Annotated in this window: 44 protein-coding genes and 1 tRNA gene (1 of these 45 only partly in view); 11 read left to right on the forward strand and 34 right to left on the reverse strand. The window is 54.5% G+C overall.

The features are described 5' to 3' along the window. Both secD and ACTQ52_RS06240 read right to left on the reverse strand, forming a co-directional pair. Positions 1–762 carry the beginning of a protein translocase subunit SecD gene (gene secD / locus ACTQ52_RS06235; protein ID WP_441982086.1) on the reverse strand. Its footprint begins 1434 nt before the window's first position, so only the first 762 of its 2196 coding nucleotides appear in the window; the start codon lies at positions 760–762; its stop codon lies off the left edge, out of view. 222 nt (positions 763–984) lie between these two features. Next, on the reverse strand, positions 985–2184 hold the full coding sequence (locus tag ACTQ52_RS06240) for an A/G-specific adenine glycosylase (RefSeq protein WP_441982087.1): 1200 nt from the start codon (positions 2182–2184) through the stop codon (positions 985–987). Between the two features lie 120 nt (positions 2185–2304). Between ACTQ52_RS06240 and pdxR the strand changes: the two genes are divergently transcribed. Together pdxR and ACTQ52_RS06250 are read left to right on the forward strand one after the other, a co-directional pair. Beyond that, positions 2305–3534, forward strand: coding sequence for a MocR-like pyridoxine biosynthesis transcription factor PdxR (gene pdxR, locus ACTQ52_RS06245; protein WP_441226179.1), 1230 nt, complete (start codon positions 2305–2307; stop codon positions 3532–3534). A gap of 25 nt (positions 3535–3559) precedes the next feature. Beyond that, entirely contained in the window at positions 3560–4087 is a 528-nt protein-coding gene (locus tag ACTQ52_RS06250) for a signal peptidase II (protein WP_410042397.1), read from the forward strand. Between the two features lie 130 nt (positions 4088–4217). Here ACTQ52_RS06250 and ACTQ52_RS06255 read toward each other — a convergent pair whose 3' ends face one another. The 6 genes from ACTQ52_RS06255 to ACTQ52_RS06280 all read right to left on the reverse strand — a co-directional run bounded on the left by ACTQ52_RS06255 (position 4218) and on the right by ACTQ52_RS06280 (position 10680). Continuing rightward, positions 4218–4817 (reverse strand): manganese efflux pump MntP, encoded by a 600-nt coding sequence (locus ACTQ52_RS06255; RefSeq protein ID WP_441982088.1) that lies wholly within the window; start codon positions 4815–4817, stop codon positions 4218–4220. Between the two features lie 17 nt (positions 4818–4834). After that, a complete protein-coding gene (gene cls, locus ACTQ52_RS06260; RefSeq protein ID WP_441982089.1) occupies positions 4835–6409 on the reverse strand; it encodes a cardiolipin synthase in 1575 nt (524 codons plus the stop codon). Between the two features lie 81 nt (positions 6410–6490). Further along, positions 6491–7501: a GGGtGRT protein gene (locus tag ACTQ52_RS06265; protein ID WP_410042394.1), complete on the reverse strand. Its 1011-nt coding sequence runs from the start codon at positions 7499–7501 to the stop codon at positions 6491–6493. Positions 7502–7525: 24 nt separating this feature from the next. Continuing rightward, positions 7526–8218, reverse strand: a complete 693-nt coding sequence (locus ACTQ52_RS06270; protein ID WP_410042393.1) for an iron-sulfur cluster assembly scaffold protein — start codon at positions 8216–8218, stop codon at positions 7526–7528. A 171-nt stretch (positions 8219–8389) separates the two neighbouring features. Further along, entirely contained in the window at positions 8390–9784 is a 1395-nt protein-coding gene (gltA, locus tag ACTQ52_RS06275) for an NADPH-dependent glutamate synthase (protein WP_441226182.1), read from the reverse strand. A gap of 14 nt (positions 9785–9798) precedes the next feature. Next, the gene (locus ACTQ52_RS06280) at positions 9799–10680 is read right to left on the reverse strand and encodes a sulfide/dihydroorotate dehydrogenase-like FAD/NAD-binding protein (RefSeq protein WP_410042391.1); all 882 of its coding nucleotides are present in this window, start codon (positions 10678–10680) and stop codon (positions 9799–9801) included. Between the two features lie 383 nt (positions 10681–11063). On the opposite strand from ACTQ52_RS06280, the gene mgtE reads away from it, so the two are divergent. Beyond that, positions 11064–12656 carry a magnesium transporter gene (mgtE, locus tag ACTQ52_RS06285; RefSeq protein WP_441982090.1) on the forward strand — a complete coding sequence of 531 codons (1593 nt, stop codon included), beginning with the start codon at positions 11064–11066 and terminating at the stop codon, positions 12654–12656. Between the two features lie 141 nt (positions 12657–12797). On the opposite strand, the gene ACTQ52_RS06290 is transcribed toward mgtE, so the two are convergent. Beyond that, on the reverse strand, positions 12798–14015 hold the full coding sequence (locus tag ACTQ52_RS06290) for an iron-containing alcohol dehydrogenase (protein WP_410042389.1): 1218 nt from the start codon (positions 14013–14015) through the stop codon (positions 12798–12800). A 392-nt stretch (positions 14016–14407) separates the two neighbouring features. On the opposite strand from ACTQ52_RS06290, the gene ACTQ52_RS06295 reads away from it, so the two are divergent. Continuing rightward, the gene (locus ACTQ52_RS06295) at positions 14408–15052 is read left to right on the forward strand and encodes a hypothetical protein (protein ID WP_410042388.1); all 645 of its coding nucleotides are present in this window, start codon (positions 14408–14410) and stop codon (positions 15050–15052) included. Between the two features lie 83 nt (positions 15053–15135). On the opposite strand, the gene addA is transcribed toward ACTQ52_RS06295, so the two are convergent. The 3 genes from addA to ACTQ52_RS06310 all read right to left on the reverse strand — a co-directional run bounded on the left by addA (position 15136) and on the right by ACTQ52_RS06310 (position 23836). Continuing rightward, positions 15136–18762 carry a helicase-exonuclease AddAB subunit AddA gene (gene addA, locus ACTQ52_RS06300; protein ID WP_441982091.1) on the reverse strand — a complete coding sequence of 1209 codons (3627 nt, stop codon included), beginning with the start codon at positions 18760–18762 and terminating at the stop codon, positions 15136–15138. Then, a complete protein-coding gene (locus ACTQ52_RS06305; RefSeq protein ID WP_441982092.1) occupies positions 18746–22306 on the reverse strand; it encodes a PD-(D/E)XK nuclease family protein in 3561 nt (1186 codons plus the stop codon). Before ACTQ52_RS06305 ends, addA begins: the two co-directional genes overlap by 17 nt. 216 nt (positions 22307–22522) lie before the next feature. Beyond that, positions 22523–23836 (reverse strand): O-acetylhomoserine aminocarboxypropyltransferase/cysteine synthase family protein, encoded by a 1314-nt coding sequence (locus ACTQ52_RS06310; protein WP_410042385.1) that lies wholly within the window; start codon positions 23834–23836, stop codon positions 22523–22525. Positions 23837–24316: 480 nt separating this feature from the next. On the opposite strand from ACTQ52_RS06310, the gene ACTQ52_RS06315 reads away from it, so the two are divergent. Continuing rightward, positions 24317–24898, forward strand: a complete 582-nt coding sequence (locus ACTQ52_RS06315) for an ECF transporter S component (protein ID WP_410042384.1) — start codon at positions 24317–24319, stop codon at positions 24896–24898. A gap of 204 nt (positions 24899–25102) precedes the next feature. Here ACTQ52_RS06315 and add read toward each other — a convergent pair whose 3' ends face one another. From add to ACTQ52_RS06345, 6 genes are all read right to left on the reverse strand, one after another. Further along, positions 25103–26116, reverse strand: coding sequence for an adenosine deaminase (gene add / locus ACTQ52_RS06320; RefSeq protein WP_441982093.1), 1014 nt, complete (start codon positions 26114–26116; stop codon positions 25103–25105). A 126-nt stretch (positions 26117–26242) separates the two neighbouring features. After that, positions 26243–27451: an alpha/beta hydrolase family protein gene (locus ACTQ52_RS06325; RefSeq protein WP_441982094.1), complete on the reverse strand. Its 1209-nt coding sequence runs from the start codon at positions 27449–27451 to the stop codon at positions 26243–26245. Between the two features lie 107 nt (positions 27452–27558). Then, positions 27559–29097, reverse strand: a complete 1539-nt coding sequence (locus ACTQ52_RS06330; protein ID WP_441982095.1) for a tripartite tricarboxylate transporter permease — start codon at positions 29095–29097, stop codon at positions 27559–27561. Between the two features lie 15 nt (positions 29098–29112). Further along, on the reverse strand, positions 29113–29577 hold the full coding sequence (locus ACTQ52_RS06335; protein ID WP_441982096.1) for a tripartite tricarboxylate transporter TctB family protein: 465 nt from the start codon (positions 29575–29577) through the stop codon (positions 29113–29115). 128 nt (positions 29578–29705) lie between these two features. Further along, positions 29706–30857, reverse strand: coding sequence for a tripartite tricarboxylate transporter substrate binding protein (locus ACTQ52_RS06340; RefSeq protein ID WP_441982097.1), 1152 nt, complete (start codon positions 30855–30857; stop codon positions 29706–29708). Positions 30858–30988: 131 nt separating this feature from the next. Next, a complete protein-coding gene (locus ACTQ52_RS06345; RefSeq protein ID WP_441982098.1) occupies positions 30989–32134 on the reverse strand; it encodes a mandelate racemase/muconate lactonizing enzyme family protein in 1146 nt (381 codons plus the stop codon). A gap of 247 nt (positions 32135–32381) precedes the next feature. On the opposite strand from ACTQ52_RS06345, the gene ACTQ52_RS06350 reads away from it, so the two are divergent. Continuing rightward, on the forward strand, positions 32382–33521 hold the full coding sequence (locus ACTQ52_RS06350; protein ID WP_441982099.1) for a sigma 54-interacting transcriptional regulator: 1140 nt from the start codon (positions 32382–32384) through the stop codon (positions 33519–33521). Positions 33522–33582: 61 nt separating this feature from the next. Here ACTQ52_RS06350 and ACTQ52_RS06355 read toward each other — a convergent pair whose 3' ends face one another. From ACTQ52_RS06355 to ACTQ52_RS06415, 13 genes are all read right to left on the reverse strand, one after another. Beyond that, positions 33583–34818 (reverse strand): NAD(P)-dependent oxidoreductase, encoded by a 1236-nt coding sequence (locus tag ACTQ52_RS06355; protein ID WP_410042381.1) that lies wholly within the window; start codon positions 34816–34818, stop codon positions 33583–33585. A 297-nt stretch (positions 34819–35115) separates the two neighbouring features. Further along, positions 35116–36261 (reverse strand): glycerate kinase family protein, encoded by a 1146-nt coding sequence (locus ACTQ52_RS06360; RefSeq protein WP_441982100.1) that lies wholly within the window; start codon positions 36259–36261, stop codon positions 35116–35118. Between the two features lies 1 nt (position 36262). Continuing rightward, positions 36263–36736: a PPC domain-containing DNA-binding protein gene (locus ACTQ52_RS06365; RefSeq protein WP_441982101.1), complete on the reverse strand. Its 474-nt coding sequence runs from the start codon at positions 36734–36736 to the stop codon at positions 36263–36265. Between the two features lie 17 nt (positions 36737–36753). Beyond that, positions 36754–38304 carry a PrpR N-terminal domain-containing protein gene (locus tag ACTQ52_RS06370; protein ID WP_441982102.1) on the reverse strand — a complete coding sequence of 517 codons (1551 nt, stop codon included), beginning with the start codon at positions 38302–38304 and terminating at the stop codon, positions 36754–36756. 56 nt (positions 38305–38360) lie between these two features. Continuing rightward, a complete protein-coding gene (locus tag ACTQ52_RS06375; RefSeq protein WP_441982103.1) occupies positions 38361–39215 on the reverse strand; it encodes an aldo/keto reductase in 855 nt (284 codons plus the stop codon). Continuing rightward, positions 39215–40114: a dihydrodipicolinate synthase family protein gene (locus ACTQ52_RS06380; protein ID WP_410042376.1), complete on the reverse strand. Its 900-nt coding sequence runs from the start codon at positions 40112–40114 to the stop codon at positions 39215–39217. Before ACTQ52_RS06380 ends, ACTQ52_RS06375 begins: the two co-directional genes overlap by 1 nt. A gap of 217 nt (positions 40115–40331) precedes the next feature. Further along, positions 40332–41219: a 2-hydroxy-3-oxopropionate reductase gene (gene garR / locus ACTQ52_RS06385; protein ID WP_441982104.1), complete on the reverse strand. Its 888-nt coding sequence runs from the start codon at positions 41217–41219 to the stop codon at positions 40332–40334. A 283-nt stretch (positions 41220–41502) separates the two neighbouring features. Beyond that, entirely contained in the window at positions 41503–42852 is a 1350-nt protein-coding gene (locus tag ACTQ52_RS06390; protein ID WP_441982105.1) for an enolase C-terminal domain-like protein, read from the reverse strand. A gap of 122 nt (positions 42853–42974) precedes the next feature. Continuing rightward, positions 42975–43841 (reverse strand): hypothetical protein, encoded by an 867-nt coding sequence (locus ACTQ52_RS06395; protein WP_410042373.1) that lies wholly within the window; start codon positions 43839–43841, stop codon positions 42975–42977. Between the two features lie 204 nt (positions 43842–44045). After that, on the reverse strand, positions 44046–45110 hold the full coding sequence (locus ACTQ52_RS06400; protein WP_441982106.1) for a tripartite tricarboxylate transporter substrate binding protein: 1065 nt from the start codon (positions 45108–45110) through the stop codon (positions 44046–44048). Between the two features lie 90 nt (positions 45111–45200). After that, a complete protein-coding gene (locus tag ACTQ52_RS06405) occupies positions 45201–46703 on the reverse strand; it encodes a tripartite tricarboxylate transporter permease (RefSeq protein WP_441982107.1) in 1503 nt (500 codons plus the stop codon). A 16-nt stretch (positions 46704–46719) separates the two neighbouring features. Further along, entirely contained in the window at positions 46720–47214 is a 495-nt protein-coding gene (locus tag ACTQ52_RS06410; protein WP_441982108.1) for a tripartite tricarboxylate transporter TctB family protein, read from the reverse strand. 458 nt (positions 47215–47672) lie between these two features. Beyond that, on the reverse strand, positions 47673–49004 hold the full coding sequence (locus tag ACTQ52_RS06415; RefSeq protein WP_410042369.1) for an enolase C-terminal domain-like protein: 1332 nt from the start codon (positions 49002–49004) through the stop codon (positions 47673–47675). Positions 49005–49306: 302 nt separating this feature from the next. Between ACTQ52_RS06415 and ACTQ52_RS06420 the strand changes: the two genes are divergently transcribed. Further along, on the forward strand, positions 49307–50236 hold the full coding sequence (locus ACTQ52_RS06420) for a LysR family transcriptional regulator (protein WP_441982109.1): 930 nt from the start codon (positions 49307–49309) through the stop codon (positions 50234–50236). A 26-nt stretch (positions 50237–50262) separates the two neighbouring features. On the opposite strand, the gene ACTQ52_RS06425 is transcribed toward ACTQ52_RS06420, so the two are convergent. Further along, positions 50263–51786, reverse strand: coding sequence for a UxaA family hydrolase (locus tag ACTQ52_RS06425; RefSeq protein ID WP_441982110.1), 1524 nt, complete (start codon positions 51784–51786; stop codon positions 50263–50265). A gap of 137 nt (positions 51787–51923) precedes the next feature. Between ACTQ52_RS06425 and ACTQ52_RS06430 the strand changes: the two genes are divergently transcribed. Then, positions 51924–52088, forward strand: coding sequence for a LysR family transcriptional regulator (locus tag ACTQ52_RS06430; RefSeq protein ID WP_441982111.1), 165 nt, complete (start codon positions 51924–51926; stop codon positions 52086–52088). Between the two features lie 45 nt (positions 52089–52133). Beyond that, positions 52134–52835 (forward strand): LysR family transcriptional regulator substrate-binding protein, encoded by a 702-nt coding sequence (locus ACTQ52_RS06435; RefSeq protein WP_441982112.1) that lies wholly within the window; start codon positions 52134–52136, stop codon positions 52833–52835. 85 nt (positions 52836–52920) lie between these two features. Here the strand turns inward: ACTQ52_RS06435 and ACTQ52_RS06440 are convergent, their stop codons facing one another. Then, a complete protein-coding gene (locus ACTQ52_RS06440; protein ID WP_441982113.1) occupies positions 52921–54111 on the reverse strand; it encodes an iron-containing alcohol dehydrogenase in 1191 nt (396 codons plus the stop codon). A gap of 231 nt (positions 54112–54342) precedes the next feature. On the opposite strand from ACTQ52_RS06440, the gene ACTQ52_RS06445 reads away from it, so the two are divergent. Beyond that, on the forward strand, positions 54343–55557 hold the full coding sequence (locus tag ACTQ52_RS06445) for a DUF819 family protein (RefSeq protein ID WP_441982114.1): 1215 nt from the start codon (positions 54343–54345) through the stop codon (positions 55555–55557). Between the two features lie 63 nt (positions 55558–55620). Here ACTQ52_RS06445 and abc-f read toward each other — a convergent pair whose 3' ends face one another. Then, entirely contained in the window at positions 55621–57450 is a 1830-nt protein-coding gene (abc-f, locus tag ACTQ52_RS06450) for a ribosomal protection-like ABC-F family protein (RefSeq protein ID WP_441982115.1), read from the reverse strand. 97 nt (positions 57451–57547) lie between these two features. Here abc-f and ACTQ52_RS06455 point away from each other — a divergent pair. Continuing rightward, positions 57548–57620, forward strand: a tRNA-Val gene (locus ACTQ52_RS06455). Positions 57621–57671: the final 51 nt, after the last annotated feature.

Raw genomic sequence — 57671 nt, forward strand, 5'->3', positions numbered from 1 at the left:
CGCGATCATAAAGAGCATAACGAGGACGAGGCCGACGAGACCTGCACGAAGGGAGGTCGAAATCGCTTCCTGTCCGAGGGTTGCACCGATCACGTTCGAACGAAGCTCCGTGAGCTGTACCGGAAGTGCACCGATACGGATCGTGGAGGCGATACGGGTCGCCTCATCGTAGTCGGTAATACCGGTAATGGAGGCCTGTCCACCCGTGATAGCTTCCTGTACGTTCGGTGCGGAGATGATCTGATCGTTATAGATGATGTAGAGTGGCTTACCGACATTGGCAGCAGTTGCATCTGCAAACTTCTTCGCACCGGCCTCGTTAAACTGAAGCTGGATGATATACTGACGGGATCCGTTCTGATCCGTCATACCCGCACTTGCGTTCTTTACATCATCACCGGTCAGGAGCACCTGGCCCTGCGAATCTGCGAACTGGAGTGTACCCGGCTCACCGAGCTCCTCGAGAATTTCATTTGCATCGGTTGCACCAGGGATATCGATGTTGATACGATTGCTTCCCTCCTGGTAAACCTGGGCCTCGGTCGAGTAGCCCTGTGCCTTCAGCTGGAGCTTATAGACGGTATCCGACATCTGCTCAGAGGTCGGGTTGTCTTCGGTGGTCTGGTAGGTGATGGAAACACCGCCGTTCAGATCCAGGCCCAGCTTAATGTCCTTCGCACCATGAACTCCGAGGAAGCAGAAACCGACGGTAATCGCCAGCACTGCCAGAAGTCCCAGTGCACCCTTCATCTTCTTGTTCATTGGAAAATCTTCCTTTATTATATAAAATTTGCCGGCTCCCGGGCGTGTACAGAGACCTCACCTGAGGGCAATAGCAAACGATATTATAACAAAACGCGGTATGACTAGCAAGGTTTCTGCGAAAAGACCTGTGTTTTCCGGGCTTTCCGGTCTCGTGTGACCAGGACAGGAGCGCCCGGAGGGCTGCCACCAGAAGCACAGTACTCCGGGCTTTCCTGCTTCTCATCCCTCTTCCGGGAGCAGGCTGCGATAGGCGGCGAAGGCGGAAGGGATCGAGTAGGTTTCGGCGAGCTCCTTCAGAGAGACGAGGAGGAGCTGATCGCTGTCGAAGGGGGCGAGTTCGTCAACGGTGATGGCGTAGCCGATCATGTGCCACTCGATGTGGCTGAAGATGTGCTTCGCGGCCGGCAGCGGGCGGATGCGGAGCGCCTGGATGCCGAGGCCGGCCACATACCGGAGGGCGTCCGCTTCGGAGAGGTGGCCTTCGGTGTTCGGAAACTCATAGAGGCTTGCGAGCAGGCCTTTCGGCGGTCGCTTGCCGATGACGATTCTTCCTGCGTCATGAATCAGAAAAACCGTGCGGTCCTCGATGCGACGTGCCTTCTTCTCTGGCATGACAGGGTAGGCGGTCTCTTCTCCACGGGCGTGCGCCGTGCAGAAGTCCCGGAGCGGGCAGTCTGTGCAGAGCGGTGCACGGTTCGGGAGGCAGATCGTCGCCCCAAGATCCATGAGGGCCTGGTTAAAGCTGCCCGGTGTGTAGAAACCGTGAGCAGCACACGTCGCCCGCTCTGCAACACGGTCTGCATCCGGAACGCCCGCCCCCGTATCCGTCAGTGACAGACGCGCTGTCTCAAGACATTTTTCTGCTGACGCCGTACCCTGCGTGGTGCGTACGCCCTCCGGCATCCAGCGAAGGTAGTATTCGGCAGCCACCTTTCGTGCCTTCTCCGTCTTGATATTCTCCGGATACGCGCTGAGCCGGGCGAATACGCGCAGGAGGTTTCCATCGACCGCCGGTACTTTCTCCCCGAAGGCGATGGAGGCGATGGCCGCCGCGGTATACGGTCCGATGCCTGTGATCCCGAGAAGCTTCTCATAGCTTCCCGGCATCTCCCCGCCATACGCTGTCATAATCTCCTCTGCCGCCTTATGCATATTCCGCACGCGGGAGTAGTAGCCGAGCCCCTCCCAGAGCTTCATGTAGACGTCCTCCGGGGCCTCTGCCAGCGCACGGATATCCGGGCAGCTCGCGAGAAAGCGTGCATAGTAGCCCTTCACGGTATCTACCCGGGTCTGCTGCAGCATGATCTCGGAGATCCACACATGGTACGGGGTCGGATTCTCACGCCACGGGAGGATCCGGCGCTTCTCCGCATACCACTCGATCAGCTTCTGTGTCATCTGTTCTGATATTTCCATCATTTGATTCCTATATGTCCTGTTGGTTCTGAAGCTATAGTATATACGCTGATGCCGATTTCGCACATCGAAATTTTCATGTTATAATCTGATTATAGATTTTCACGTCAGAAAAGAGAAGTTATGCGACCAGCAGATGAAACGAAACGACCAGCCTATCTGAAGATTTACGAAGCACTCCGCGGCGACATCACGAGTGGCGCCTATGCGCTCGGTGAGCGCGTACCGTCGAAGCGGACGATGGCGGAGCAGACCGATACCTCGGTCATCACGGTGGAGCACGCTTATAATCTCCTCATCGACGAGGGCTACATCGAGGCGCGCGAGCGCAGCGGTTACTTCGTCTGCTACCGCTCAGAGGATGCCTTCCCCGTCGGGGATGCTTCGGACGATGCAGACGGCCGGCACGCAGATGGCACGCCTTCCGGCTCTTTCGTCGCCACCGGAGACAGTCGGCCGGCAGAGAATATGACCTTCCGAGCTTCAGCAGAAGCAGCGGGCGGAACCATGATCTCTGCATTGACCCAGGCAGAAGGCGTACCGGCGACGGATCAGTACGAGGCAGCCGCCACAGAGCTTTCCTTCGCGGGCTTCGCACGGACGATGCGGCGCGTACTGTCGGAATATGCGGAGGAGTGCATGCAGCGCTCACCGAACGAGGGAACACTCTACTTCCGCGAGAGCATCGCGCGCTACCTGCAGCGGAGCCGAGGCATCCATGTCGATGTTTCGCAGATCATCGTGGGAGCCGGATCCGAGTACCTCTACAGCCTGATCGTACAGATGCTCGGGCGTGAGCGGGTCTATGCGCTGGAGGATCCTTCCTACGAAAAGATACGGAGGGTGTATGAGGCGAACGGTGCGCACTGCGAGCTTCTGAAGCTCGGCCATCACGGCATTCACTCGAGTGAGCTCCGGCGTTCGAACGCAGGCGTACTGCATGTGACACCCTTCGACTCCTATCCGAGCGGTGTGACGGCGACGGCCGGCAAGCGACAGGAGTACATCTCCTGGGCGAAGCAGCGCCAGGCTATGATCATCGAGGATGATTACGCCTCCGAATTCTCACCCTCGACGAAATCGGAGGACACGCTCTTTTCGCTGGCACCAGAGGAGACGGTCATCTATATGAACACCTTCACGAAAACCATCTCCCCGGCGATCCGAACCGGTTATATGCTGCTCCCGAAGAAGTGGGCGGCGGAGCTGAAGGCAAAGATCAGCTTCTACTCCTGCACTGTTCCGACCTATGATCAGTATGTGCTCGCGGAGTATCTGAACAGCGGTGCCTTCGAGCGATATATCAACCGGGTGCGCCGGAAACGTCGTCAGGATCGAAAAAAACTGATATAATATAGTTTATAAAAGGAGGTGCCTTATGGGACTGATCAAGAATATGAAGACCACACATCTGATCTGGACGATTTCAGGTGAGTTCATGCACTATACGGCGATTGCGAGCCTCATCTGCTCCATCGACCAGATGTTTAAGACAGCGATCGATACCGAGCCGGAGGAGAACTTCCCTCGCGAGATGCCAGGCACGAAGGGCTATGTGCAGATCATGCGCGCACATAATCCGGGCTTCTCGAAGGGGCATCTCAAGGAATATCCGGAGTTCGTAAAGCTGAGCTCCATGGCCGCGGTCGGCTTCCTCGCCGGTGGACTCCAGTATATGACCGCCTACTTCCCGAAGCGCTATAAGCTCCGGAAGCTCGGCATGTCCATCGTGATCGGCGGTGCGCTCAGTAACGTTCTCGACCGCGGAATGCATGGCGAAGTCACGGACTACCTGAACATCCGCATCGGAAGCCTGAAAAAGATCATCGTGAACATCGGTGACATCGCGATCTGCCTCGGCGGCGCGCTGTATGCACTCGCTTCGCTTTTTGGGAGAGACGACTGATTCACAGAAGACGCCGCGCCACGTGTGCTTCACTCATGCCTACAAGAACAGCCAGCGGTCGAAAGGCCACTGGCTGTTATCATACGTACGACTATTCTGTCATGATCGGCAGATACCGCTGGTGAGCAGCTCATCCGAAAAACAGACCGCTGACGAAAATCTCGATCCCGATGCCGATCAGGATCACACCGCCGAGGATGGCCGCCTTACCGCTCAGCTTCGTGCCGGCCACGCGTCCGATCTGGAGTCCGCCGCTACAGATCACAAAGGTCACGACCGCGATGAGGATGGTCGCGGCCAATGCTTCCATCAGGTGGTACTCCGAAATCGTGAAGCCGACCGAAAGTGCATCGATCGAGGTAGCGACGCCCTGCATCGCGAGCTTCCCGAGCGGAAGCTTCGCATCCGTCTCTTCGATGCCACACTCCTCTCCCTCCGGGTTCCGAATCCCCTCCAGCAGCATGCTGCCACCGATATAGCAGAGAAGAATCAGCGCGATCCATGGAATCAGCTTCTGAAAGGCCTGAAAGTACAGCACGATCGTGTGGACCAGCACCCAGCCGAGCATCGGCATAAGCCACTGGAAGAACGCGAAGCAGCCGGCGATCCGGCCCATCTCCGCGCGCGGCATCTTCGGATTCGAGAGCCCATCCGCCATCGATACGGAAAAGGCATCCATCGCCAGACCGACGCCGAGCAGCACGCTGTTTACTACAAAAGAAATTCCCATATACCTGTTCTCCAGCATCACATCAGCTCTGCAAAGAGACGAAGAAAGAGCTGCCACAGTCGCTTAAAGGTGCCTCGGCGGCCGATGCGGTATTCATCCGTCACCTCACGGCACTCCTTAAATGTACGGTCGAAGTCCGCCTTGATCTCCTGTACCGCGGAGCAGTCCGCCAGGAAGCAGCCGTTCTCGAAGTGGTGATACAGGGAACGATAGTCAAGGTTGATGGTACCGCAGGTCGCCATCCGATCATCGGCCACGCTCATCTTCGCATGGCAGAAGCCCGGCGTCCACTCGAAGATGCGGACACCATTCCGCACGAGGCCGTTATAGAAGGAGCGAGTGACACCGTAGACCATCCGCTTATCCGGGATACCCGGCGTGATGATCCGCACATCCACACCTCGCTTCGCCGCGAGTCCGAGTGCATGGTTCATCTCATCCGTGATGATCAGATACGGTGTGATGAAGTAGCAGTACTTCTCTGCTTTGTTCGCCATACTGATGTAGACATTCTCCCCGACCTGCTCGTCATCCATCGGACTGTCGGCATACGGCTGGATGAAGCCCGTCGGCTCCTTCGCGGTATAGTGATAGCTCTTCAGGAAACGAAGCGCATCCGGGTCGTCCCAGTCGGTCGCGCGGACAGCATTCCACATCTCGAGGAAGGTGAGGGTCATGCTCTGCACCGCTGGTCCCTCGATGCGGATACCGCTGTCCTTCCACTGCCCGTATGGGTGTGTCACATTGAAATACTCATTGGCGAGATTATAGCCACCGGTGAAGCCGACACGGTTATCGATGACGGTGATCTTTCGGTGATCACGGTAATTCAGGAAGAGGTTTGCGCCTGGTGCGAACGGATTAAATACACGGCAGTGAATCCCGAGTCGCTCCATCTTCTTCACGAAATCCGTCGTGATGAAGCCGATGGAACCCATATCATCATAGAACACACGCACATGGACGCCGGCCTTCACACGCTCGACGAGCACCTCTTCGATACGCCACCAGGACTCCTTATCCTCGATGGCATGGTACTCCATGAAGATGAACTGCTTCGCCTTCCGAAGATCGCGAAGCTGCGCCTCCAGGCCCTTCGCGGCATCATCGTAATACTCGACATCCGTGTTCCGGTAAACCGGGTAGGAGGCATAATTCTGAAGATACTGTGCGATGGAGGCCGCTGCCGGATTCTCCTTTTTCAACGCTTCCAGATCCGCCGGATCCGCAGTATCCTTCAGTGCCAGGAACAGCACATGATCGATTTTCTGGTAACGCTCCCGCATCTTCCGTGTCGACACATCGAGACCGATGAGGAAGTACAGGACGATACCGAACACCGGAAACGCCATGATGAGGATGATCCACGGCATCTTCATCGAGCTCGTCTTATGCTGCCCGTAGATGACAAGCACCATGAGCAGTGCGATCACCTCCGTCACATTCTGTACCCACTCCGCGTACCGGCTCAGTCTCGTAAAAAAGGAGATGATCAGAAGAATCTGAATGATCAGTGCCAGCCCGACGAAAAGTGCCCGCAATATACCGTTTTTATTCGCTGCCTTTCCTTCTTCCGTGCTGAAATCTGCCATATATTCACATCCTTTCGATTTTTAAAAACGAGGGGCTATCGAAGCGATAACCCCTCGTTCGTATAATTGTGGAAAAATCCTTTAGAACTTGCCAGCCTTTGCAGCCTCAGCGACAGCTACGGCAACGGATACAGTAGCGCCAACCATAGGGTTGTTGCCCATGCCGATCAGACCCATCATCTCTACGTGTGCAGGTACAGAAGATGAGCCAGCGAACTGTGCATCACTGTGCATACGGCCGAGTGTATCGGTCATACCGTAGGAAGCAGGACCTGCTGCCATGTTATCCGGGTGAAGTGTACGTCCGGTTCCTCCGCCTGATGCTACGGAGAAGTACTTCTTACCAGCCTCGAGGCGCTCCTTCTTGTAGGTGCCTGCAACCGGGTGCTGGAATCTGGTCGGGTTGGTAGAGTTACCAGTGATGGAAACGTCTACGTTCTCCTTCCACATGATGGCTACGCCCTCTGGAACAGAGTTTGCGCCATAGCAGTTAACCTTCGCTCTTGGGCCATCGGAATAAGCGATGCGCTCTGTCTCGGTGACGGTGTTGGTATATGGATCATACTCAGTCTCAACGAAGGTGAATCCGTTGATTCTGGAGATGATCTTCGCAGCGTCCTTGCCGAGGCCGTTCAGGATAACACGAAGCGGCTTCACACGAACCTTGTTTGCGTTGTTTGCTATACCGATCGCACCCTCAGCGGCTGCGAAGGACTCGTGACCTGCGAGGAAGCAGAAGCACTCGGTTTCCTCAGAAAGGAGCATCTTGCCCAGGTTACCATGGCCGAGACCTACCTTACGGTTGTCTGCTACGGAACCAGGGATGCAGAAGGACTGAAGTCCCTCACCGATTGCAGCGGCAGCGTCAGCTGCGTTTCTGCAGTTCTTCTTGATTGCGATTGCAGCACCTACGATGTAAGCCCAGCAAGCATTCTCGAAGCAAATGGTCTGAACGCCCTTTACCATGTTGTAAACATCGAGGCCAGCGTCTTCTGTAATCTTACGAGCTTCTTCGATATCAGCGATACCGTACTTATTTAAAGCTTCATTGATCTGCTTGATACGTCTCTCGTATCCCTCAAATAATGCCATCTTAATTTCCTCCTTCTGAGCTTATCACTGCTTACGTGGATCGATGAACTTAACAGCATCGTCGATACGACCGTACTGGCCCTTTGCCTTCTCCCATGCTGTGGTAGGATCATCACCCTTCTTGATGAAGTCTGTCATCTTACCGAGGTTAACATACTTGTAACCGATAATCTGATCATCCTTATCCAGTGCGATGTCAGTTACATAACCCTCAGCCATCTCAAGGTAACGAGGTCCCTTCTTCAGTGTACCGTACATGGTACCAACCTGGGAGCGGAGGCCCTTACCAAGGTCCTCAAGACCTGCACCTACGGCAAGTCCGTCATCGGAGAATGCAGACTGAGAACGGCCATATGCAATCTGGAGGAACAGCTCTCTCATGGCTGTGTTGATTGCATCACATACGAGGTCGGTGTTTAATGCCTCGAGAACGGTAAGACCCGGAAGAATCTCTGCAGCCATCGCAGCAGAATGCGTCATACCAGAGCAGCCGATGGTCTCGACAAGTGCCTCCTGGATGATACCTTCCTTAATATTCAGAGAAAGCTTGCAGGCACCCTGCTGTGGTGCACACCAGCCTACACCGTGTGTGAATCCGGAAATATCCTTTACTTCCTTGGACTGTACCCACTTTCCCTCTTCAGGAATAGGAGCAGCACCATGATGAACACCCTGTGCGATAGGGCACATGTTCTCAACCTCATTTGTATAGGTCATATGAATCTCCTTTCAACAATCCACGCAAATTCGAAAACGTGAACGACGCAAAATTCAAATTTCCACAGCATAAAACACTGTCTTGGAAACTTTGTCTATTTTCTCACAAAGAAGGCGTGTATTCAAGTGAATACACGCCGAAAATTTCATGTATACAAAATTCTTTTATGATTACTCTGTGGTGCGGCCCATGAGATAATCATCGATGCCCTTTGCAGCAGCCTTACCGGCACCCATCGCAAGGATAACGGTTGCAGCGCCGGTTACAGCATCACCACCGGCATAAACGGCGGTCTTCGAAGTCTGTCCGTTCTCCTCCTTCGCGATGATACAGCCATGCGAGTTGGTGTCGAGACCAGCGGTTGTATCCTTGATGAGCGGGTTCGGAGAGGTACCGAGGGACATGATGACCATATCGCAATCCATGTCATATACATCGCCAGGGATCGCTTCTGGTCTACGACGACCGGATGCATCCGGCTCACCGAGCTGCATACGCTGAATCTGAACGCCCTTTACCCAGTCATTCTCATCGGTATAGATCTGAATCGGATTCTCGAGGAGATCGAAGATGATACCCTCCTCCTTCGCGTGATGAACCTCCTCACGACGTGCCGGAAGCTCTTCCTCGGAACGACGGTATACGATATGTACCTCTGCGCCGAGACGAAGTGCGGTTCTCGCAGCATCCATCGCTACGTTACCACCACCGACAACGACGACCTTCTTACCAACCTTGATCGGCGTATCGGAATCATCACGATAAGCCTTCATAAGATTATTACGTGTCAGGAACTCATTTGCGGAGTAAACACCGTTTGCAGACTCGCCCGGGATGTTCATGAAGCGAGGAAGACCTGCACCGGAGCCGATAAATACGGCATCGAAGCCCTCTTCTGTGAGCAGGTCATCGATGGTCAGGGAACGACCGATGATAACGTTGGTATCGATCTTTACACCGAGCTTCTTTACGTTCTCGATTTCCGGCTTTACGACACGATCCTTCGGAAGACGGAACTCTGGAATACCATATACGAGAACGCCACCTGGCTGATGGAATGCCTCAAAGATGGTTACATCGTAGCCGAGCTTTGCAAGATCGCCTGCGCAGGTCAGTCCGGAAGGACCGGAACCGATGACGGCTACCTTCTTGCCATTCGGTGTGCCCGGCTTCGCAGCCACATAGTCATGCTCTCTCGCCCAGTCCGCTACGTAACGCTCGAGCTTACCGATGGAGATCGCCTCACCCTTGATACCACGTACGCACTTACCCTCGCACTGTGTCTCCTGAGGGCAGACACGTCCGCATACTGCTGGAAGTGCAGAGGACAGTGCGATCACATCTGCTGCTGCCTCGATATTGCCTTCCTTTACGTGATGGATGAAGCCCGGAATGTTGATGGAAACAGGGCAACCCTTCACGCACATAGGGTTCTTACACTCGAGGCAACGGGTCGCCTCAAGGTGTGCTTCTTCGTCATTATATCCGAGACAAACCTCTTCGAAGTTTGTTGCTCTTACCTTCGCATCCTGCTCGCGGACAGGAATTCTATTCTTAACGTCCATTCTCTGCCTCCTGATTATTTATCTGCTTCGCAGCCGCCGGAGTGTGTAGCACCCTCCTGTAATGCGAGCATCGCTCTTCCCTCTTCATCCTTGTACTGTCTCTGACGCTTCATCGCGAGGTCGAAGTCTACGAGATGTCCATCAAACTCAGGTCCATCCACGCAGGCAAACTTCACCTTATCGCCGACGATCAGACGGCAGGCACCGCACATGCCGGTACCATCGATCATGATCGGGTTCATGGAAACGATGGTCGGGATGCCGAGATCCTTTGTGGTGAGGCAGGCAAACTTCATCATGATGACTGGTCCGATGGCTACGCACTTCGTATACTTCTTGCCGTCTTCATTGACCAGCTTCTTCAGAATGTCGGTTACGACACCCTTCTCGCCGTAGGAGCCATCATCTGTACATACATAGACATTGGCCGCCACCTTGCGAAGATCCTCTTCCATAATCAGAAGATCCTTGTTTCTCGCACCGAGGATGACATCCGCCTCGATGCCGTGCTCATGCAGCCACTTCACCTGCGGATAAACCGGCGCAGCACCAACACCGCCGGCAATGAAGATAAATGACTCCTTCTTCAGCTCCTCGATCGGTGTGTCGATCATCTCGGACGGTCTGCCGAGCGGTCCTACGATATCCGTGAAAGAATCACCGGCCTTCAGGTGGCTCATCTTCTCGGTGGAAGCACCGACTACCTGGAATACGATGGTGATGGTCTCTGCCTCCCGATCGTAATCTGCGATGGTAAACGGAATTCTCTCGCCCAGCTCTCCGAGCTTCGCAATCATAAACTGACCAGGCTCACACTTCTTGGCAACAAATGGTGCCTTGATGACCATAAGCCAGTCCTTGTCAACAAGGTGCTCAACTTTGGTTATTTCGTACATGATTTCCTCCATGTTCTTCGTTCTCTGAGATTCCAGAACGCAGAGCGACTTCTGCGACTGAATCACAATACTTTTATTATAACATTTCCCATCGCAATCTCAACAAAAGTTTCACAGGATTGCTGTTTATTTAACGATCTCTTTATGGCTTTTATACATATCATTCATATATTCTCCGGCTGCTTCACAGCAGAAAGTACGTTTTCTGCCACTTCTGTATCGTCAGTGATGCCGCTTCCTATATATAAGGAAAACGGTGGATGCTTATCTGTCCGTACAATTCAAAAAAAGGTTGCCATATCGAAGCCGAATTTTTAAAATGGGAAGAGAAGTAAACGGTATGCAGGGGTTTCTGCCCTCATGCATAGATCAGGAGGTGCGCCATGGATGAACTGAAGCAGCAGGATGAAGAACATAAGCTGAATCAGGAAACAAGCGCTGCAGGAAAGTCTGTTTCGAATGTCGATCCCCGTTCATGGGAAGACGACGAACCGGAGATTCCGGAGGAGTCGCGCCCGAACCTGACCGACCTTTTCGAGTCCATCCCGGATGATGATAAAAAATCAGACGATGATGAGCGAAGCCAGATCCATACTGATACCGATGACTTCGATGAGGACCGGGAAGACGAACCGGAACGTGAGGACGAACTCGAAGAGCTCATCGACGAGGGGAATAAGGAAGAAATCAGTGAGTACTACGAGGAGATGCAGCCGGCCGACTTCGTCGAAGAGGTCGATGACCTCGATGATGAGGACCTGCAGAAGCTCCCGAAGTTCCTGAATACCGAACAGCTGACCGAGATCATGGAGGAGGCAGATGATGACACGCGTCAGCGTATCAGTGAGCACCTCGATGATGATACCCTGCTCGCCATGTTCGAGGACATGTCGAAGGATGATATCGTAGATATCCTGGGCGAGATGGAAATCGCTCATCAGAAGCGACTGCTGAACCGCATGAAGTCCGGTGACCGTCGGATCATTCATACCCTCCTGCAGTATCCGGATGACAGTGCCGGTGGTATCATGACCACCGAGTACATCGCCCTGCGTGAGGACCGTACCTGTGCCCAGGCACTCGACACGATTCGTGACATCGGTCCGAAGACCGAGGTCATCGAGACGATTTATGTCACCGACGAGGAGCGCCTGAAGAAGCTGGTCGGTACCGTCGACCTCCGAGATCTCCTGAGCTCTCCGCGTAACACGAAGCTGTCCGAGATCATGGACGATCAGGTCGTATCCGTCGAGCCGGAGGTCGATCAGGAGGAGGTCGCCCAGGTCGTATCGAAGTATGATCTGCAGGCCATCCCCGTCGTGTCCAGTAAGGGCTCCATCCTCGGCATCATCACCGTCGATGATATCATCGATGTCATCAATGAGGAGCACGATGAGGATATCGCGCACTTAGGAGGTACCTCCGCAGAGGAGGGTCTCGATACGACCCTCTGGGAATCGGTACGCATGCGTCTGCCGTGGCTGCTGATCAACCTGCTGACGGCATTCCTCGCGTCCTTCACCGTCAAGATGTTTGAATCGACCATCGCGAAGGTGGTCGCCCTCTCCGCGACGATGACCATCGTCTCCGGTATGGGCGGCAATGCCGGCACCCAGACCATGTCCGTCATGGTCCGTGAGCTCGCAAACGGCGAGATCACGTTTAAGGAGAACTGGAAGCCCTTCGTGAAGGAGATCCTGCTCGGCGTCGTCGATGGTGCGGCTACCGGTCTCGTTACCGGCATCGTGGTCGCCCTTCTCTATGGCAATGTCTATCTCGGACTCATCATCTTCCTCGCGATGATCGGCAACCTCGTGGTTTCCGGCATCTTCGGCTTCCTCGTACCGCTCACGCTCGAGAAGCTGCATGCTGACCCGGCCCTCGCGTCGAGTATCTTCGTGACAACTGCGACGGATGTCCTCGGATTCTTCATCTTCCTCGGACTCGCCAGCGCGTTTCTCCCATATCTTGAATAATCTGAATCTTCATGGGCGCAGGGCCTCCAGGGCCCTGCGCCCATTGTTTTACCCAAAAAGGAGCGCCGCCCGGATGGGCGGCGCTCCTTTTAAGAGAAAAAGTCATTGACTAAGCTTTCGTATGGATCAGATCAGGTCTGATTAGAAATCTACCTCTGTGTCATAGTAGCAAGCCTTCAGCAGCTTCTCCATCTCTTCCTGAGACGGCTGACGAGGGTTGGAACCGGTACATGCATCACCGATCGCTCTCTCTGCGATGCCAGGGAGTCTCTCAAGGAATACATCCTCAGGTACGAAGCCCTGCTCTGTCGGATAGGAATCTGCGCCATAGTTCTTGATGCAGTGCGGGATGTTCAGCTCATCGTTCATCTTGCGGAGATACTTGATGAGGTTTGCAACCTTCTCATCATCGTTTGCGCCCTCGAGGTGCATGTAATCAGCGATGACACCATATCTCTTCTTTGCGGTCTCGTCCTTTGCGTTGAAAGCGATAACCTTCGGAAGGTACATAGCATTTGCGGCACCGTGGATGATGTGTGCGCCGTAATCAGCGAATACAGCACCGGTCTTGTGTGCCATAGAGTGAACGATACCAAGCAGTGCGTTCGAGAATGCCATACCAGCGAGGCACTGTGCATCATGCATGGTATCACGCGCAACCATATCCTCGTTGTAGGACTTTACAAGGTTGTTCTGGATGAGCTCGATGGCATGGATTGCCAGCGGATCGGTGTAGTTGCAGTTTGCGGTAGAAACATACGCCTCGATAGCATGTGTCATCGCATCCATACCAGTGTGCGCAACGAGCTTCTTCGGCATGGTCTCTGCAAGCTCAGGATCAACGATCGCAACATCCGGTGTGATCTCGAAGTCAGCGATCGGGTACTTGGTGCCCTTCTGATAATCCGTGATGATCGAGAAGGCAGTTACCTCGGTTGCAGTACCGGAAGTAGAGGAAATCGCACAGAAGTGTGCCTTATGGCGAAGCTCCGGAATACCGAATACCTTACACATATCCTCGAAGGTGCAATCTGGATACTCATACTTGATCCACATTGCCTTCGCAGCATCGATCGGTGATCCGCCGCCCATCGCGATGATCCAGTCAGGCTGGAACTCGATCATGGCTGCAGCGCCCTTCATAACGGTCTCAACGGATGGATCCGGCTCGATACCCTCGTAAAGCTGAACCTCAAATCCAGCCTCCTTCAGGTACTCCTCTGCTCTCTGGAGGAAACCGAAACGCTTCATGGATCCACCACCGACGCAGATCATCGCCTTCTTACCCTTGAAGTTCTTGAGCTCTGCTAATGCGCCCTTACCGTGATAAATGTCTCTTGGTAAACAGAATCTAGCCATAGTATATTCCTTCTTTCTTTTTGACAAGCCTCTGTCGCATCACGAACGATGTGTCCGCCCGCCGAGGTTTGTTATTTCTTTAACATTCAAAGACATTATAGCATTTTGCTCAGTCAATAGCAATGGTGATTAAGTGATTTAGTATAATTTCAACAAATTATTCGCATTTTTTTGACAAAGTAGACGAAAGTTGAAGCCACTGCGGATTCGTCAGGAAGCCCGGAGCGCAGGCAGCAGAAGCCCTACGGAGAGGTCCCTTCTGCGTAACCGTTCCGCTACCTGATCTCCGGCCCATGCCTGATCTGTATTCCGTTTCCCTGCGATATCTGTTAATATAGAGGCATTGACCCAAACCTGATCGAAAAATCGATACACATAAGAAAGAGGTATACATGTTAAAAGTCGAAAGAACATCCGTGATGAATCTGGAAAACGCGATGCGCGGTGCCCGGAATCCGCTGAACTCCTGGGCACGCTCCGACAGCTACTACGATGAGGATGGAAACTATGTGCTGGGACCGAATGATCTCTCCCTCGCAAAGCGTCTCCGTCTCGCCGGCTCCGATCACCGGAAGTATGTCCGCCAGATCTTCGTCTGCTGTGATGTCACAGCACCGCTCTACTGGTGGAAGGAGTACGATACCTATAAGGTGGCGACCGTCGCAAACTCTACCTCAACCATGCATAAAATCCACAGTAAGCCGATCGAGCTCGAAGATTTCTCGCATGATCATCTGACCGACGATGCACTCGAGATCATGAAGAATTACATCGCGGAGATCGAGAAGATCCGCCTCCGCTATATGGAGAACGGGAAGGATAAGGCCGACTGGTATGATCTCATCGAGATGCTCCCGGAGTCCTACAACCAGATGCGCACCATCTCCCTGAACTATGAGACGCTGATCAACATCTACTTCGCACGGAAGAATCATAAGCTCGACGAGTGGCATACCTTCTGCCACTGGATCGAGACCCTCCCCTACGCGAAGGAGATCATCCTCGCGGAGACGGAAAACGCGGAACCGGAGGCCTGAGACCACGCACAGCGCACATAGATGCATAGTAAAAGACCAGACGAGCGACTGCCCGCCTGGTCTTTTTATATACTTATGAAATATCATACCGGAATCGTCCGCTCGAGGATGATGGAGTAGATAAGCTTTTCCTTCACCCGGAGCCCGGTGATCTTCTCGAGGGCCTCCGCGTAGAGCTCGAGCTGCTTCTGGTAGCGTCCGATCAGCGTCTCCGCCTCCCGGACATGGTCGGACTTGTAGTCCACGAGAACGATCTCACCGTCTTCGATGAAGAAGGCGTCGATGATGCCCTGCAGGATGACCGGCTCCGACGTGTCACTGCCCGGGAAGAGATAATCATTCGGCACCTGCTTCATGAAATGCTGCTCACGGTAGAGTGTATCCGCCGCCTGCGCCTTTCGGAAGCGTGCCGCGAGCGGTGACTGCAGAAAGGCCTGAAAACGTTTCGGATTTACGAGCTTATATTCCGCTTCCGGCAGCTTCTTCTCGAGCTGCGCCATGAAATCCGCCGCATCAAGATAATCGTACTTCTCCAGCGCATGATGATAGGCATCGCCGACATCTGCGCCCGCCTTTTCCTGGTAGTGCACCGGCTTTTCCTGGGTCCTGCCGGACGGATCGGTCTCGCTGTGATCCACCTTGAGCTGCCAATGCTCCCGGCCGGCACGTGCGTGGGCTTCCTCGAAGGCCTCCATCGCCGTTTCCTTGATTTCGGAGACGGAGTGCTTCGGATAGAGCCGGGTCGCCGCCGCATGCGGATAGTGATAGAAAAGATCCGCCATGGCCTCCACATAGGATGCCGCGCCCGGGTCCACTGCGGCGACGGCCTGCTGCAGCTTCTCTGCCTGGCGAAGACGGTTCAGTGCCGTCTGCTCCGCGGCGAGATGGATATCGTGCAGGGTATAATCGAAGAGCTCGATGACATCCCGCGTTGCACCGACCCGCTGCAGCTTTTCAGCACCCTCGGCCATCATGATCCAGTCGAGATAGCAGCGGGCGCTCTCGAGCGCCGCCCCGGAGAGCGGTGCATCCGCATCCGGATACTTCTGGAGAAGCTTTTCGATGTCGCCCGTCGTAGCGGTCAGGATCAGCTTCTCCTCGGCGCGTGTCATCGCAACATAGAGCACGCGAAGCTCCTCGCCGAGCTGGTCGGTCTCCAGCTTTTTCCGAATCGCCGCCCGCTTCAGGGACGGAATCTTCACTTTATTTTCGAGGTCCACATAATCACAGCCGATGCCCAGCTCCGCATCCACCAGCACCGCTTCGTTCAGCGAGCGTGTGTTGAACTTCCGGCTCATACCGGAGAGGAAGACCACCGGGAACTGCAGGCCCTTCGACTTATGGATCGACATAATGCGTACGAGGTCATCCTGATCGGAGAACACCATCGCTTCGCCCTGGTCACTGTCGTACTTCTTCAGCTTTTCGATATAGCGGATGTAGTCGAAGAGGCCCTTGTACGAGGTCTTCTCGAAGGAAAGCGCCATATCGATCATCGCGTCGAGGTTCGCCTTTCGACGCCGACCCGCCGGCATCGCCGAGACATAGTGATCGTAGCCGGTCTCGTCGAAGATCCGGTACAGAAGCTCATGAATCGACAGGTAGTGGGCCATGGCGCGGTAGCGCGCGAGGTCTGCACAGAAGTGGTCGAGCTTCGCCTGCAGTGCCGGTGCAAGCGGAGGCTTCGCCTCGTTTTCCGCGGATGGGCCGTCGACCGCGTCGGCCTCCGCTCTTCCGCAGTCGCTCACATCCGCACTGCCATCGGCTGTACCGTCGGCAGCATTGGCCTCAGATACCTGCGGCAGCGCGGCCTGCAGGGATCCGAAGTGTGCGACGAGCGCTGCCAGCTCCTCGTCCGTAAACCGGTAGATCGGCGAGTGGAGGACGGCCGCCAGCGGGATGTCCTGCTGCGGGTTATCGATGACATCGAGCAGCGCCAGCACAGTCTCCACCTCGACGGTATCGAAATAGCCCTCGTTGCTGGTGCAGTAGGCCGGGACGCCATCCGCACCGAGGATCTCCACGAGGGTATCCGCCCAGGAGCCCGGGGAGCGAAGCAGGATCACCATATCACGGTACTTCACACCATCCGCATGGAGGCGCTGGATGCGCTCCGCAATCATATGGGACTCCGCCTCTTCCTTCGACATCTGTGCACCGAACAGCTCCTCTGACGTCTCCTTCGAGACCTCGAGCAGCAGAAGCTCTGTCTGATAGCGCGGATCGATGTCCTCACTTTCCGGTGCCTTCGGATAACCATAGTGAAGCGCCACCTTCTCGTTGTAGTCGATGCCGCCCAGCATCGGGCGCATCACGCGGTGGAACACGCGGTTGACCGCCCGCACTACCTCGTTGCGGCTTCGGAAGTTCCGGCTCAGCTCGATCTTCGGATAGTCCGGATCCTGGTATTTCATGAGGAAAAGATCCGGGCGCGCCTGACGGAAGCTGTAGATGGACTGCTTCACGTCACCGACCTGGAAGACATCCGGACGACCGAAGCGTGCCGCCGAAAGGGCACGGATCAGCTCCTCCTGCACGAAGTTCGAGTCCTGGTACTCGTCCACCAGGATCTCACGATACTGCTGTGCGACATCATCCGCGATCGCCGACGGGTGGCGGACGCCCTCTGCATCCGTGGTATAGAGGATCTCCAGCGCCTTATGCTCGAGATCACTGAAATCCAGTACATGCCGCTTTTCCTTCTCCTCCTGGTAGCGCGCACTGAACTTCTTCGTGAGACGTACGAGGCCACGCAGGCTGCACTCGATGCCCGCCTCCATCTTCTCCTCCGCCTCCGGATCCAGGGCGACCGACAGCCCGGCGATGTCCTTCGTATCCTTCTTCACCTCATCACGGATCGCCGTCACGCGTGTCTTCAGTGCGGATTTCGTCGGCTTCAGGCGGTCATAACGGATCGCCTGCGTTCGGAGAACCAGCTCTGAAAGATCCTCCGCTGCGGCCGCATACTGGAGGGCCTGCTTTTCCTGCGCCACATTCGTAAGATAGCTTTCCGGTCCATCCGGCTCAGCACAGATGGACAGCGCATAGCCCATCCGCTCCGCATCATCGCGAAGACGCGCTGCGAGCTGCTCCAGCAGAAACTTCTTTCCATCCGCGGATTCCGCCGCGAGACAGTCCTCGAGGTACTCCTCCGGCCATGGGTGGGAGGCCGCGCTCTCGTACAGCTTCTGGATCAGCTCTGCGATGCCCGCGTCGGTCTTTCCCTGCGCGAAGGTGTCGACGAAGTGAAGGAAATCCGCTTCGCCGGCCGCATACTCCTCCTCCAGCAGATCCTCGAGGATATCGCCCTGCAGCAGCCGGAGCTCTCCCTGGTCGCCCATGCGGAAGCCCGGGTCGAGGTCGATCGCCGCATAGTTTTCCGTGATGAAATGCTTACAGAAGGCATCGATGGTGGAGATGCTCGCATTCTGTATACTGCCGGCCTCGCGGATCAGCTCTGCGCTGTCCGGATGCTCCCGGAGCTTCTCCTCAAGCGCCGTCTTGATCCGGTCCCGCATCTCCTGTGCCGCCGCCTCTGTGAAGGTCATGATCACCATCTCGGACAGCTTCACCGGATCCACCGGGTCCATGATCCGGGAAATCACATGCTGCACGAGCACCGCCGTCTTGCCGGAGCCCGCCGCTGCGGCGACCAGCAGATCACCCGCTGTATGATTGATTACACTTTCCTGTTCAGTCGTCCACTGCATCACTCTTCTCCTCTGGTGAAATCTCGTTCCAGATTTCCTCTGCCGAAAGCTTCTCTCCGCTCCGGTAGGCGTAGCCGTCGATCCGCGGGTCGAAGCGACAGATACTATGATACGGACACCAGCTGCAGGCCGTCGTATCCGTACTGATCCGGATCGGGTCGACGCGGATGCGGCCATCGCGGATCTCCTGTGCGAAGCCCTGCATCTTCCGGTCGACGAAGCGTCCGAGGTCCCGGAAGCGCTTCGTCGAGGCGACATTTTTCTTCGTCGCATCGACGGCACCCGCCCGGATCGTCACCGGCAGGATATCCGACGCCTTCTCGATGCCCGTATCCAGCTTCTGTACGACCGACAGCTCTGTGTTCACGAGGCCGTCAACCATCAGCTTCCGGAGACGTGCACGTTCACGGTCCTCCGCACTGGCTGCCGCATCATAATCGAGCACCGGATCGTCGATGCGATAGTAGAACATCGCCGCCGGCACGATCTCCTTCTCCGGATAGCGCAGCTGATACGCGTTCATCGCAACATTCATATAGGTCGTGAGCTGCAGCTGCGTTCCGTTGTAGACGCGGCTTAAATCGAAGCTCGTCTTTCCGGACTTGTAGTCGATGACCTTTACGTAGACATGGCCCTCGTCCTGGGCGACATCGACACGATCAATCCGCCCGGTGAGACGCATGCCGTCGCGGATGTAGTCGAAGTTCTTCTCGAGTCCGTCCACATGAAACTCGCCACGGCGCAGCTGCTCTGCCAGCGCCCACAGCGTCGTCCGCGTGATGGCCGTCGCCTTCCGTACGAGGTACTGGTTGCGCGCCGTATCCATCATAAGTCCATGATTGTAGCTCGCGGACACCTGTGTAACGCTCTCCTCCGCGAGTGTACCGAGCTCCTCCTCGCTGAGCGTCTCCAGCTTTTTCTCCGCCTCCAGCGTACGCCGGAAGCTCTGCTCGATCGCTCCGTGGTAGAGATTTCCGATATCATACATCTGAAGATCGAAGCTCTCCCTCTCCTGCAGCTTAAGACCATAGCGGAGGAAATGCTGGTACGCGCACTGGCTGTAGCGCTCGAGGCGCGTGATGGAACCGAGGATCCGTCCGCCATAGAGCTCCTCAGCGACCTTCCGGGACAGCATATCCTCCTCGTAATGCGTGAACGCCGCTGCCATCAGCTGCTGCGCCTTCGCATGCTGTGCCGGATCCCGGTCGAGGATGGCGAGATACTCCAGCAGACGTGTCAGCTTCGCCGTCTCCTGTTGCTGCGCCTTCGCACGATGATTCTGTGAAGCTGCCGCATCCCCTGTCCTGGTGCCCGCCGCCGTGTCCTGCGCCGTCCTCTGTGCTTCCGGCGTCAGCATTGGCCCTGCGTCCTGCGCGGCCAGTGTCTCGAGCTCCTGCATCGCGCCGGCGATCAGACGCTCGGCCTCCTTCATCGTGTAGGCGCGTGGCGCACGATCACGCAGCTTCTCCACCGGAAGCTCCGTGAACATATCGCGAATCTCCTTGATCAGACCGGACGCACGGCAGCCCTTGCCGTCACGCCCCTTCAGGGCATAGCTCAGCACCAGGCGCTCCGACGGATTCAGCAGTGCACGGTAGATATAGAAGCGCTGCACGAGCGCACTCTCCACCCGGTCCGGGGCGAGTTCAATGTCTAAGTCCCTGAACAGATGGCGGTCCCGGTCGGTCAGCAGCTTCGTGTCGGGCTCTGCCTTCGGCACCTCATCCGCCGTCAGTCCGGCCACGAAAAAGAGGCGTGGATTCGAGAAGCGCGAGCGCGTGAGATCACCGATCACGACCTGGTCGAGGGTCGCCGGAATCACGCGCACCGAGGCCTGACGAAGGCCAGCATCGAGCACGTCCCGGAACTCTGCGCGGGATACCGAGGTCTCCCCCAGCAGCGAGCGAAGCTGCCGGAGCACCGCATCGATCGCCGTCACACTCTCCTCGAGCGCCTCCGCACGGTTCTGATCACCGGCCGCTCGGAGTGCAGCTACCAGCGCTGCGATGGCCTCTGGGGCCGCAATTTCATGCATCAGCGCCTCCAGTGCTTCCACGCGGGTCGCCACGCTCGCACCACGCTCGCCGGACCGCGTGCGAAGATGCAGCAACGGCAGGATCAGCTCCTGACGGAGGGCCTCCCGCTCGCCCACACTACCATCTGCTTCCGTCCATACCGCGTCATATTTCGAAGCACCACGGATACCGGTGGCCCGCAGGATATTATCGAGCCGGTCGATATGCTGCTCCTTCTCCGGTGTTACAGACGGCAGGGCACGCAGGAAACGAAGGACCGCATCGAAGCTGAAATTCCGGTCGACGGCCTCCAGTGCCGCCCGCATGAGCTCCGCGTATGGAGAATCAAGCAGACTTGCCGGGTCATCGAAGAAGTACGGAATGTCCGCCTCGGAAAATACCTTATAGACGATGTCCCGGTAGCTCTCCGGATTCGTCAGGATGATGCCGATGTCCTGGTAGCGGAGACCATCCCGACGTACGGCCTCCTCGATACTGGTGGCCATCGCCTCGACCTCCTGACGGAGATCCGCCGCCTCGCGGATCACAAGGGAGCTGTCCGGGGCTGCTTTCTCACTCGCTGCGTCGAAGCGGTAGAGGCGTGCCTCGATCGTGGAGAGCGCCGGTGCCTTCACGAAGCGCGGCAGTACCGCACCCGCCGGTCGCGGCTCTCCGGTGCGCGCATCGAAGCGGTTCACATCGATCGGTGCCTCCACCAGAAGCTTCAGATCGGAGGCCATCTTCGTCAGCTTCGCCACAGTCTGCCGTGAGAGATAAAAAAGATCCTCCGGACCGCGCAGCTCATAGATCGAGTCGTGTGCATCGAGACTCACCTCGCAGCTCACGAGGGTCTCCGCTGTCACCGGCAGGATCTCCTCGAGAATACGAAGCTGGATCGGTGTGAAGCCGGTGAAGCCATCGAATGCCACGACCGCATCCCGCAGCAGCTGAGACTCTGGAAGGTGCGCATACAGCTGGTCGAGGATTTCCTCCTGCGTATGATAGCCGTGCTCCTCCATGTACTGCTGAAAATGCTCATAGATCAGCGCGATATCCTGGAGCTTACTCCGGGTATACTGCGACTCGGCGCGCTCTGCAGCGAGGTCCAGCATCTCCGGCGTAATGTGGTACTGATAGAACTCAGAGATCTGAGACTTCAGACTCTCGAGGAAGCCCGGCTTGTTGAGCTCACGCCGGTACAGGCGCAGCTTCCCCCTGATTTTCTCCGTTATGGAGCGGAGGATCATGATCTTTCCGGTATCGTCGATGATGGTCATCGCCTGAAGACTGAGCTCCTCGAAGACACGATAGGCCAGACGGTTAAAGCTCAGCACATCGATGTTCAGGATGCCGCCGCCCGGATTCGCCGAATGCGCGAGGATCTTCTTCTGCATCGCCAGGGTATCCTGCTCCGGCACGATCAGGAACCAGTTCTTACGGAAATTCTCCGGGGCGTGCTTCAAGAAGTACTGTAAAAGATATTCGGTTTTACCAGCGCCACTCGCGCCGAAAATGAAACGTAAGCTCATAAGCTACCTGCCTTTTTTCTGATAGCTCTATGATAGCACAGGGGCAGGTACATTTTTCAGCACATTGGTTGAAATAAAAATTGTGCAACAGACTGTTGCACAATTTTCTGGCAGCACAGCAGACTGTAGATGTCAGCATATCCTTCAAATAATGGACGAAAAAACCGGAAGCCTGGGGCTTCCGGTTTACGAGATGATCTGTGTTATGAAATTTTATCAGTCTCCGAAGACGGCCTTAAATGCGCGGTCGAGGTCAGCGATGATGTCTTCGACGTTCTCGATGCCGATGGAGAGACGGATGGTGTTCCGCTTGATGCCCTGATCGGCGAGCTCGGCGTCGTTGCACTCTGCGTGGGTCGTGGTTGCAGGGTGTACGACGAGAGACTTCACGTCGGCAACATTGGCCAGCAGTGAGAAGAGCTCGAGATTATCAATGAAGTCCTTCGCCTTCTGCTCGTCACCGTCGATGTCGAAGGTAAAGATGGAGCCGGCACCGTTCGGATAGTACTTCTGATAGAGGGCCTGCTGTACCGGATCCTTCGAGGCAGCCGGATGAGAAACGTAGGCCACATGCGGATTCTTCGACAGGTAATCGACGACCTTCAGTGCATTCTCGGTATGACGCTCTACGCGGAGCGCCAGGGTCTCGATGCCCTGCAGGAGCAGCCATGCATTGAGCGGTGCAAGGGTTGCGCCCTCGTCACGCAGAATGATGGCACGAAGATAGGTAGCGATGGTGGCCGGTGCGCAGTCGGTAGCGAAGGTCACACCATGGTAGGACTCGTTCTTCGTGGCGAGCCATGGCCACTTCTCCGGCTGGTTCCAGTTGAACTTGCCGGCATCGACGATGACGCCGCCGATGGTGGTTCCGTGACCACCGATGAACTTCGTCGCCGAATGAACGACGATGTCGGCACCGTGCTCGATCGGACGGATCTGTACCGGGGTTGCGAAGGTGTTATCGATGATGAGCGGGAGGTCATGCTTGTGAGCGATCTCTACCCACTTGTCGAGGTCGAGGACCTCACCGTTCGGGTTACCGAGGGTCTCGGCATAGAGGGCCTTCGTGTTCAGCTGGATGGCTGCCTCTACCTCCTCGTAATTGTACGGATCGACGAACGTGGTCGTTACGCCATAGTCGGTAAAGGTATGGGCGAGGTAATTGTAGGTTCCGCCGTAGATGTTCTTCGCGGAAACGATGTGGTCACCGGCATGCGCAACGGCCTTAAATGCGTAGGTAACCGCAGCTGCACCGGATGCAACACCGAGGGCGGCGACACCACCCTCGAGGGCGGCGACTCTCTGCTCGAAGACATCCTCAGTCGGGTTCGTCAGTCGCGCATAGATGTTACCTGCATCCTTCAGCGCGAAACGGGCGGCTGCATGATCCGCATCGTTAAATACGAATGCGCTGGTCTGGTAGATCGGAACCGCTCTCGCACCGGTGGCTGGATCCGGGTTTTCCTGTCCTACATGGATGGCCTTGGTATCAAATCCGTAATTTCTGTCTACATATGGCTTCTTCGGCATGATGTTCTCCTTCTGCAGCTCCGGCTGCGCGTTCCTATCTGCGAGGCGCCCAAACTCTCCTCTATGATTCAGGTGGCTTCTGCAGTCTGCATCGGTGTTTTCATTCCGATGTTTTCATCTTTACGTTCATCAGTTTCTTAAGTGATTTCCTTCAGCTGATGGTGAAATCATAGCACCCGTATCTGCTATTGTATAATACTTGCTGTTTGGAGTCAGATATAAATCGGCTTTATATCAATGTCGAAGAGAAGACGCAGGGGACCGGTAACAGAAGCACAGAACTCCGCCGCCGGAAAAATCTAAGCCAGGTCTCCTGCGGCTCCCAGACGATCCATTGTCTATTCTATAGCAGATGTGGTCTCATCCAGCCATCTGGTTATATAAAATAAATATTATCTGGTAGTTACGATATCGCCAGCTGTAACCTATAATGCAGGGCAGAACAGGCAGATGCCTGAACACACCTAAGGAGACAACACTATGAAAAACTCGAAAACCTATCAGCTCGCGCTTGCCGCTCTGTTCGCAGCGCTTTCCTATGCAGTCTTCACCTTCCTGCAGATCAAGATTCCGGTCGGTGCGGATATGACATCCATCCACCTCGGAAATGCCGTCGTGGTACTCGGTGCGTTCATCATCGGTGGTCCGCTCGGGGGTATCGCCGGTGCGATCGGCATGAGCATCGGTGATCTGCTGGATCCGGTCTATGTACCGCTCGTACCGAAAACACTGTTCTGCAAGCTGCTCATCGGTCTCATCACCGGCTTCGTCGCACACAGAATCGGCGGCATCACGACGACCGATGATCCGAAGCACATCCTTCGCTGGACCATCATCGCCGCTGCCTGCGGTCTGATCTTCAACATGTTTGCAGACCCGATCATCGGCTACTGGTATAAAATTCTCATCCTCGGAAAGCCGGCAGCGGATCTGTCCCTGAAGATCAACTTCGTCGCCACCACGATCAACGCGGTCGTATCCCTCGTCGTATCTGTGGCCGTGTATGCGGCACTGCGCCCGGCACTTCAGAAGGCCGGCTTCTTCATGAAGCTTACGCACTGATGGCAGCACAGGAAACAGAGAGAATGGACCCATACCGGACAGGCCTTCCAGTCCTATCTTCATAAGAATAAGAAGTTCCGCGAGCAAGAGCATGAGAACTTCGGAAGAAAAAAGTAAACATAAAATATAAAAAGTGGCACTGCAGGCAAGATTGATACTTCCTGCAGTGCCACTTTTCCATTTCAGGAAATCAGTTTAAAACGATCACATCTCGGCGATCAGCTTCCGGAGCCGTGCTTTTTCATCCTCGCCACCGAAGATTGCGTCGGCTGCATTGAGCAGAAGCTGCTTTTCCTCGGCTGCGGTCAGGCCGATGGCCTGCTCGAGCTTCACGAACTCCTTCGACTCCGTGGTATCGGAGACGGTCATGTTGTCGGTGTTGACCGTGGCCTTCACGCCGGCTTCGAGCAGCGCACGGATCGGATAATGTGCCATGTCCGGGAACATCTTCGTGTTGAGATTCGAGGTCGGGCAGCACTCCAGTGGAATCTGCTTTTCGGCGAGCTCCTTCACGAGCGCGGCATCCTCGAGCGCGCGGACACCATGGCCGATCCGGCGGGCACCGAAGGCAAGCGCGGTGCGGATGGAGTCTGGTCCAGCGGCTTCCCCGGCATGGATCGTAAACGGTACCTCGAGCTCTCGAGCCAGTGAGAAGACATCCTCGAAATCCCGCGTCGGGAACAGGGCCTCCGCACCTGCGAGATCGAGCGCCACCACGCCCTTTCCGAGGTACTTCGCAGCCACTCGAACGGTCTCCAGATTTGCTTCCTCATTACCAGCGCCACGCATCGCACAGAGGATGAGACCGGCATGAAGCTCCGGCGTCGTCTCCGTGCAGGTACAGCTGTACTGCTCCTTCTCGAAGCGACGAAGCCCCGCCACGGCCGCCTCGACCACCGCCGCCTGCGTGAGCCCCCGCTGACAGTGGAGCTGCGGTGCGAAACGGATCTCCGTATACACGAGGCCCTCCGCGCGCTGCACGTTCAGAAGATCATACACGATCTGTTCAATGTTTCCGGCGCTCTGCATGAGCTGAAGCGGAAAGTCGAACTTCTCCAGATATTCATTGAGATCCCGGCAGTCCTCTGGCACCGAAAGCAGCGGATAGAGCTCCGTATCTGTCTTCGCCGGCAGTCCTTCCTTCTTCATCAGTTTATGGACGGTTTCGTACGGAAGCGAACCATCCAGATGGACATGTAAATCAATCAGTCGTTTCATCGTGTCACCTGCTTTCTATAGATAGTTCTATTTTAGCATGGTTCCAGAGACAGAGCCAGTGCACTGAAGGACAGGGCCTTATTTTCCTGCGACCATTCAAGGAATGCGCTGGCTGGTCATCGTTCATCATTCCACGAGCCACTTCGCGATGTCTTGCAGATGACGAGTATCGAGGTGGTGCGGGCCGTCTTCGATGTCCTGCTGCACGTGTTCTGCGCTCCCGGTCACCGCATAGTTCGCACGGATGATGTCGACCTGTTCCTGGACGTTTGTTAGGCCACGTGTACCGGCGAGGCGGTCTTCCCGGCAGGACTGGATCATCAGCCGACGTGGGGCGATCAGGCTTGCAATGTCGCCCATGTCGAAATGCTCCATGAGATGCGGCACGTAATTGCAGGAGCAGTTCCGGTTCATCTGGAGAAGCGAATCGCGGAAGCCATACATATAGCCAGAAAGAAAGCTCGCATGGATACGCTCATCCAGGGCACTGAGGTAGAGACTCTGCATCGCGCCGCCCGAGAAGCCGAAGGCGATGATACGTTCTGGATTCCAGCGCCTGGCTTCCGAATCCGTATGTGCACCATCTGTAAGATGCCGCAGCTTCCCGTCCTTCGTGATCGTATATTCCTGCAGGAAATCCACGCAGCGCATGAGGTCCCAGCTGAGCATGCCGAGTACCGGGATGCCGATGGGTTCTCCCATGTGCGCGAGCCAGTAGCAGTCGCCCTTCATCGCGAGTGGAAGTTCCCTTGTATCCTCCAGCATTTCTCGCCGTTCTCCGAATCCACGGACATCCGGGCAGAAGGCGACGTAACCGAGGCGCGCGAGCTGCCAGCCGAAGTCATAGTTGTACTTTTCGATGCTCTCTTCGATGGCACGAGCGCCGCGCACACCTGCCACCGTATACTTCCCGGCGCCGTTGTGTCCCGGTGGACACAGAAAGACCGGCGTGCCTGCATTGGCTGACGCCGGCACCAGCAGATACGCCGACAGTGTTATATCCGGTTCGGTGCGCAGGAGGATATGATAGCGTAAAATCGCATCCTGAAACACCACTTCATCGATCACCGGTTCAAGCGCACAGTCATCCATCTTTTCGAGTCCGAGCAGATTTCGCAGTATCTCTCGACTCCGCATCTGCCAGGTCCTGAACTCCTCACTCGTCTTCCCACGGAAATCATCCTTCCGCCCATAGCGCGCATACTTCCGTAAGATCGACGGCAGCGTCGGATAGATGTTCGAAATTTCCGGCAGCTCTCTCACCTTCTCTTGTGTTTCCTGCCACTTTCGATCTGAACTTTCATGAACCAGAAGTTCCTTCATATTCTCTGGCATTTTCTGCCTCCTTTCATCAGGCATCGCACCACCACCGTAAGGGGGGCTGACCCCATAAAGAAAACCCCTGTGGCGAAACGTCACAGGGGTCTGGTAGAATTCAGTGCTTAGTCATCCTGTACGTCTTCAGTGCTCACAGAAGATGCGGATGCGACGGCCTTCGCGGCCTTTTTCTTCTTCCGTGCCTCTGCGATATACGGCCATGCGACCGAGAATACCGCGAGGAGCAGGAAGATGAGGGAGAGCGGTCTCGTCACGAACGGAAGATAGCTTCCATGTGCGAAGCTGACACCCTTACGGAAGTAACCCTCGAGGTCATCGGAAAGGATGAACGCCAGTACCAGCGGGCTCAGGGAGATGCCGGCCATGTTCAGGAAGATGGCGAGGAAGCACCAGAGCAGCATGATGAGGATGTTGAACTCGGTGTTCGACACACCGAACGCGCCGATATAGCAGATCGTCAGAATCACGCTGTACAGGAAGTGGTATGGAATCCGAAGAATCAGCGGAAGATATCTCTTAAAGACGATCTCGAGGACGAAGGTTATGATCGCACTGACGAGCACGCAGGCGAACATCAGATAGCAGAGGTCCGGCTGCTGTGTCATGAAGAGCGGACCTGCCTGAAGGCCATGAATCGTGAGGCCGGCGATGAGCATCGCGGTGATACCGTCACCCGGGATACCGAGGGCCATCATCGGAATCATCGCACCACCGAGGGAAGAGTTATTCGACACCTCGGAGGCCCAGACACCATCGTCACAGCCCTGGCCGAACTCCTCCGGATGCTTGCTTGCCTGCTGTGCCTGGCCGTAGGCCACCATGTTCGAGATACCGGAGCCCATGCCCGGCAGGAAGCCGATCCAGAGACCGATGAAGAAGGAACGAAGGATGGTCGGAATATGCGTCACGATATCCTTCATGGTGATGCCGAAGCCGTGAAGATCTGACTTCTTCACCTCCGGGAGCTTGCCCTGTCCCTTCGCATAGTCAAGGATGATACGGCAGAGTGCGAACATACCGAGCATCTGACAGACGGTGGAGAGACCGGAATCCAGGAAGTGATTACCGAAGGTATAACGCGCCACACCGGTGATCGGATCGAGACCGACGCAGCCGAGGAAGAGACCGATACCAGCGGCCATGATGCCCTTCCAGATATTACCCTTCGACAGTGCCGCTACCAGGGTGATCGCACAGAAGCAGAGGGAGAAGTACTCCCACGGTCCGAGCATCAGCGCGAGATCTGCAATCAGCGGTGCCACGACGGTCGCGATGAGCACCGATGCGACGGTGCCAATGAAGGAGGCCGTCATACCGATGGCCAGCGCGCGGGACGCCTTTCCCTTCAGGGTCATCGGGTAGCCGTCGAAGCAGGTGGCGATCGATGAGCTGGAGCCCGGAATACCGATGAGGACCGCAGAAATGAAGGTTCCGGATACACCGCCGATCCACATCGCGAGCAGCACGATGAAGGAGGTGGTGGTTGAAAGACCGAAGGTCACCGGAAGAAGCAGGGAGATACCGAGAGTCGCACTGAGACCCGGAATCGCACCGAAGATGATACCGACGATGACGACAGCTGCAATCAGGAGCAGATTCAGTGGCTGCAGACAGGTTGCAAGCCCGGCAAGATAAAATGACATACGCTCTTCTCCTCCTTAGTTAAATAAAATTCCGGATGGAAGCTTGATCTGGAAACCGATGACAAACATACCATACAGGAACGCCGTGACCACGATACTGATCAGCACGGCCTGCCACCAGGTGACCTTCTCATCCTCCTTCAGCATGTTGACGAAGGCAAACATGGCGAACGGAGTGGTGATGAGAAATCCGAACAGTGTCAGCAGGATGCCATAGACACACAGCAGTGCAAAGGCAAACACCAGCTTCTTCACACCACCCTCCGGGAAGTACGGCTTTTCTTCTTTTTTATCGCGGAGACCATTGATGAGAAGCATGATGGAACTCACGAGGATCAGGATGAGACCGACGGTCGGCATCAGTCGAGGGCCTGGCTCGATCAGATTCGGTATCTGTCGCATGGACTGCATGATGATAAAGCAGAGGATCACCGCGATGATACCCACGATACCGGTGATCGTATTTCTCTTACATTTCATGATAACCCCTTTATATTCTTTGAGCGATTCAGCCGAAGCGATGTTCTGCCCCGGCTGGATGTTTCTTTCACAGCACCGGATCCTGAAGACGTGATCGGACCGGATGGAAAAGTTTCATTATGAAGTAATTAATCGTTAACCTTCTTGCCGAGGAACTCACCGACCTCTACCTCTGCCGCATACTCTGCGTCACGGATTGCGATGGAATCCTCTACATTGTGCCACTCAGGGATGTGACCGACCGAGCGAAGACCTGCGTTGCAGTCAGCGTCACTCTCCAGTACGGACATCGCCGCATTGATCTTCTGAACCTGTGCCGCATCCATACCAGCCGGACCGTATACATAGTGCTTTACGTTCCAGTAGAGATCCTGATGGCCCTGCTCCTGTAAGGTCTTATACTGATCACCGAGCGAAGCATCATAGTCTGCGATGGTGAGACCATCACCTGCCATGGTGCCGAGCACCTTCAGCTTGCCGGCCTTCTCGTACTCCTGTGCGTTACCGATACCGACGAAGCCGAGGTCAATGAAGCCGCCCGCGAGGTTGGTGAGACGATCGGACTCAGAGGAAGCCTCTACCGCGTTCAGCTGGATATCTTCTGCCTGCTGAAGCTTACCGAACTGGAAGGTGTTGTTTCCAGAAGATGGCATACCGGCATTCAGCTTGCCCGGGTTCTGCTTTGCATACTCGATCATCTCATCGAAGGTGTTGTATGGTGCATCGACCGGCGCACAGAGTGCGGAGAAGCCGTTGTCATCGAGCGCTGCAATCAGGGTAAGATCGGTCTTCGGATTCACCTCTGCGTTGCCGGTGATCCACTGGATATTGAGGGCACCGGTGGCCAGCATGATGGTGGATCCATCTGGCTTTGCGTTTGCCACGTTCTGGTGACCGACCGTGTTGGAATCGAAGTTCGTTACGGTATTGGTGATGCCGAGATCCTTCGTCATCGCCTCAGAGAGGTAACGGGTCGCGAGATCGGATCCGCCGCCGGCCTTACCTGGAACGACCCAGGTGATGGTTCCCTTCGGGAAACCGTAGTTCTCGGCAGCTGCCGCATCGATATCTGCCTGTGCAGCGGTCTCTACATCCGCGATAGATGCTGTCGGCGCAGCAACCGTCTCGGTAGAAGCGCCTGCTTCTGCAGCCTTCGTCGTCTCCGCTGCCTTCGTCTCGGTGGCAGGAGCTGCTGTGGTGCTGGTCGTGCTGCTGGAACCGCAGCCGGTCGCGATGGCCATCGTAGCTGCCAGTGCAATCGCAAAAAGTCTCTTTTTCATGTTTTTCCTCCTTATTTTCAGGACTCAGGTCCTTACAAACACAGATGATTCGATCCCGCATCCCATACCTCGCTGATTCTACAGGAGGCTTCCGGATGCGTCCATCCTATATTTCGTTTTTTGATCCTCGATCAGGCCTTCGGTGCAAGATAGATGGTTCTCGACTCCAGTGCATCCATCGCTTCGATCTTCTCGAGGTTCATGCGTACCGGGATACCTGGGATGTCCGTACGTACGAAGCACTTGCCATCACGGATTTCCGGAACGTTCAGCATCAGCTCGTGTACCGGCTCAGAAATCGGTGCATGGAACTCGATACGTTCATTCTCCGCATAGAGACATCCGAAGGAAGCATTGTACGCGGTTCTTCCACCGGACTGGAACTCCTTACCTGCGGCTCTCGCCATATCACGGATCTTCAAAAGATCATCGATACGGGTCATTCTTCCGAGGGATGGCTGTACGATGTCGACGCCCTTCTCGAGGTACATCTCATACATGTAGGAGATTCGCATAGACTCGCCGGCAGAGATCTTCTGCTTGACGCCCAGCTCCTTCATCTTCTGGATACCGTTGAAGTCTGCCGAGTGAATCGGCTCCTCGAACCATGCGATGTTGTACGGCTCCGCCATCTTCGCGAACTTCACAGCCTCTTCGACCGTCCAGCGCTGGTTGGCATCGACCGCGACACCGATCTCGTCACCGACCGCGGCGCGTACCTTCTCGATACGACGGAGATCACGTTCCATGTTCTGTCCCTGATCGCTGCCGATCTTGAACTTGACGGTTGTGAAGCCTTCCGATACATAGCGGCACATATCCTCAACCAGTTCTTCGTCTGAAAGAAGAAGTGATCCGCCGCCCTTGTAGGCTGCTGCCCAATCCTTCTCGGCACCGAGGAAACGGTGAATCGGCTTACCGGCTCTCTGTGCGAGGATATCCAGCATCAGAAGGTCTACGGTGCCGACATTGACCGCCGCGGTGGACTGGAAGCCGGAATTTCTGGATTTCCAGTAGAGACTCTCACGCCACTCGTTGTAGCTCTTGGTCTCACCATTCAGAATCTGTGGAAGCATATCCTTGATGAAGGCTCTCGATACCGTGTAGTGTGCGGTCATGCCCGTGTCATCCGAAAGCTCGAGATAACCCTGCTCCGGGATGAACTGACCGAATCCACCGGTACCATCCTGAAATGGCTTCGGAAGCGGAATCGAGCGGAAGTTATAGAAGACAGCCTTGGTAAATCTGATCTTATCTTCAAAGTTGAAAGAGTTCATGTTTCTCTCCTTTGTTGTCATTTTCACATCTGTTGTCGTCAATATATAATAACTGTGCCCGAGAATCGCCTTAAAAATGCACAATTTTTCCGCAGAATATGTGCATATCGCACAAGCATTTCATATCGTTATTTTTTAGTCAGGCATTCATTGCAAAAGCATTGCAATTTGAAATAGATGCATTACACTATGAACATATGCTGATTTTGCTTTTCAGAAAAAATATGTAGAAAGGAATCTGACCTTTATGAATTTCAAGCCGAGTGACATCGTCCTGCTGCACGGCGATCCTGCGGTCGCCACCTTCGACATGCTCGAGCATTTATTTGTAGATTTGAAACCGGAGCTTGAGAAAGCACGCCTCTATGCCCGCTCCTCCAGCCCAGTGCTGATCGAGGCCTCCGCCGGTCCGGAGCTTGAGATGATCGGGCAGGCGATCCATAACGGAAGTGACCGGAAGGGGAAGTCCTATGCGGTGATCTCGCTGTCCGGTCTGACGAACGAGGATCAGAATCGTATCCTGTTCGGCGATCCACGCATGGGCCGAGAGGGTGCCCTTATGGACTGTAACCATGGCACACTGATGATCCAGGGCATCGATAAGCTGACGCTCCCGATGCAGTCGCAGCTTGCCCGCGTCATCCGTACGAAACGCATCGCCAGCCAGACGAATTTCGCACAGTACCGCTATATCGATGTCCGCATCATCGGTACGACCTCGAAAAACCTCACTGAGCTCCGAAACCAGTTTCTCTTCCGCTCGGACCTCCTCTTCACCTTCCGTGCACTCCGTCTTCGCGTGCCGAAGCTGAAAAAGCGCCCACACGATGTCGAGAATATGCTGGATTTTTATTTCAATGACTACAACCGGGAGTATGAGATGCATCATACGCTCACACCACATGCCCGGGAGACCATCATCCACTACCCGTGGGACAGCAACATCATGCAGCTGAGCGCCTTCTGTGAGCGTCTCGTGCTGACGGCTCCGGATGTCGTGATCCATACCGGCTATGTGCAGTCACTGCTCGCCGAGCTTTATGAACAGGATTCGGCGATCTACGTTACAGAAAATTCTGCCTCGATGGAGGGCTCGACCGCGCAGGAATCCCCGGTGCTTCGTCACATACTGAATCGTGCATCGCTTTCCGAAGTGGACAGCATGCCATCATCCACGCGCTCGAACGTGGTGGCAGCCTCTATCCACTCGGAAACGACCGCCCCATCTGCGCTCCTTCCGCACATCCCAGAGAGCAACGACATCTATCGTGATCTCATCGTAGCCTGCCTTCGCAAGAATAACGGCAACCGCAAGCTCACCGCACAGGAGCTCGGCATCAGCACCACCACCCTCTGGCGGAAGATCCGCTACTATCACCTCGAGTGAATTTAAGGAAAAAAATAATGGGGTCAGACCCCATTATTTTGTGACTTATGATTTCGTAGCATCAGGCGTTCACATCGTCCTTGTGCGCCTGCATATACTGGTCCATCTCCTCCGCGATCATCTTCGATACGTGAACGGCGTCGACGACGGTCTTTGCGCCGGTCACGACGTCGCCGGAGGCGAAGACGCCCGGCATGGTGGTTTCACCCTCGGCATCGGTCGCGAGGGTACCACGCTCGTTCAGCTTGAGGCCGGAGTTGTGCTCGACGAGACGGTGCTTCGGCACCTGGGAAACGGCGATCACGACGGAATCACACGGAACGAAGTGCTCCGTTCCCGGCTTCGTCACGACCTTGCCATCCTCCTGCACCTCCGTCTCGGAGAGCATCACGCCATCATCCTTGATGGCGGTAGCGGTCTCGTGGAACTCGAACTGCACACCATCAAGCTTCGCAAACTCAAACTCATCCGGGGAGGCGGTCACCTTATCACGACGCTCGTATACCGTTACGTTCTTCACGCCCTGACGGATCGCGGTACGTGCGACATCCATCGCCGAGTTTCCGGAACCGAAGATCGCCACAGACTGGCCGAGGTCGACAGACTCCGGATTATTAAGATAATTGATCGCATAATGCACATTGCCGAAGGTCTCACCCGGAATCAGCATACGGCGCGGACGCCATGCACCAGTGCCGATAAAGATGGAGCGATAGCCATCGTGGAAAAGATCCTCGAGGGTGATGTTTCCGCCGATGGTAAAGTTTGGACGGAAGAGGATCCCCATCTCACGCATCTTCGTGTAGTAGCGGTCAAGGATGCTGTGCGGCAGGCGGAACTCCGGGATACCGTAGCGCATGATACCGCCGATCTTATCACGGCTCTCGAAGACGGTGATCTTATAGCCCTTGCTGGCGAGCAGGATCGCGATGGTGATGCCGGCCGGACCGGCACCGATGACCGCTGCCTTCATGCCGTTCGGCTCCGCCATCTTCACCTTGATACGCTCGAAGCAGGAATCGGAAATATAGTTTTCGATGGACGAAATATGAACCGGGGAGCCCTTGATGCCGCGAACACAGTGGCCCTCGCACTGCTTTCCATGATTACATACGAGTGAGCATACGACGGAAAGCGGATTGTTCGCAAACAGCATCGCGGCCGCGGTCTCCAGCTCATTTTCCTTAAAGAGACGAATCATCTCTGGAATGTTGGTGTTGATCGGGCAGCCCTTTCGGCACTGTGGATTCTTACACTGCAGACAGCGATTGGCTTCCTCCAAAACATGAATGGGCATCTTCAAACCTCCCCTGATATCGAATCATCTGTACTTTTTCAAACTCAACACGCTCCATCCTAATACAGGATTTCACGAATGTCATGCGTTAAATACATAACTTATCTGACAAGAAAAGAACGTTAAATTTCTGACTTCCGCGTTAATTTTATAACCTGTGCCCGAATCGAATTTCAGCGCAGATCGTCATGCAAAAACGATCTGCGCTGATGTAAAAATAGATTTCACTCGTCCGAATAAACACTCTATTTCGTCTTTCGGACTATATATTTATGTTCATTATATATTTATCCAGTATTAGTGCCTGTTCATCTGCATACCGGTCTGGAGGAAGCGGAACATGCGGATCGCGCCCTTATAGTAGAGTTCGCTGGCGTTGTCCAGGGCCTCCTTCAGTGGCATCGGGCCGTCGACGGTCGTCATGATCGAGCGGATCCCATGGGCATAGATCTTCTCATAGTCCGGGCCGAGTCCGCCGCAGAGTGCCGCTACCGGTACCTGGTGCTTCGCACTGCGATCACCGACACCCTGCATCACCTTGCCGAAGCAGGACTGCCAGTCGGTTCGGCCCTCACCGGTCACGACGAGGTCAACACCCTCGAGGCGTGCATCGAAGTCGATGAGATCAAGCACGGTCTCGATGCCGGACTTCATCTCTGCGTGCAGGAACACCTTCAGTGCGGCACCGAGTCCACCGGCCGCACCACTGCCCTGGATCTCATCCGGGTTGATACCGAATTCACGGATGATGACATCACGGTAGTTCTGCATACCCTTTTCGAGCCGGTCGAGGATTTCCGGTGTGCCGCCCTTCTGCTTTCCGAAGGTATAGGTCGCGCCATTCGGACCGCAGAGTGGATTCGTCACATCACACATGACGGTGAAGTGCGCCTTCTGTACCGCCGGATCGAGGCCGCTCATATCGATGTGCGCCACCTTCTCGAGGTTCTCGCCACGGCCTTCCAGTACATTTCCCTCCTGATCGAGGAAACGAATGCCGAGGGCGGATGCAAACCCCATGCCGCCATCATTGGTCGCCGATCCTCCGATCGCGATCGCGATCTCCGTGTAGCCGGCATCCAGCGCCGCCTTCAGCAGCTCACCGGTGCCATAGGTGGTGGTGTTCAGCGGATTCCGCTTCTCTTCCGGCACCATTGGAAGTCCGGATGCCGCCGCCATCTCGAGGATGGCCTCCGTGTCCGACAGACGGCCATAGAAGCCCTGCTCCATCTCCATCAGCGGGCCATGTACCGGCACCGTGATGATCTCGCCACTTCTCGCCTTCACCACGGCATCAGTGGTACCCTCACCGCCGTCTGCGACCGGCACACCACTCGTCTCACAGCTTCCGAAAACCTCCTCGGCTGCCTTCGTGAGGAGCTCGATGGTCTGGTCGCTCGTGAGGGTTCCTTTAAAGGAATCCGAAGCAAAAAGAAATTTCATGTTATACCTCCTGCTGCCCTTCGGCAGTCATTATATGATCATTTTTACTGCTGAAATCAAAAAGATTCAGTCCGGTCCCCGTGATTTCGTCCTTCTTCCGGCCGACCTGCCCGTCGATGACCGTGAGGAAGATCTCCGCCGTTCCACCGATGCGCACGGACTTCAGATGTCCGCCGAAGGCATGTCCATCCACATCCGCAACCGTGATATGCACATGGAGATACGGCTTTCCATCCATCTCCGTGACACTGCCGACGATGGATGTGATTTCGAGCGGCTGATCCAGCACGGTCTCCGTGAATTTCTGCGCCTCCACATCGTAGAGCCCCATCACGAGATGATCGGCCGCACCCAGTCCGCTGATGGACGCAAGATGTACATTTTCCTTTTCACAAAGTGCTGTAATCTCCGTCATGACCTCTTCATCACGATCCACACGTAACACGATCTGATTTCCGAATTTTCTGTAATCCATGCCAACCTCCTAAGAATTTAAATGATCTGATACTGTCGGAGCTTTCGCCACAGGGTCGTCTTACTGATACCGAGCTTCGCAGCGGCTTTCTCCCGGCTGCCCATGCATTCAGAGAGCACCCGGACGATGCGCTCCCGCTCCATCGCCTGTACGGACGTGACCGGCGTATGGCGTGCACGATCTGCTTCCGCATCAGAGCACGCTGCATCGCTTTCTGCCCTTCCCCCGACCGGCTTTCGGTCCGCTCCATCTCCGTCGGCCAATGCTTCTGGCCCATAGATCGTCGCGTACAGCTTCGTGATGTCGTCCGGGCGGATACTTCGATGATCCGCCGTGATGACGAGACGCTCGAGGAAGCTCTCCAGCTGGATACGTCCGCCATTCCATGGAAGCGCCGCGATCGTTTTCATCGCATCCTTCGTCAGTACATGGTAGCGCCCATACTGCTCCGCAAGCCGCCGCATATAGAGATCCGCAAGAAACGGAATCTCTTCCGGCGTTTCCACAAGCATCGGAATGCGAATCGCAAACGCGATCAGACGCTCATAGAGCTCCGGCAGCAGATACGGTCGAAGGTCCGTCTTCTTCGTCACGACGATGACGTTCCGGAACATCAGGATCTCCAGCAGCTTCTTCTGCGAACGCAGATCCAGATGCTCGATAAAGTTGATCTGAAGGGTGCCCTTCGCGGCATCGTTCATCTTTCCGAGTCTACCGAACAGCGCCTCATAGGCAGACTCTCCAGCGATGCAGTCGTACTCCACGAGCTTCTCCTGCGAATGCTTCGACTTGTTGTGCATGGCATTGGCAAAGGCACGGTAGAGACGCCCCACCGGCTCGATCAGAAGCTTCGGACAGTCTGTCGCGGCCAGCTGCTCCGCCAGCGTCACCGCCGCCTGCATACGCGCACTGCTGTATGGGAAATTCACGAAGGACGAAGCCTTTCCGCCCATTTCCGGCTTCCGGTATTTCGCCTCCGGAAGCCCGCCATTTCCATCGAAGGTTGCTGCCAGCTGAAAGGCCTCCCGGATCGCTGCCTCGACGGCATCCTCCGTATTCGTGATAAAAATCGATGGAATCCCCGCATCATCCGCGACGGTCAGCACCGTCTGCCCCCCGATGATGAGGTCCACCTTATCCTCGATCGCCTGCATGGCCGCCGGTCGCAGCAGCTCCGGGTTCTGCACGAAGTACTCATGGAGATGTACCCCGCACTGCTCATCGAGCCCAGACATGTCGCAGGCCATGTTCTTGAAGGTCACGATCGCGATGTGCGGATGGGACTTATGCACGACCCGCTTCGCACGCTCGAGCATGTCGATCACACCCTGCCTGGTCAGCACGATCTCCACCACCGGAATGTCCGTGTACTGCTTGATGATCGTCGCCTGCAGACCACGCGCGATGATGATATCGGCCCCCTGGTTAATGGCCTGCCGCGCCTCCATCACCGCCCGCTCCGACTCGATGACCTTCATCAGAAACAGACGCTTCTGCTGCTCCTGCAGCACATCATGCGTCAGACGGAACAGCTCATCATTCGGAACCAGCAGTGCGATATTGGCCACGGCACACCTCATTTCAATTCATTTTGTTTCAACTTATTTCATTATAGCAAATAAGTTTACTGCATATCCAGATATTCTTTGTGCGTCGGCTTCGGATACACGCGGTCGATGGCCTGCAGCTCCTCCGGGCTCAGTGTGATCTGATCGGCGCCTGCATTGGCCAGCGTATGCTCCGCACGGGAGCTGCGTGGAATCGCAATGGTGTGTCCGTCACGGATGTTCCAGGCGAGCAGAATCTGCGGCACCGTCGCATGATGCGCCTCGGCGATGCTCTGCAGGGTCTTGTTTGAGAAGAGGCCACTCCGGAGTGAGCCGGCCTGTGCGAGCGGACAGTACGCCATGAGCGCTACCTGATTTTTCCGCATCCACGGAAGGAGGGAATACTCGATGCCACGGGAGCCGGTATGGTAGAGCACCTGGTTCACCTGGCAGTTCCGGCCCTCCGGGATCGCCCAGAGCTCCTCCATATCATCGATGTCGAAGTTGGAGACGCCCCAGGCCCGGATCAGGCCCTCGGCGCGCAGCTCCTCGAGGCAGCTCACCGTCTCCTCCAGAGAGTAGTTGCCCCGCCAGTGGTAGAGATAGAGGTCGAGGTACTGCTGCCCCATGCGCTCGAGGCTGCCCATCAGAGCGCAGCGCATACGCTTGCCGCCGGCATTGCCCGGAAGCACCTTCGACACGAGGTAAAGCTTCGAGCGATCCTCCGTGCTGAGCGCCTCTCCGAGCATATCCTCTGCAGCACCACTGCCGTACATCTCCGCGGTATCGATGAGGGTCATGCCGGCCGCGATGCCCTGGCGGATGCCCTCGATTTCCTGCTGACGCTGCGCCCGGTTCTCGCCGAGGTACCAGGTCCCCTGGCCGAGTGCCGGAACGACGGCACCGTTTGCGAGTGTGACTGTGTGCTTCATCAGATCAGACCTGCCTCCTTCATCACCTTCTTAAAGTGTTCAAGGGTAGCTTCGTTTGTGGTCGGAAGGGATGGAAGGTACGGATCACCGACCTCGAGGCCGCGGATCGCTGCCATATCCTTCGCAGCTACCGGGAAGGATGCCTTATCCATCGCAAGGCGTACCGGATTCAGCTTGAACTGTGCCTCACGGGAACCCTCGAAATCGCCCTCGGTGTACTTCTTATAGACATCACCGATCAGCTCCGGCATGAAGTTACCAGCGGTGCATACGCCGCCGACCGCGCCGACGCAGAGCGATGCGAAGAGAAGGGTGTCCTTGCCACCGAAGACCTTGAAGTCGACGTCACGGTTTCTGCGTACGCACTCCTCGGTGAGGGTGATGTCGCCGGAGGTATCCTTCATGCCGACGATGTTTGCGACGTCATGTGCAAGCTCAGTCACGATATCTGCACTGAGGCCATAACCTACACGGCCAGGGTTGTTGTAGAGAAGCACCGGCGTCTCCGGAATCGCATCCGCGATGGCTTTGAAATGACGATAGAGCTCGTCATGGGTCGGCTTCAGGAACATCGGCTGAAGGATGGAAACGCAGGATGCGCCGTTTGCGACGGCCATCTTGGCGAGGCGGATGCACTTCTTCGTATTGATGGCACCGATGCCGAAGTAAACCGGCACACGACCAGCGGCCTGATCCACCATGATCTTGAGACCGCGCTCCATCTCGTCCTCCTCGAGCTGATAGAACTCGCCGTTGGAACCGAACGCCAGGATGCCCTGAAGGCCTCCATCGATGACATAATCCACCTGCTTCCGCATGCCGGCCTCATCGATCTTCTCATCCTGATCGATGACGGTAATAATCGGAACAACTACACCCTTGATAAACTCTGTATTCATGAAAATCCTCTTTCTGATTCTATAATCATAATATTGATTGACTGCTTTTCATTCTGGACGAATGATTTCTTATCCTATGGTAAAGCTTCAGTCCAGACCCTATCCGGCTGGATATTTCCGAATACAAAAAGCCCGGCAACCGGCGTTAAAATGGAAGGGAAAAGCGCTCGGTGCCGGGCTTCAGATCAGTATGAAGCTATAACACTATTTTGTAAGATTACTTTGCGATGGAAACACCGGTCATTCTCTCATAGTAGCGAACGATGTCGTCGTGATCGCAGGCACCCTCGTCGTGGTTCTTCAGCTCCTGCATAACCTCCATCATGTGTGCGGTCATCGGAACCGGCATGTTGATGGCATGGGAAGCGTTGAGGGCGTTGTTCAGATCCTTGATGTGAAGGTCGATTCTGAAGCCTGGCTTGTAGTTGCCGGAAAGCATCATCGGAGCCTTGGCATCGAGAACAGTGGAACCAGCGAGACCGCCACGGATTGCCTGGTATACGAGCTCAGGATCAGTTCCAGCCTTCTTAGCGAAGGTCAGTGCCTCTGCAACGATGCCAATGTTGGCAGCTACGATCATCTGGTTTGCAAGCTTTGCAACGTTACCGGAGCCCAGAGGTCCAACATATACGACAGAACCAGCCATAACCATGAGCATGTCATAGTACTTGTCGAAGGTCTCCTTCTTACCACCGACCATAACGGAAAGGGTTCCATCGATGGCCTTTGGCTCTCCACCGGATACAGGTGCATCGAGCATATCTACGCCGAGCTTCTCGAGGTCAGCACCGATCTTCTTGGACTCAACCGGGTCGATGGAAGACATATCGATGAGTACGGACTCACCCTTGCGGAAGCCCTCTGCGAGGCCCTTCTCGTTAAATACAGCGGCACGTACGTGTGGGGAGTTCGGAACCATGGTGATGACAACATCTGCGAACTCTGCAAGATCCTTACCGCAGGTACCAGCCTTTGCGCCAGCAGCTACCAGCTCATCAACTGCAGCCTGGTTGAAATCAAATACCATCAGCTCGTGACCAGCCTTGAGCAGGTTCTTCGCCATCGGTCTACCCATGATACCAAGTCCTAAAAATCCAATCTTCATGTTTATTCCTCACTTTCTTAATGAAAAAAAATGTTTATGCACTTATGTAGTGGAGTGCTTTCGCATCTCACGCTGTTATCTTACTGAATCCATACGTTTTAAACTAGAATGAAACTGGCCAAAGATTTTTCATTTTCTGCTCGATTCGTCAAGTCCCTGTTATTTATTTCATATCATTTCATTTTAATCCGTATTTATTCATTTGCTGCAACGTTTCGTTTCATCTGATTCAGATATGTTTCAAAATGCTTCTATGAGCTTCGACTATCTATAGAAGCCGCACTTATCTTACCAGTGCCGGTTTCTTGTGATCATACTTCCAGCCCGGAATCAGATACTGCATCGCCTTCGCATCATCACGATCATGGGATGGCAGGCTGTTGTAAAGCTTATTTGCCTTCATGACCTTCTCCATGTTGAGATGTACGCCGAGTCCCGGTGCATCCGGAACCTGCAGCTTGCCGCCGATGATCTGTGGCGTATCATCGAGGAGATTCTGACCGTCCTGCCAGATCCAGTGGGTATCGAGCGGTGCCGGATCGCCGACCGCAGCGGCACCCACCTGTGCAAAGGCTGCCAGTGTGATGTCGAAGTGGTTGTTCGAGTGTACGCCCCAGGTAAGACCCCAGGAGTTGAGAAGCTGTGACATACGGATCGCACCATCGAAGCCCCAGAAGTGCGGATCTGCGAGGATGATATCGCAGGCATTGAGGCTTACGGTGTGATAGAACTGACGCCAGTCGGTTGCGATCATGTTCGTCGCCACCTGGAACTGTGTCGCATTCTTAAACTCGCGCATGATCTCACGGCTGGAATAACCGGCCTCTGGTCCGCATGGATCCTCCATGTAGGTGATGATCCCATGCATATCCTTGCAGAGCTCGATGGCCTCCTTCAGGCTCCATGCGCCGTTCGGGTCAATGTTGATACGTGCATCCGGGAACCGCTTCTTCAGTGCACGCATCGCATCCATCTCCTCGGAGCCCTTCAGTACACCGCCCTTCAGCTTGAAGTTGCGGAAACCGTACTTTTCGGTCAGCGCCTCTGCCTCTTCGACCACTCTCTCCGGTGTCAGAATTTCCTCACGGCGCAGACGGAACCATGGATCCGAGCTGTCGCTCTCATCGAGATACTGCATCTCGCCTGCCGGCACTTTCTTCTTATCGGACACATAGAAGAGATAGCCGAGCATCTCGACTTCCTTTCGCTGCTGTCCCTCACCGAGAAGATCACACATCGGTACGCCCAGGAACTGGCCCAACAGATCGAGCATCGCACACTCCAGTGCCCACTCACTCTTTACGACGAACTTCAACTTCGAGATATCCAGCGTCTGGATACCCTCGCCATCGTCCTCTGCGGCAGGGTTCGCCAGCTTATGGATCTTCTGGAGGATCTGACGATACTTCGCGATCGGCTGTCCCTCTACGAGTGGCTTTACTGCGTTAAGACACTCACAGGTGTAATCTCCACCATGAATCTCACCGATGCCCTGATGTCCCGCACTATCCTCGAGAATCACCAGATTTCTTGTAAATGCCGGTGCATGACAGCCCGACAGAGTCATCAGCATACTGTCGTAGCCGGCCACCGGGATGACCTGCATCTTCTTAATAATAGGTGTATCTGCCATTTTCATACCTCTTTTCTTCTATGGTGCATAAGCGTCGGAAAAATGAATCTTCCAACACAAATCGTATGCTCACCTTTTCTGCAGTAAAGGTGCTTATAAAAGCAGCAGCGAAGCTACTGAAATTATCGAATTAAAAATGAGACGAGCTCGAGAACGTGATGGAGCTCCGGATATGGATCTCTCGTGAGTTCCTGCTTCGTAACCGCTTCGCGAACAGAAAAACCGGCGCTTAAAAAGCGATTTCGGATATAGACGTCGAGAACATCATCCTCGATGCTTACGGAGATTTTTCCAGGTGTATATTCTGAAAAGGCGCGAAGCTTCTGTAGGAAGGCACTGCTCGGAAGCTTCGCGTCCTGATCAGCGGTATAGAGATGCATCGACGAAGGGACGCCCTCCGGACGTGCTGCTTCGTCAAGCTGCTGTTTTTTATAGAAGTCTGTCTGAAATTCTACCGGGAACACGCCATCCTCAAGGATGCGTACATTCAGTCCGGTGGATTTCGGGAGTCGAATACGGATCCAGTTGCCGGTATTGATGTCAGCGGCAACGCCCTTTTCATGCTGGTGCTGTGCGACGGAGCAGTCCGTCGAGCGGATCTCGAGCTTTCCCTTCGTTCCATGAATGGATTTGAAAAAGCTCGCGGTCTTCGGCACAAACGGCAGAAGTCCGGCGGCTTCCAGATCCTGCTCGGAAAGCTGCGTTCCCTTTTCTTCGATTTCGGTATCGCTGAAATCCTTCAGTGTGCTCAGCTCGAGATTCGTGTTTTCACACTTTTTAAGATAGGCGCGCTGCTGCTTTCGTACGACGAAAATCTGATACAGGATGGCGACCACCAGAAGGATGGAGGTGAGCATAAACTGCTTTAAGACGGAAACCACGATGACGGCGATGAGCAGAACGATCAGCGCATACGCCATGTAATGAATGCGCTTGTTCTCCTGCACCAGCTCCTGTACGTACTGATCCTGCGTTTTTCTGACTGCCATAAGTACCTCTTTCCTGTGATGAGCACGCAGGGAGTGCCGGCTGAAAACGCGGGGTTTCCCGTGATGCCCTGTATATAGATGATGTAAAAGGGTCATAGATCACCATATGATTCCTCATCCGATGATCTCTGATTCTTTTAAATTCCGGTTCCGGCAGACTGCCGGAACCGGGCTAAAGGAAGTTATATGGAGAAGATTACGTTTTTACTTTTCAACAGACTCAGCAATCTCCTTGAAGGTTGCAAGGTAGTTCTTATCGTTCTCTACAGAATCTGCAGCAGAGAGATAGTACGGATTGATCTCCATGTTCTTGAGGTCTTCCTGGCACTTCTCGTTCTCCGTAACAGCCTTGGTGGTGTTCTCAAACCATGCGATGACAGCATCATCGGTTCCAGCCGGGAAGTAGAAAGAGTAGTCAAGGTCAGGGTAAACGATGTCAATGCCCTGCTCCTTCAGTGTCGGAACATCCGGCATCAGTGCGGATCTCTCTTCTGTAGGGATACCTACACATACAAACTGACCTGCATCAAGATAATCCTTGGTATTTACGAATGCACCCGGCATCATATCTACCTGACCGGAAAGCATCGCCGTTACCTTATCAGAGTTAGATCCTACGTCTACGAGGTCGAGATCGATACCAGCTACCTGCTCAAACTTGAGGAGCTCGTAGTAGGTATATGCACCCACCTCGGTACAAGCCTTCAGCTGACCAGGATTTGCCTTGGCAGCCTCGATGAACTCATTGAGGTCCTTATACTTATCCGGATTTACATAGAGACCCTGTGCATCATTCTTTGCGAAGGTTGGTCCGAGTGTAAATGCGGTGTAGTCATAATCGGTGATGCCGGCAACACTAGCCACATTTACGAGGTTGTGACCATACAGAACGGTCTGGCCATCGTTGGCTGCGGACAGAACCTGATTTGCAGCAACGGATCCGGATGCACCACTTGCATTTACAACGACGAAGTCAACGCCGGTTGCTTCCTTCGCATACTGTGCGAAGATACGAGCGGAAAGGTCGGTGTCTCCACCTGCACCTGCCGGAAGAACCAGAGAAATCGGACCGGATGGCTGCCAGTCACCTGCGGTGGTGTTTGCAGCTGCGGTGGTGCTTTCAGCCGCATCTCCGGATGCAGCGCTCTCTGCAGCCTTCGTCTCTGCTGGTGCAGCAGCGGTGGTGCTACCGGTTGAGGAAGAGCCACATGCAGCGAGGCCGAGTGCCATGCTACCTGCAAGAAGTGCGGATAAGATTCTTTTTTTCATAGTTTTTCTCCTTTTTCGGGGCGCCCCCCGGCGCCCATGATTTATTACTTCTTCCGTCTCGCGGAAGTTTAGTACAGTTTTTGTTTTCACTTAGTCATCGACTTTCTTGCCACCGTGCTTGATCTCCTTAAACATAGACCAGAGGAGAACGCCGCAGGCGATGAAGAAGAATACATCGAAGATCGGATGTGTGAAGAATGCGCCGAAGCTCTTGTAGCTCATGATGCCTCGACGGAGGTAGGTCTCCGTCATCGAGCCGACCAGGAAGCAAAGGACGAACGGTGTCGTCGGAAGACTAAGCTTGTGATAGATGTAGCCGACCACACCGAAGACGATGATGGACTGCACATCGAAGACACGGTTGTTGGTTGCATATGCACCGACTGCGCAGAGTACGAGGATCAATGGCATCAGAATGTGCTTCGGAACCTTCAGAATCTGTACGAAGCCCTTGATACATGTCCACTCAACGATCAGCATGATAAGGTCACATACCATACATGCAGCGAAGATGCCGTATACGACGTCGGCGTTCTTTACGAAGAGGAGCGGACCGGCGGACAGGCCGTGAATCAAGAAGCCGCCAAGCATCATCGCGGTAACACCGTCGCCCGGGATACCGAGAACGAGAAGCGGAATCATCGCACCACCGATCGTTGCATTGTTCGCACACTCGGTTGCAACGATACCTTCCGGATCACCTGTACCGAAGGTTTCCGGATGCTTGCTCATGTTCTTTGCGGTTACGTAAGACAGCATACCGGAGGTGGAACCGCCGATACCCGGAAGGATACCGATGCCGGTTCCGATGAGGGCTGCTCTCAGTGCACCCGGAAGCCAGGAAACGAACTCCTTCATGGAGAAGCCGAAGCCCTTCACCTTTGAGGTCGGGATGGTCTGTACACCCTTCGCATTCATCTCCTCTGCGGACTTCAGAATATCTGCGACAGCAAAGATACCGATGAGAGTGGTCAGCTGGTTGAAGCCGGCAAGAAGATTCGCATTGCCGAAGGTAAAACGTGCCGTACCGTCGATTGGTGCCATACCGATGAAGCAGAACACCAGTCCGAAGAGGCCTGCGAGGAGACCCTTGATCATATTTCCTGAGGAGAGGATCGCCACCATCGTAAGAGCGAAAAAGCAGATACCGAAGTTCTCAACCGGAGTGAACTTCAGCGCAACATCTGCAAGCATCGGTGCGAAGAAGGACAGGATAAAGAACGAAAGCAGTGATCCGAGGAAGGAGAAGACGATGCCGACACCAAGTGCCTTCATCGCTTCACCCTTCTGCGCCATCGGGTAGCCATCAAAGGTGGTCGCGATGGAAGAAGCGGTACCCGGCATGTTGAGGAGGATCGCGGAGATCAGTCCGCCGGAGATACCTCCGATGTAAACAGCAACCAGGGTGTTCATACCGAGGGAGGCTTCCATGCTGAAGGTCAGCGGGAGCATCAGGGCGACGGCCATGGATGCGGAAAGACCAGGAATCGATCCGAAGATGATGCCGATTGCCACACCGGCGATCATAAAAAGTAAGGAAACCGGCTGGCAAACTGAAACGATGCCGGCACCTAACTGTGCTAATGCGTTCATTCTGTTTCCTCCTTTATTACAGTGCGAAGATTCCTGCCGGAAGGACGATCTTGAATCCGTAGCGGAACAGGAAGTAGACGATAAATGTAAATACAACATCGATGACCAGATACTGGATCAGATCCTTTTTCGTACGATGTGCATCCGGCGCGAGGATCGTGATCTGAATAAACAGATAAACCAGTGTACTGATGATAAAACCGATTGGGCTCAGTACGTTGACATACACGATAGAGGCTACCAGACTGCCGAGCACTCGCTTATAATCAGCGGTATCCTTGTAGTCGGATGCTTCCACCTCAGTGACATGCTTCTTCAGTCCCTTGACAGTCCAGAGCAGAAGCAGAAGTGCCAGTACCAGGATGATGATGCCTACCAGACGTGGCATAAAATCCGGACCGATTTCCATCACCTTCGACTTCGGCAGTTTTCCGGCACCGACGATCAGTGCGATTCCTAATGCTGCGTAGAAGATGCCGACGATCATGTCGCCATATTTCTTTAAGAACATTGAAGTTCCCCCTTTCCTGTCCGTCCCCGGACACTCCTCTGTGCAATACAGAGATCTATCTTCCATAGGCCCCCGCCTATAAAATTTAAACTCCACAACTCATCTCGTGTTTCTTTGCTGTGCTTAGTATAAAATTCACAATATCGTTCGTAAAGCTCGTAACTCTAATGCCAGATTAAGCAAAACTTATCAAACTGCCGCATGGCAATAAGTTTTGCTTTCGGTTTTGCTTATGAAAGCATTAGAAAAACTTACGTTAATTTATAAACGTATACTTTCATTAATAATTACATGTTTACGTCCTGCTGGAATTCAGTTCCTGCATCCGCTTTCAGACAGTAAAACGCTCCCTCTAAAGCGGATACAGGAATCGTAGATTCCTGTATCCGCTTTAGAGGGAGCACCTGATTATAAATGCTGGTACTCCCGACACGAATATCAGCAGTACCAGCATCACATTAACGAACCATACACGGACGCTTGTTATCAAACTTCCAGTTCGGCACCAGAAACTGCATGCCGATGGCATCATCACGTGCACCGAGGCAGTTATCCATATAGAGCTTGTTTGCCTTCATGATCTGCTCACGATCGACCTCGACACCGAGACCCACCATCTTATCGATGTTATGAATGCATCCACCCTCGATCTGCATCGGGTTCTTCGTCAGACGGTTTCTACCCTCCTGCCAGATCCAGTGCGTATCGATACCGTTCATGCGGCCAGGGATGGCAGCGGCACACTGTGCAACCATCGCGAGGGAAATATCGAAGTGGTTGTTGGAGTGGCAGCCCCACATCAGACCGAAGTCGTTGCACAGCTGACCGACACGTACCGAACCCTCCATGGTCCAGAAGTGCGGATCTGCCAGCGGAATATCGACCGCCTTCAGCTCGATGCAGTGACGCATCTGACGCCAGTCGGTATCGATCATGTTGGTGGCGGTAAACATGCCGGACTCCTGACGGAACTCCGCCATCACCTCACGGCCGGAGAAACCATTCTCTGCGCCGCATGGATCCTCGATGTATGCCAGGATTTCCTTAAACTTCGGTGCCATCTCGAGGGACTTCTCAAGAGACCAGCAGCCGTTCGGATCGAGATCGACACGTGCATTCGGGAATGCCTTCTTGATGGCAGCGACGGCCTTATACTCCTCTTCCGGCTCGAAAACGCCGCCCTTCAGCTTGAAATCCTCGAAGCCGTACTTCTCCGCCGTTGCCTTCGCAAGTGCGACGATGTGCTCCGGGTCCATCGCTTCTTCGTTACGAAGTCTGTACCACTCACAGTCCGAGTCGGACTCATCCATGTATGGAAGCGTGGTCTTCTTACGATCACCGACATAGAAGAGATAGGAAAGGAAACGTACCGATGTTCTCTGAAGACCATCACCCATGAGGGAAGCAGCTGGAACCTCGAGGAACTTACCCATCAGGTCGAGAAGCGGAGCTTCGATCGCCGTTACAACATGTACACCGGTACGAAGGTCGAAGGTCTGAAGTCCTCTGACATCATCCTTGATGTTTGCATCGAGCCATGCACGTACACGATTTAAGGTATTCTTATAATCTGAAATCTTCGTGCCGATGACGAGATCCTTTACCGCCTCCAGTGCGTTTGTGATCTTCTGACCGCCAGGAACCTCGCCGATACCCTCTACACCGTTTGAATCGGTCAGGATGACGATGTTTCTGGTGAAGTATGGTGCATGCGCACCGGAAAGGTTCAGCTCCATGGAATCGAAGCCGGCAACCGGGAATACTTCCATCTTTTCTACTACTGGAATCATGTTTTTCCTCCTTCATGAATCATGACATATACATCTTATGTACAGCGCCTCTGCAGGATCAAATGCTTACATAATCTGCAGCTCTTCGCTGTAATGATCGATGGTTTCTGTACTTCTTATATGGAAAGTATAAAATTCATAGATTTTTTAGTAAAGCTCGTAACTCTTATGGTATACTAAGCATAACTTATTGTTTTCATGTGTTTTAATAAGTTTTACTTTTAGTTTTGCTTATGATAGCATTAGGAAAACTTACGTTGAATCATCGATATGTAATGAATATTTCATCTAAGGAGGAACGCATGGATTTCCGGGAATGCGAATATATGGTTGAAATCGCGAAGGAGAATAACATCACGAAAGCCGCAAAGAATCTCTTCATCTCCCAGTCGGCCCTGAATCAACAGCTTCTCAAGCTGGAAAAGGAGTTAGGCACACAGCTCTTCGTGCGCTCCCGCACCGACTGGCACCCGACCGAAGCCGGGGAAGCCTATCTGCAGGGAGCCCGCAAAGCCCTCCTGATCAAGCAGGATACCTATAAGAAAATCTACAATATCACGCACTCCGGAAAATCCGAGCTGAAGATCGGTCTGACGACCAATCGCGGCATTCGCATGTTCACACAGATCTATCCTGCACTCCACGACAAATATAGTGAACTGCGCATCAGTCCACAGGAAATGAGTGTGACGAATCTGCAGCAGGAGCTGAAAGTCGGGAACATCGACCTCGGCTTCGTCACCCTGCGGGAGGATCAGCGGACGACCGACGACTACCTGACGATCGGCTCTGAGGAGATGTGTGTCCTGGTGCCGAAAAAGCATCCACTCTGCGATCGCTACTCCTTCCGTGGTTCGGAGCTTCCGATCATCAATCTGAGGGACCTGCAGTACGAGCCTTTCGTGGTACTCTCCCACGCATCGACCACTCGCCAGATCACCGATGATATCTTTCGGAATGCCGGCTTCGAGCCGACGATCCTCATGGAAACAAACTCGACCGCCAGTCTTCCGACCCTGGTGGAAGCCAGTCTCTGCTGCGCAATCGTACCGCGCTACTACGCAGACGAAAAAAATCCCAAGATCGGATGCTTCGTATTACCGAATCACCCGACCTGGGATCTCTGTATCACCTACCGTAAAGGTGCGTACCTCACCGACGCCGCAAAGGATTTCATCGCCATGGTACGCGCGTACTGGGCTGAGCACCTGGCACCGGTGCAAACGAATTAAGGTAGTGAATAAAACCAGTGCTTATCTCACGTGATCGGCGCGGGGTTAAATACGCAGAGGTCGTTGGCGAAGCCGTACTGTTCGGTGTATGGCTTTTTGATGCCGGAGGCGACGTCGAGGATGAAGTCAAAGAGTTCTTCGCCCTGTTCTGCGATGGTGCGGTCGCCGACGGCAGCCGGGCCTGCGTTGAAGTCGATGATATCCGGCCACTGTTCCTTCATTTCGTTTCTGGAGCAGAGCTTGATCACTGGTGCTGCGGCGAGTCCGTATGGTGTGCCACGTCCGGTCATGAATACTTCGAGGCCCATGCCGGAGGCGAGCTGAGACGGTCCGCAGACGAGGTCAGAGGCTGGTGTCGCTGCGAAGATTTCGCCGTGCTTCGTCGGCTTGTCGCCAGGGGACAGAACTTCAACGATTGGGGACGAGCCCGACTTTGCGATGGAGCCCATGGACTTCTCGATGATGTTCGAGAGGCCACCCTTCTTATTCCCTGGTGTAGTGTTCGCACCACGGTCGACACCACCCTTCTTCAGGTAATTATCGTACCACTTCATCTCTTCCACGAGACGCTTCCCTACCTCTTCGTTGATGCAGCGATGGGCGATGAACTGTACACCATCACGCACCTCGGTTACCTCGGAGAACATCGCGGTTCCGCCCCCGGAAACGAGGAGATCGGCGGCATAACCGGCTGTCGGATTCGCGGTGATACCGGAGAATGCATCCGAACCACCGCACTGCATGCCGACGAGCAGGTCGGACAGGGGCAGTTCCTCCCTCTTCCGCTCGTTCAGAATCCGCAGCTTCTTTTCTGCCATCTCGCAGATGGCATCCATCATGGCCTGGTATCCCTTATAGTTCTGAAGGACGATGACATTGTCCTCGTTATTCAGCTCCGGCCACCACTCGCAGAAACGGTCGACGGTAAACTTCTCACAGCCTAAACCAACCAGCATAAATACGCCGCCGAAATTCGGATGGGTTGCGATGTTGCGGATGATCTTCTGCGGAATGTAGGCATCCGGTGCATCGATGGCGACACCGCAGCCATATGGATGATTGATGGCGACGACGTCATCTACGTTCGGATACTTCGGCAGGATCTCCCGCTTGATGCGCTGGATGGCAACATTGAGCACACCCGCAACACACTGCACGGTCGTGTTGATGCCGAGGATGTTCCGGGTGCCGGCGTAACCACCGTTCGGATTACGATAGCCCATCCAGGTCGTCCGCTTCGGCTTCGGAAGGTCCGTGCGGATGTTCGTCGCAAATTCCATCTGATCGAGATCCGGTGCCGGTGCCATGATGAGGTTCTTCTCATTGATCCAGCCGCCGACCGGGATATCCTCTGCGGTCGTGCCGAGCACCACACCGTAGCGAATGACTTCGGATCCCTTCGGAAGTGCCTTCAGCGCGATCTTATGTGCCTGTGGGATGTCTTCCACGGTGACCACGCCCGGCATGACTTCGGTACCCTTCGGCACATCATGGATGGCGATGGCGACGTTATCACGCTCGGTGATTTGAATGCATAATCTATTTGCCATGCTTTTTCCTCCTTACTTTGGTTAAAAGCGATTGCTCATTCACTTGATATGCTCATTATATTGCGTTAAAATATGTTAGTAAAATTAATTAATATAAATGCAGGATTAGTTTTCCTAACACCGTAGGTTTACTATTTATGGATACAAAACAGATCGAATACATCATTAAAATCGCCGATGAGGGATCCATCACCCGTGCTGCAGAGAAGCTCTTCATCACGCAGTCTGCTCTCTCTCAGCAGCTTCAGAAGCTCGAGAAGGAGCTGGGCGCTCCGCTGTTCGTACGCAACAAATCAGACTAGACACTGACCCCGGAGGGCAATGTCTATGTCGAAAATGCGCGTGAGATGCTCCGCATCAAGCAGAAAACCTACACGCTGATCGCCGATATGGCTGACACCCATCGTGGCTTTCTCTCTGTCGGCATGACACCGGGGCGGGGCTCCGATATGTTTCCATATGTCTATCCGAAGTTTCATGACATGTATCCGGATTTTACGATCGAACCACGCGAACTCAGTGTACGAAAGCAGCAGGAAGCAATCCACAAAGGTGAACTGGATATCGGCTTCGTCACGATCTCCGAACAGCAGAAAACCAACGACGAGTACATCGATATGTTCGATGAAGAAATCTTTCTGGCTCTACCTGAGCAGTATCCGCTCCCGGATGAATATCTGCAGACAGATGCACAGTATCCGGAGGTTCCTCTCTCGCTGTTCCGTTACGAGCCGTTCGTGATGATGTATAAGGAATCGACGATTCGTAAAACCGTGGATCAGATTTTTCATGATGCCGGCTTCAGCCCGACGGTTCTGTTTGAAACTTCGAATAACGCAACGATTCTATCCATGGTCAGTGCGAAGATGGCCTGTGCCCTCATTCCATACCACTATGTAAAAAAGCAGCCGGAAGGGGTCCGCTTCTATAGTCTCACGACACATCCGAGCTGGAAGGTCTGTGTTAGCTACCAGAAGAACACTTATCTCAGCAAAGCTGCTAAGGATTTCATCCAGCTGGTCGATGATTACTGGGAGCATGGAAAGTAAGAAAAAATCGTGCGCCGCCAGACGCACTTAATAAAGAGCCTGCATCAGCAGTCGCTGACGCGGGCTCTTTTTCGATACATCTTTTTTAATATGCCAGTCGGTAAATCTTCTCCATATCCTCGAGCTTCAGTCTAAGAATCGAACCGATGCCTCCATTCGTGGCCTTAAAGCAACCTTCTGCGAGGAGTTTATACTCTTCGTCGGTCGGGTTTACACCGAGCTCACGAAGGTTCGTCGGCATATGAATCGAACGGAAGAAATCTTCCATCGCTACGATGCCACGGAGTGCGGTCTCTTCGTCGTCTGCTCCTGCCTCGACACCGAGTACATTGACACCGAACTTTGCGAAGCGGGCCGGATTATACTTATACACGTAGCGTGCCCAGGTGCCCCAGATGGCCGCGAGACCGGCGCCGTGTGCGACATCATAGAGTCCGCCGAGCTCATGCTCGAGGCGATGGCAGGACCAGTCGCCACCATCCGTGCCACAGCCGGTCAGGCCGTTATGGCTGAGGGAGGAGGCCCACATGATTTCTGCGCGCGCGTCGTAGTTTGTCGGATCCGACATCATGATGTGTGCATTGGCCATCACGGTGCGAAGCAGGCCCTCGGCAATCGCATCCGTCAGCTCCATGGAGCCGCCGTTGTTGAAGTAGCGCTCCATCGTGTGCATACAGATGTCAGCCGCACCGGACATGGTCTGGTACTCCGGCAGAGTCATCGTGAGCTTCGGGTCCATGATAGCGAAGCGTGGACGCGCGAGATTCGTGTTGTAGGAACGCTTGATGCCACCCTCTTCCGTCATTTTTGTGATGACGGAAGAATTTGACATCTCGGAGCCGGTCGCCGCAATCGTCAGTACCACACCCTGCGGGGTGCATGCGCTCGCCTGGCGCTTGAAATCATAGAAATCCCAGACATCACCTGCGGTCTCATCCGCAAGTCCGTAGCCGATGGCCTTCGCGGAGTCGATGACAGAACCGCCACCGACGGAAAGGATGAAGTCGACGCCCTCCTTCCGACAGAGCTCGATGCCCTCGTAGACCTTACTGAGATGAGGGTTCGGTACGACACCGCCGAGCTCGACATAGCCGATGCCCGCTTCCGCGAGCTGCTGCTCGATCATCGGTACGAGCCCAGACTTCTTCACACGCTCACTTCCATAGTGGATCAGGACCTTCGTCGCGCCCTGCTCCTTCACAAGCTTTCCGGTTTCACTTGCCGTATCCGGACCAAACACCACCTTCGTCGGTGCATAATAAACAAATGGCAGCATATGATTTCCTCCATCTTCCATCGTCATGTCTGCGCTGGTGGATATCATGCGATGTGAACGCAGATGCACCTTTGCAGATCAAGTTTTCAGTATGATTTCATTGTACCATAAAAATTAAGCCATTCTGCATAATTAATAGATAGAATCATCATTTTACGCATGATTCCGCCTGCGATATAATGAGAAACATCATGATTCTTACGTGAAATTTATAGCTTAGGAGATAACACGATGAACACACTCATTTCCGCAGATAACACCTGGGTGCTGATGAGCATCATGGTGCTGGTGGTCGCATTTTCCATCTGGATGGAGCAGACCTACGCATGGGCCAGTAAGATCAGCGGTGCCATCATTGCCCTGATCTGTGCACTGCTGCTCACGAACCTGAAGATCATCCCGGCGAGCGCGCCGATCTTCGATGATGTGGTCTGGGGCTTCGCGGTGCCGATGGCGATTCCGCTGCTGCTTCTGCAGGTGAACCTGTCGAAGATCTGGAAGGAAACGGGACGGATGCTCGGCATCTTCCTGATCGGTGCCCTCGGCACGGTGGCCGGCGCAGTGCTCGGCGTCCTCATCCTCGGGAAGTTCATCCCGAATCTTCCATATGTGGCAGCGATGATGACCGGTTCCTACATCGGCGGCGGTGTCAACTTCACGGCCCTCGCCGACGCCTTCCATGTGGACCAGACCCTGATTTCTGCGGCGACCGTCGCCGATAATCTGAATATGGCGATCTACTTCATGATCCTCATCGCGTTTGCAGGCAACGCATGGCTCCGAAAGCACTATCCGCATCCGCACATCGATCACGTCCTCGCGCATGGTACAGACGCCGAGGAGGGCAAGACCCTCGCTGCGAAGTACTGGGGACGGAAGGAAATTTCTCTTCGGGATATCGCGATCGACTTCGCCTTCTCTATCATCGTCGTGACGATTTCAAAGGCCATCGCCGGTGTGCTCTCTACAGCGATTCCGACCGGAAACTGGTTCCTCAATATGCTGAACACCTTCTTCGGCAGCCAGTATGTATGGATCACGACCGTCGCGATGCTGTTCGCCACCGTTCTTCCGGAAAAGGCGGAGGCCATGCATGGCGCGCAGGAGCTGGGGACCTACCTCATCTACCTGTTCTTCTTCGTCATCGGTGTGCCGGCATCGATCCCGCTCATCATCCAGCAGGCACCGCTGCTTCTCGTCTTCTGCCTCCTGATGGTGATCGTCAACATGCTCTTCTGCTTCATCGGCGGTAAGCTCATCGGTGGCTCCCTCGAGGAGATCATCCTTGCATCCAATGCCAACATCGGTGGCCCGACCACCGCAGCCGGTATGGCGATCGCTCAGGGCTGGAATAAGCTTGTCGGCCCGTGCATGCTCGTCGGTACCTTCGGCTATGTCGTCGGCACCTACCTCGGCATCGTCGTCGGATCGCTGATGATCGGATAAATATATGACATAAAAACAGGAGACGATGGCATCGGCCATCGTCTCCTGTTTTATTTCATGTATTTAATTCCCCGGTTCCTGCTGCTTCAGCTCTTCCAGCTGTTCCGAGATGGTCTCCCAGTTTTCATAGAGATCCCCGAGGCGGGCATCATTTTTCTCATGCTCCTTATGAAGCTCCATGAGGCGTCCGACGTCGGCAGCGATGTCCGGATTCATATAGTCATCGTCCAGCTCCTCGTTGCGGGCCTCGAGCTTCTGAATCTCTTCTTCCGTCGACTTCAGATCGCGCTGCAGCTTCTGAAGATTCTTCTTATACTCCTTCTGCAGCTCCCAGTCGGTCTTCTGCTCCGACTTGATTTCAGGATTCGGTACCGCGGAGGTACGTGGCTTCTGGCTGTTTGCATTGACATCCAGTACAGAGCCACCGTACTTCCGGACATCCTCCTTCTTCTCGAGGTAGTAATCGTAGTCGCCGATGTAGTTATCGAAGCGGTTCTCGAAGAGCTCGAGGATACGGGTCGCGGTCTTGTTGATGAAGTACCGGTCGTGGGACACGTAGAGCACGGTGCCCTCGTAGTTCCGGATCGCGTCCTCCAGCACCTCACGGCCCTGGATATCCAGATGGTTCGTCGGCTCATCGAGGATGAGGAAGTTCGCGTTACTGAGCATCAGCTTCGCGAGAGATACACGGCCCTGCTCGCCGCCGGAGAGATCGCCGATGCGCTTATATACGTCGTCTCCACGGAAGAGGAAGGCTGCCAGAACGTTCCGCACCTTCGTATCGTTCAGGTACGGATAGTCGTCCTGAATCTCGTCAAAGATGGTCTTCTCCATATGGAGCACGGCATGCTCCTGATCGTAGTAACCGATCTCGACATTCGTACCGAGTTTGAAGCTGCCGGTCGACGCCGGCTCCTGCTCGTTCAGAATCTTGAGGAGCGTGGTCTTACCGGTACCGTTCGCACCGATCACCGCAACATGCTCACCCCGCTTGATTTCGAAGGAAATGTTCGAGAACAGCGTCTTCTCGCCGAAGGACTTACTGAGCTCCTTCACGGACAGCACATCGTTTCCAGACTGGAGATGCGGGGTCAATGCTAACCGCATCTCATTATCGAGCTCCTCCGGCTTATCGAGAAGCTCCACCTTTGCGAGAGCCTTCTCACGGGACTCCGCGCGCTTGATGGACTTCTCGCGGTTAAACTGCTTCAGCTTATCGATGACCGCCTGCTGGTGCGCGATGTCCGCCTGCTGATTATAGTAGGCCTTCAGCTCCGCATCCCGGATCTGTTTTTTCTTCTCGGCATACTCGGAGTAGTTGCCGCGGTACATGCGGGCTCTTCCGTTATCGAGGTCGATAATCTTCGTCACGACATGATCGAGGAAGTACCGGTCATGGGAGACGAGCAGAACCGCACCGTCGTAGCGCTTCAGCACCTTTTCAAGCCACTGAATCGACTCGATATCGAGGTGGTTCGTCGGCTCATCGAGGATGAGCAGGTCCGGCTTCGTGAGGAGGATCTCCTCGAGGCGCTTCCGGGTCTTCTGACCTCCGGACAGGGTATCGAAATCATCACCGAAGGCCTCGATCTCCTGTTTCATCGCGAGGGCCTTCGCATCCGTGAAATCCGTCGGGATATCTTCTTCTGCCCCCGGCATATCGGCGTGCTGCTGCGCGAGATAACCGATTTTCTTTCCCTTCGAAAGAGCGATTACCGTCTCGGAGTCATCCGGCTCCTCCTCGCCCAGAATACACTTAATAAGCGTCGTCTTGCCGGATCCATTGATCCCGACAATCGCCGCTTTTTCCTTGTCCTCGATATGAAAGGTGACGCCCTTTAAAATCTGTTTTCCAACGTATGTCTTATTAAGGTTTGCAATATTTAAAATCATAGTGAAGGTATTATACCGTATCGCGCATAAAAAAACCAGCAATCGACTACGGAACTGCTTGTTTTTTGATTTCAGCGTGCTAAAATCATGTTTGTTTGGAGGGTTAGCTCAGCTGGTAGAGCATTTGCATCACACGCAAGGGGTCGCAGGTTCGAGTCCTGTACTCTCCATCCGGTCGGGAATGATTTCATTCCCGGCTTTTTTCATGCGCTGATTTTCAT

The sequence above is a fragment of the Oribacterium sp. Sow4_G1_1 genome, from assembly GCF_052116105.1.
Taxonomy (GTDB): domain Bacteria; phylum Bacillota; class Clostridia; order Lachnospirales; family Lachnospiraceae; genus Oribacterium.

Excerpts from the sequence above, each read along its gene's own strand:
- abc-f (WP_441982115.1), bottom strand. The coding sequence starts at position 57,450 with ATGATTTTAAATATTGCAAACCTTAATAAGACATACGTTGGAAAACAG.
- ACTQ52_RS06430 (WP_441982111.1), top strand. The coding sequence starts at position 51,924 with ATGGATACAAAACAGATCGAATACATCATTAAAATCGCCGATGAGGGA.
- ACTQ52_RS06340 (WP_441982097.1), bottom strand. The coding sequence starts at position 30,857 with ATGAAAAAGAGACTTTTTGCGATTGCACTGGCAGCTACGATGGCCATC.
- ACTQ52_RS06415 (WP_410042369.1), bottom strand. The coding sequence starts at position 49,004 with ATGATTCCAGTAGTAGAAAAGATGGAAGTATTCCCGGTTGCCGGCTTC.
- ACTQ52_RS06410 (WP_441982108.1), bottom strand. The coding sequence starts at position 47,214 with ATGTTCTTAAAGAAATATGGCGACATGATCGTCGGCATCTTCTACGCA.
- ACTQ52_RS06380 (WP_410042376.1), bottom strand. The coding sequence starts at position 40,114 with ATGAATACAGAGTTTATCAAGGGTGTAGTTGTTCCGATTATTACCGTC.
- ACTQ52_RS06395 (WP_410042373.1), bottom strand. The coding sequence starts at position 43,841 with ATGGCAGTCAGAAAAACGCAGGATCAGTACGTACAGGAGCTGGTGCAG.
- ACTQ52_RS06310 (WP_410042385.1), bottom strand. The coding sequence starts at position 23,836 with ATGCCGAAGAAGCCATATGTAGACAGAAATTACGGATTTGATACCAAG.
- ACTQ52_RS06425 (WP_441982110.1), bottom strand. The coding sequence starts at position 51,786 with ATGGCAAATAGATTATGCATTCAAATCACCGAGCGTGATAACGTCGCC.
- ACTQ52_RS06355 (WP_410042381.1), bottom strand. The coding sequence starts at position 34,818 with ATGCCCATTCATGTTTTGGAGGAAGCCAATCGCTGTCTGCAGTGTAAG.
- ACTQ52_RS06255 (WP_441982088.1), bottom strand. The coding sequence starts at position 4,817 with ATGGGAATTTCTTTTGTAGTAAACAGCGTGCTGCTCGGCGTCGGTCTG.
- ACTQ52_RS06325 (WP_441982094.1), bottom strand. The coding sequence starts at position 27,451 with ATGCCAGAGAATATGAAGGAACTTCTGGTTCATGAAAGTTCAGATCGA.
- ACTQ52_RS06440 (WP_441982113.1), bottom strand. The coding sequence starts at position 54,111 with ATGCTGCCATTTGTTTATTATGCACCGACGAAGGTGGTGTTTGGTCCG.
- ACTQ52_RS06435 (WP_441982112.1), top strand. The coding sequence starts at position 52,134 with ATGCTCCGCATCAAGCAGAAAACCTACACGCTGATCGCCGATATGGCT.
- addA (WP_441982091.1), bottom strand. The coding sequence starts at position 18,762 with ATGCAGTGGACGACTGAACAGGAAAGTGTAATCAATCATACAGCGGGT.
- ACTQ52_RS06445 (WP_441982114.1), top strand. The coding sequence starts at position 54,343 with ATGAACACACTCATTTCCGCAGATAACACCTGGGTGCTGATGAGCATC.
- ACTQ52_RS06250 (WP_410042397.1), top strand. The coding sequence starts at position 3,560 with ATGGGACTGATCAAGAATATGAAGACCACACATCTGATCTGGACGATT.
- ACTQ52_RS06345 (WP_441982098.1), bottom strand. The coding sequence starts at position 32,134 with ATGAACTCTTTCAACTTTGAAGATAAGATCAGATTTACCAAGGCTGTC.
- ACTQ52_RS06295 (WP_410042388.1), top strand. The coding sequence starts at position 14,408 with ATGTTAAAAGTCGAAAGAACATCCGTGATGAATCTGGAAAACGCGATG.
- ACTQ52_RS06240 (WP_441982087.1), bottom strand. The coding sequence starts at position 2,184 with ATGATGGAAATATCAGAACAGATGACACAGAAGCTGATCGAGTGGTAT.
- cls (WP_441982089.1), bottom strand. The coding sequence starts at position 6,409 with ATGGCAGATTTCAGCACGGAAGAAGGAAAGGCAGCGAATAAAAACGGT.
- ACTQ52_RS06330 (WP_441982095.1), bottom strand. The coding sequence starts at position 29,097 with ATGTCATTTTATCTTGCCGGGCTTGCAACCTGTCTGCAGCCACTGAAT.
- ACTQ52_RS06305 (WP_441982092.1), bottom strand. The coding sequence starts at position 22,306 with ATGAGCTTACGTTTCATTTTCGGCGCGAGTGGCGCTGGTAAAACCGAA.
- add (WP_441982093.1), bottom strand. The coding sequence starts at position 26,116 with ATGAAACGACTGATTGATTTACATGTCCATCTGGATGGTTCGCTTCCG.
- ACTQ52_RS06265 (WP_410042394.1), bottom strand. The coding sequence starts at position 7,501 with ATGGCATTATTTGAGGGATACGAGAGACGTATCAAGCAGATCAATGAA.
- ACTQ52_RS06390 (WP_441982105.1), bottom strand. The coding sequence starts at position 42,852 with ATGGCAGATACACCTATTATTAAGAAGATGCAGGTCATCCCGGTGGCC.
- garR (WP_441982104.1), bottom strand. The coding sequence starts at position 41,219 with ATGAAGATTGGATTTTTAGGACTTGGTATCATGGGTAGACCGATGGCG.
- ACTQ52_RS06420 (WP_441982109.1), top strand. The coding sequence starts at position 49,307 with ATGGATTTCCGGGAATGCGAATATATGGTTGAAATCGCGAAGGAGAAT.
- ACTQ52_RS06290 (WP_410042389.1), bottom strand. The coding sequence starts at position 14,015 with ATGGCTAGATTCTGTTTACCAAGAGACATTTATCACGGTAAGGGCGCA.
- gltA (WP_441226182.1), bottom strand. The coding sequence starts at position 9,784 with ATGGACGTTAAGAATAGAATTCCTGTCCGCGAGCAGGATGCGAAGGTA.
- ACTQ52_RS06335 (WP_441982096.1), bottom strand. The coding sequence starts at position 29,577 with ATGAAATGTAAGAGAAATACGATCACCGGTATCGTGGGTATCATCGCG.
- ACTQ52_RS06365 (WP_441982101.1), bottom strand. The coding sequence starts at position 36,736 with ATGGATTACAGAAAATTCGGAAATCAGATCGTGTTACGTGTGGATCGT.
- ACTQ52_RS06405 (WP_441982107.1), bottom strand. The coding sequence starts at position 46,703 with ATGAACGCATTAGCACAGTTAGGTGCCGGCATCGTTTCAGTTTGCCAG.
- ACTQ52_RS06360 (WP_441982100.1), bottom strand. The coding sequence starts at position 36,261 with ATGAAATTTCTTTTTGCTTCGGATTCCTTTAAAGGAACCCTCACGAGC.
- ACTQ52_RS06350 (WP_441982099.1), top strand. The coding sequence starts at position 32,382 with ATGAATTTCAAGCCGAGTGACATCGTCCTGCTGCACGGCGATCCTGCG.
- ACTQ52_RS06400 (WP_441982106.1), bottom strand. The coding sequence starts at position 45,110 with ATGAAAAAAAGAATCTTATCCGCACTTCTTGCAGGTAGCATGGCACTC.
- ACTQ52_RS06280 (WP_410042391.1), bottom strand. The coding sequence starts at position 10,680 with ATGTACGAAATAACCAAAGTTGAGCACCTTGTTGACAAGGACTGGCTT.
- mgtE (WP_441982090.1), top strand. The coding sequence starts at position 11,064 with ATGGATGAACTGAAGCAGCAGGATGAAGAACATAAGCTGAATCAGGAA.
- pdxR (WP_441226179.1), top strand. The coding sequence starts at position 2,305 with ATGCGACCAGCAGATGAAACGAAACGACCAGCCTATCTGAAGATTTAC.
- ACTQ52_RS06270 (WP_410042393.1), bottom strand. The coding sequence starts at position 8,218 with ATGACCTATACAAATGAGGTTGAGAACATGTGCCCTATCGCACAGGGT.
- ACTQ52_RS06315 (WP_410042384.1), top strand. The coding sequence starts at position 24,317 with ATGAAAAACTCGAAAACCTATCAGCTCGCGCTTGCCGCTCTGTTCGCA.
- ACTQ52_RS06375 (WP_441982103.1), bottom strand. The coding sequence starts at position 39,215 with ATGAAGCACACAGTCACACTCGCAAACGGTGCCGTCGTTCCGGCACTC.